We start from the raw sequence: 56,147 nt of genomic DNA, 5'->3' as shown, positions 1-56,147 counted from the left end.
CGCTCTTTCGATGCTTTCGAGGATGACGGCTGGCCTTGAATCTGTCGTTAAATGGCTTGCTTAATTTGAGGAAAACAAAGCTAAAACAAGAGGTAAACGCGGAAAACCGTTAAGCATGGGAATCCAGCGTTTCAGCCATTTTGCGCCAAATTCGATGAAAATTGCCGGCGGCGGAATCAAGACTTCGCTAACCACGGAAACCGAAGCGTTTTTCGATCGCGTTTATCTTCAGTCGGCCGCGTGGCGAAAATCCTTGCAACCTTCCGTCGCGGCACCGCTTTCGTTTTGGCGGCGGCTGGATTAGCTTTACCTTTGCGTAAGGGGCAGGAAGGCGGACTGGAGCCCGCCGCAACCCCATAGGGAGGTGGACACGATGTTTCGAAAGCTGACTCTGGCCCTGGCGGCCACCTTGATCATGGCGGGCGCCGCATGCGCTGACCCGATCGAAGGCAACTGGAAGACGCAGGCCGGCGACACCGCGGCGATCGGCGGGAGCGGTTCTTTCTCGATCACGCTCAAGACCGGCAAATACGCCGGCAAGACGATCGGCTCGCTGAAGGCGGCCGGCGACAACAAATATGCCGGCAGCATCACCGACCCGGCAAACGACAAGACCTATTCCGGCAAGGCGACGCTCTCGGGCACCGCGCTCAAGATGAGCGGCTGCGTGCTCGGCGGCCTGATCTGCAAGAGCCAGACCTGGCACAAGCTCTAAGCGCCAAACTCCAGACCATACGAGACGGCCAAGGGGCGTTTCACCGTTTTTGCGGAACGGTGAAACGCCCTATTTCCTTGTCTGACGCAATCCCGGACGGAAAACCGCTCACACCTTTCCTGGAATTGCGTCTTTGTTTGACGCAATCCCGAACGGAAAACCGCTCACAATTTTCCTGGAATTGCTCTACGCGGCCCCGTTTTCTATTGCAGCGACAGCGCTCCGCCGCGCTGTGGCACCGGCACCGTGCAAGACCCTCGTCAATCAATTTGAACCGCAGATGAATACCGGTCTCAGAACCGGTTCAGAGGCCGTCAGGCATTTTCTCCCGCATTGAAGGAGAGAGAAATGCTTGCCCGTCGCTTCACCATCGTTTGCCTGCTGATGAGCCTGTTCGGCATGCTCTTCGCCATCCTGGTGGCGGAGGCCGGTCATTCGGCCCGCCCTTGGGAACGGCCGGTGCCCGCATTGTCGGCCTCGTGAACCAAATCGAGCGCTGAAACGACAGAGCTTAAAATCGACCAAGCTGAAAACCGGGACACCACCGAAATGAACCGCATCGCCGACAATGCAACGAAGATCCTCCGGCTGCTGCCGCGGGCGATGCTTATCCTGATGCTGCTGGCAGCCCCGGTGCTGGCGGTGCCGATGATGCGGGCCGATACAAGCCATAGGATCGAGGCGCCGCCGCACAAGAACACCAGCGTAGGCTTCGTGCTGCTGATCAGCCTGCAGCGCGGGTAGATGTGACGATATTCAGGTGAGGCGTAGGCCGGTTCTCGGAATCCACCTTTCTCGACTCGGCCTGACCTGAATCAGGTCACACCTTGAATTGGAGCGATAACAAAAATCTCCAGCTGGGTTGCGGTTCCTGTCCGCTCACCCCTCCCAAGCGCTCTCCTGAGTCTCTATATTGAGCCATGGAAAAGCGAATCTACCCTCAAGCTATCGACTCGGTCGTCATGCCGGAGCCCTTCGGCAAGCAGGACTTCCACGACGCCAGAAAGGCCGTCGCGGCGCTGCAGGCGCTGTACGACCGCAACACCAAATTCCTGCGCGATTCTTTCTCGGCTCTTGCCGCGGGCGGAGATGAAAGCAAGCGTTACCGGGCCTTCTATCCGCAGATCGGCGTCACCACGACCTCGTTCAGCCAGGTCGACTCGCGCCAGGCCTATGGCCATATGCCGACGCCCGGCCATTTCGCCACCACGATCACGCAGCCGCAACTGTTCGAGAACTATCTCATCGAGCAGCTTCGGCTCATCATGCGCAATCACGGCGTGACGGTGACGGTCTCGGAATCGACGACACCCATCCCGCTGCATTTCGCCTTCCTGGAAGGCACCTATGTCGACGGCGCCGCCGCCGAGCGCATCAAGCGACCGATCCGCGACCTGTTCGACGTGCCCGATCTCGACGGCACCGACGACCAGATCGCCAACGGCACCTTCGAGGTGGCGTTCGGCGAGCCGCGGCCGCTGGCGCCTTTCACCGCGCAGCGCATCGATTATTCGCTGCACCGCATGACACATTACACGGCGACCAGCCCGCAGCACTTCCAGAACTTCGTGCTGTTCACCAATTACCAGTTCTACATCGACGAATTCGTGGCGCGCGCCCGCGAGTTGATGGCCAATGGCGACAGCGGCTATGTCGAGTTCGTCGAACCCGGCAATGTCGTGACCAGGAACGGGGAGACGGTCCCGGAAGGAACGCCGCCGCACCGCCTGCCGCAGATGCCGGCCTACCACCTGAAGAAGCCGGGCCATGGCGGCATCAGCATGGTCAATATCGGCGTCGGCCCGTCCAACGCCAAGACCATCACCGACCATATAGCGGTGCTGAGGCCGCATGCCTGGGTGATGCTTGGCCACTGCGCCGGGCTGCGCAACACGCAGGCGTTGGGCGACTATGTGCTGGCGCATGCCTATGTGCGCGAGGATCATGTGCTCGACGACGACCTGCCGGTCTGGGTGCCGATCCCACCGCTAGCCGAAATCCAGGTGGCGCTGCAAGAGGCGGTCGCCGAAGTGACCGGCCTGTCGGGCTACGACCTCAAGCGCATCATGCGCACCGGCACCGTCGCCACCATCGACAACCGCAACTGGGAGCTGCGCGACCAGCGCGGACCGGTGCAGCGCCTGTCGCAGTCCCGGGCCATCGCGCTCGACATGGAATCGGCCACCATCGCCGCCAACGGCTTCCGCTTCCGCGTGCCTTATGGGACGCTGCTGTGCGTTTCCGACAAGCCGCTGCATGGCGAGCTGAAGCTGCCCGGCATGGCGACCGAGTTCTACAAGCGACAGGTGGCGCAGCATCTGACCATCGGCATCAAGGCGATGGAGAAGCTGGCCGAAATGCCGATGGAGCGGCTGCATTCGCGCAAGCTCAGAAGCTTTTCCGAAACGGCATTCCAATAGCCGCACGCCTGCCAGCGACCGGCGAGGCAATCGGTCGTCTTGCTTGGGCCGCAATTTGGCCGATAACCGGTCCGAACGGAAGACTGGGGTTCGGAGAAAATGACAACGGGCGGTGCGCGCTTGAGCATGATGGCTCAGCTGATAGTCCTGGCGATGATGGCATGCTCGGCTGCGCTCTTGGCCGGGTTCTTCGGCGCGCTGCATCCGGCCTTCGATTCCTTCTCTCATTTCCGCATGCATCTGAGCCTGCTGACGGCCTTGCTCGCGCTGGCCCTGCTGGCCGGTCCCTACCGGCTGCAGGCCGTCGCCGTGCTGGTCTTCGCCATCGCCTGCTTCGTTACGACGACGGGCGCACTGCCCAGATTGTCGGCGCAGCAGGCGGTCGCAAAGCCGGCCGACCGCATCACCTACAGGCTGTTGCAGATGAACCTGCGCTTCAACAACCCGACGCCGAAGAAGGTGCTGTCGCTGATCGGCAGGACCAACCCGGACGTCATCACGCTCGACGAAGTGTCCGGCATGTGGGCGAAGGAGCTCAGCTATATCGCCGGCGCCTACCCCTATCGTATCCTGTGCGACTACCCCAACGGCATTTTCGGCGTCGCGCTGCTCTCGCGCCGTCCCTTCGCCGCCGGCACCGCGCCGCGTTGCGAGCCGCGCGGCGCGATGGCTACCGCCATGATCGATTTCGGCGGCATTCCGGTCAATGTCGCCGCGATCCATCTCAGCTGGCCGTGGCCGAAGGAGCAATCCTGGCAGATCGGCGAACTGGCGCAACCGCTGGCCGCGCTCGGCGAGACCGCCATCATGGCGGGCGACTGCAATGCCGTGCCGTGGAGCGCGGCGGTGCGGCGGGTGGCGCGAATGAGCGGTATGACGCTGATGCCTTCGGCCGGTCCGACCTGGATCCACCGCACGCTGCCTGACTTTCTGCGCCGCTATGCGGGCCTGCCGATCGACCAGGTGTTCAGCAAGGGCGGGGTGACGATCCTGTCATCGGCCCGGCTGGAGGACATCGGCTCCGACCATTTGCCGGTCCTGGTCGAATTCACGCTGCCGACCGACAGCAACGCGCCCGAGGACGAGCACAAATCGGCACTGGCGGCGAACGACGCGCCGGCCAAGCCGCGCAGCTGACGTCCGCTTGGTAGGCGAACGGCTGGAGTTTCAGTTCTTCCCCATCAATGCATTGACCAGTTTCTCGACATGGCCGCCGTCGCGGTGCTCGCGCGCGTCGAAGGCATTCTGCCTGGCCTCGTAGTCGGCATAGATCGTGTCGATGCGATGCCTGGCGTCCCAGCGAAGACCGGTGCAGAACCAGTTATCCGGCCGCTCGAGCCCGGCAAGCGCCGTCTCGGTTGCCCGCATCATCTGCTTGGCGATGCGGCCATGGGTATGCTCATGCTGGCGCACGCCGGCCATGAAACGGTCCCAGCGCTCGCGCAGGACCGGGCCGGATGGGGACGTGAGGCGCGGAAAGGTGTAGGTCAGGTCGATCATGCCGGTGGCCTGACGCAGCCGACAGATGCCGTTGTCCCGTTTCACGTCGAGGTTCCAATGCACGGTATAGCCGGTCTCGGCGATGGCGCGCGTGGCATGGCCGTGCCTCGGCCCGAGGCCATCCATCGCCTCGATCAGTTCAGCCCCGGTCCTGCCGGTGACGTCATAGCTGCGCACATGCACGGTCAGCTTGGTGCCGGCGGAGGCAGGCGCGCAAGAAAGCAGGCCGGCAGCAGCTAAAATCGCCAGGCTGATGCGCCGCATGTCCGCCTCCTCGTTTGAAGGCCAAGCAGACCATACTCGGCGCCCGGCTTCAACGGTCTCTGCCGATAAGGCGCGGCTACCCGACCTTCGCCGGGCCTGTTGGAGCGGCGGTCGAGACGGCCCGGTCGGAGCGGATCACATGCCCTGGTAAACCGGGCCTTCGCCGCCTTGTGGCGGCACCCAGTTGATGTTCCGGTTCGGATCCTTGATGTCGCAGGTCTTGCAGTGCACGCAGTTCTGCGCGTTGATGACGAAGCGCACATCCTTGGCCGACGGGTCAGCTGCGGCGTTGCCGTCCTTGTCCACCCACTCATAGACGCCGGCCGGGCAATAGCGGGTCGAGGGACCGGCAAAGACATCGTGCTCGGAACGCTGCTGCAGCGCCATGTCGCCGACGATCAGGTGCACCGGCTCGTTTTCCTCATGGTTGGTATTCGACAGGAACACCGAGGACAGCCGGTCGAAGGTCAGCACGCCATCCGGCTTCGGATAGGCGATCTTCTGATGCTGGGCGGCGGGTTCGAGCGTCGCATAGTCGGCCTTGCCATGCTTCAGCGTACCGAAAGGCGAGAAGCCGAACAGCGTGTTCAGCCACATGTCGAGACCGCCGATGCCGACGCCGACAATGGTGCCGAAGCGCGACCAGAGCGGCTTGACGTTGCGCACCTTCTTCAGGTCCTTGCCGATATCGGTGCCGCGCCAGGCTTCCTCGTAGGAAGCGAGCTCGTCATTGGCGCGGCCGCCGGCAATCGCCCCGGCCACATGCTCGGCCGCCAGCATGCCGGAGAGCACCGCATTGTGCGAGCCCTTGATGCGCGGCACGTTGACGAAGCCTGCCGCGCAACCCATCAGCACGCCGCCGGGGAAGGAAAGCTTCGGCACCGACTGCCAGCCGCCCTCGGTGATGGCGCGTGCGCCGTAGCCGATGCGCTTGGCCCCCTCGAAGGTGCCGGCGATTGCCGGATGGGTCTTGAACCGCTGGAATTCCTCGAAGGGCGACAGATACGGGTTCTTGTAGTTCAGGTGGACGACGAAGCCGACCGCCACCTGGTTGTCCTCGAGATGGTAGAGGAAGGAGCCGCCGCCGGTCTTCATGTCGAGCGGCCAGCCGAAGGAATGCTGTACGAGACCAGGCTTGTGGTTCTCGGGCTTGACCTGCCACAGCTCCTTGAGGCCGATGCCATATTTGCCGGGCTCGCGGCCTTCGGAAAGCTTGTATTTGGCGATGAGCTGCTTGGCCAAAGAGCCCCGCGCACCTTCGCCGATCAGCACATATTTGCCCATCAGCGCCATGCCGGGCGCGTAGGCCGGGCCATGCGTGCCGTCCTTCTCGACGCCCATGTCGCCGGTGATGACGCCAGTGACGGCGCCGGCCTCGTTGTAGACGAGGCTTGCCGCGGCAAAACCCGGATAGATCTCGACGCCCAGCGCCTCGGCCTTGGTCGCGAGCCAGCGGCAGACATTGCCCAGCGAGACGATGTAATTGCCGTGGTTGTTCATCAGCGGCGGCATCAGGAAGTTCGGCAGGCGGAAGGAACCGGCGGGCCCGAGCACCAGGAAATGGTCGTCCGTCACCGGTGTCTTGAACGGATGGCCCTCCTCTTCGCGCCAGCCGGGCAGCAGCCGGTCGATGCCGATCGGGTCGACGACGGCGCCGGAGAGGATATGGGCGCCAACCTCACCGCCCTTCTCCAGGACGACGACGGAAAGGTCCGGGTTGAGCTGCTTCAGACGGATCGCGGCGGCAAGGCCGGCGGGACCAGCGCCGACGATCACCACGTCGAATTCCATGCTTTCGCGTTCGATATCGCTCATCGACCCCTCTATAGCTTGCCGCATTCTCGCATTGTGCTGGCTCATGCGCTGCATAGCGCATCAATTCGCGACGCGAAACCGGCGCTGACGTGACAATGCCGATTTCGACAAAAAGTCGCGGTTTTCCCTACGAAACAGTCGCCGCGCAGGCCATGGCCAAGCATAGGCCAGCGCCAATTGGATGGAAGGCCAGGCCGCGTCCGCGTGTTTTTAATTGTTCGACGGCTTGGTTATCGGCAATACTTTGCATCATGCGCAGTCCAGAGCCAGCCGGCTTTCCATCGAAGCGCTTACTCTTCACGCCAGGCATGGCCTGGCGCGCGGTTCTTCCGCTCCTCTTTTTGACCCTTCCGGCGGAAGCCGATCCGGTGAAGGTCTGGGCGACCGGCGCTTATTCCTTCTCCGACGAGCTGGGTGGCTTCCGCATCACGGGGGCGTCTGGCATCGGCACCAAGGAAGACCCGTTGGTCATCAGGGAGGAATTGAACACGGCGACGCCGGTAACGCTGACGATCCGCGCGACCAAGCCGATCGAGCCCTTCGGCAAGGCCGGCGAGGTCGCCAACGGCGTGATGTACATGCGCATCGACGTGCTCAACAACAGCGCGCTGCCCTGGGTGGAATTCCAGTTCGAGCTGCAGGAAATCCTCGACCAGCCGAGCGTGTTCGGCGACGGCCTGTCCTTCGACCAGCGCAACAAGACGCCCGACAACATCTGGTCGAGCAATTTCGCCGATTTCGACCGCCGGTTCGAACCCTATGACCGGCTGCTGTTCCGCAACGGCAAGATCGACCCGCTGAAGACGGCGACCTTCGATTTTCTGGTCACCGATTATACGCCGCGCTGGACGTTTTACATCGTGCAGGATCCGCGCATACCCACTGGGTGAAAGCATATCGATATTCAGGTGAATGCCGGCCTGCAAATGGCGGTTTCCTGCGCTTCCGGTGCTCACGTACGAAAAGTACGCTCCGCTCCGGTTCTCGGAAACCACCATTTTCGACTCGGCCTGACCTGAATCTCGACATGCTCCAATACAGGCGAACGTGGCTTAACCTTGCAAATCGGCGCCGCGCGGACAATGGTGGCGCCATGACTGCCGCCTCCCCCAGCACACCTGCCGAGATCGCCGAACTGCTCGCCTTCTATGCCAGCGCCGGCGTCGACGACGCGCTGGAAGACGCGCCGATCAACCGATTTGCCGAAGCGGCGGCGAAGTCGGCCGAACGCAGGCCTGCGCCAGCCGCACCGCCTCGCGACGCAAGACCCGAGAGCCGCCCGGCATCCGGGCAGGTCCCGGAGCGGCCCCAGGCGTCCGTGCCGGCAACGCCATCATCCGGTCTCGACGCGCGCAATATTCCGGACGCTCCAGCGCGCATACCGGCCGCCACCGTCCCCGACGAGGCGCAGGCGCTGCTTGCCCGGCAACTGGCCGCAAGCGCCTCGACGCTCGAGGAACTGCGCCAGCACATGGCCGGCTTCGACGGCTGCAATCTCAAATTCACGGCCAAGAACCTGGTCTTCGCCGACGGCAATCCGAACGCCGACCTGATGCTGGTCGGCGAAGCGCCGGGCAGAGACGAGGATCTTGAAGGCCTGCCCTTTGTCGGCCGCTCCGGCCGGCTGCTCGACCGCATGCTGGCCGCGATCGGCCTCGACCGCAACTCGGCCTATATCGCCAACGTCATTCCGTGGCGGCCGCCGGGCAACCGCACGCCGACGCCGCACGAGACCGAGATCTGCCGGCCCTTCATCGAAAGGCAGATCGAACTGGTCAATCCCAAGGTGCTGATCAATCTCGGCGGCCCATCGGCCAAGACGCTGCTTAACACGACCGAGGGCATCCTGCGGCTGCGCGGCAACTGGCGGGTGCACACGACCGCATCGGGCATAGCCATTCCAGCGATGCCCACGCTGCACCCGGCCTATCTGCTCAGGACGCCGGCGCACAAGAAGCTGGCATGGCGGGATTTTCTCGAGGTCAAGGCGAAGTTGAAGGGGCTGGCGTGAGCACTTTTTCCTTCTCCCCTTGTGGGAGAAGGTGCCCGAAGGGCGGATGAGGGGTGCTCCAGGGAATGCCAGCGTCTCAGTCCGCTGGAACACCCCTCATCCGTCTCGGCGCTGCGCGCCGATCCACCTTCTCCCACAAGGGGAGAAGGTGGAGCTATGACCTCCCAGGTAATTGAACTGCCTCCCTCGCCGCCCTACTCCTCTCCCATGACCACATCCGAACCTTCCGCCGGCAGCCTGATCCGCGAATGGCGCACGCGGCGGCGCATGAGCCAACTCGACCTCGCCATGGAGGCCGATATCTCGCAGCGGCATCTCTCCTTCGTCGAAAGCGGCCGGGCCCAGCCGTCGCGCGACATGGTTCTGCATCTGGCCGAGCAGCTGTCGATTCCACTGCGCCAACGCAATCAACTGTTGCTTGCCGCCGGCTTCGCGCCGAGCTTCAGCGAAAAGCCGCTGACCGATGCGACGCTGGCGCCGGCGCTTGCCGCCGTCGAGACCGTGCTCAAGGGCCACGAGCCCTTTCGGGCACTGGCGGTGGACCGGCACTGGAACCTTATTTCCGCCAATGGCGCGATCGCCCCGTTCCTTGCCGATATTTCCGAGCCGTCCCTGCTTACGCCGCCGGTCAATGTGCTGAGGCTCAGCCTGCACCCGGACGGCGTGGCACCGCGCATCGTCAATCTGGCGGAGTGGCGCGCGCATCTGCTGGAGCGGCTCAAGCACCAGAACGACGCCACCGGCGACCCGGTGCTGATTGAGCTGGAGCGAGAGTTGCGCGCCTATCCGTCGGGCCTGAGAAGCAGCCGGCCCGCACCCGTCGAGCCGAGCGGCATCGTCCATCCGCTACGGCTCGCGCATGGCGATGCCGTGCTGTCCTTCATCAGCACGATCACCGTGTTCGGCACGCCGCTCGACGTCACACTGTCGGAGCTGGCGATCGAGTCCTTCTTCCCTGCGGATGAGCAGACCCGGGCGGTGCTGGTGCGGCTGGCGAAGGAGCGGGGTGCGGACTAAACCGGTAATGCTGACGGGACAGCACTCGCTTCTGTCCTGCCGGCAAGAGGGGGGTGTGAAGGAACTCGGCGCATGAGATTCACGCAACGGAACTACCCCTGCGGCGGCGCGGCCGTCCTGGTGCGCGTGCGCTCCAGGCCGAGCTGCCGCTCGCGCCAGATGATGAAAATGCCGGCGGCGACCACGATCACGCCGCCGATTAGCGTGTTGAGCGAGGTGACGTCGCCGAAGACGAAATAACCGACGACGACACCGAGGATCATCGAGGTGTATTCGAACGGCGCCACGACCGAGGCTTCGGCGTGGCGGTAGGCCGCCGTCATCAGGATCTGGCCGAGCCCGCCGCAGAAGCCCGCGAAGACGAGAAGCGCGGCCTGCATCGGCGTCAGGGCCTGCCAGCCGAAGGGCAGCGTCAAGAGCGACAACACCGAAGCCGTCGAGGAGAACCACAGCACAATGGTCGCCGTCTTCTCCGTCTGTACGAGATTGCGCACCAGAAGCATGGCGACCGCCGAAATCGCGGCGGCGATCAGCGCGGCCATGACGCCCAGCAGCTCCTGGTCGTCGAGGCTTTCACCGGAATTGAGCAGCGTCAGCTCGGGCCAGGAGATGATCAGCACGCCGGCAAGACCGACCGCAACCGCGCTCCAGCGGTAGACGCGGATCGTCTCGCCCAGGAAGACAGAGGAGAACACCACGACCAGCAGCGGCTGGGCGTAGTTTAGCGTGATGGCCTCCGGCAGCGGCAGCCTGGTCAGCGCGAAGAAGCCGAGCCCCATGGCACCGACGCCGACGACGCCACGCGCGATATGGTTGAACGGCCGCCTGGTCGTGAACGCGGTGGCGAGCTCACCCTTGAAGGCCAGGAAAGCGACGATCGGGAAGATGGCGAAGAAGGAGCGGAAGAAGACGATCTGTCCGGCGGGCACGTCGCCGGCCGCCTTGATGCAGGTCTGCATGCCAACGAAGACCGTCACCGAGACGATCTTCAGCGTAATGCCGCGCAGCGTGTTGTGGCCGACGGCATGATCGACGGTCATCTTGCCTCGTATTGATGGTCGGGAAACGAAGCCGCGAAATAGGCCAAGAGCAATTCCAGGAAAAGTGTGTAACGGTTTTCCGTCCGGAATTGCGAAACACAAGCTATGCCGCAGTTTTGTCGAGTGGCCGTTTCGTGTAAAGAGCGCGCACCCTCAAAATTCTTGGACCAGCCAGGCCGGCTGGCCGCCTCGACAGGAAAAGCTCAAGGAATGCGCACAGATACCGGCCATGTCTTCAAGCTCGAAGATTATCGCCCCTGCGACTATCTCATCCCGAGGACCAGCCTCGACTTTCGCCTGTCGCCGGACGCGACCCATGTGACCGCGCTGCTCACCATCGAGCGACGCGAGGGCGTCGCCGCCTCGGCGCCGCTGGTGCTCGACGGCGACGGGCTGACACTGCTCGGCGTCGCCATCGATGGGCACGCGCTCGCAGCCGGCGACTATGAGGCGACGCCGGACAGGCTGACGATTCTGAAGCCGTCGGCGGCTCAGCGTTTCGAGCTCCGCCTGGAGACGGAGATCGCGCCTTCGCGCAACGAGGCGCTTATGGGCTTGTACCGCTCCAGCAACGTCTATTGCACGCAATGCGAGGCCGAAGGCTTTCGCCGCATCACCTATTTTCTCGACCGTCCCGATATCCTGTCGGTCTACACTGTGCGCATCGAAGCGCCGCACAACGAGGCGCCGCTTTTGCTTTCAAACGGCAATCCCGTCGAACGCGGCGCGCTCGCCGACGGACGCCATTATGCGGTCTGGCACGACCCCTTCCCCAAACCCTCCTACCTTTTTGCACTGGTGGCGGGCGCGCTCGGCAAGGTGGCTGGCAGCTTCACCACCATGTCCGGCCGCGAGGTCGAGCTCGGCATCTATGTCGAGCCCGGCAAGGAACGGCTTGCCGGCTACGCGATGGACGCGCTGAAACGCTCGATGAAATGGGACGAGGAAGCCTTCGGCCGCGAATACGACCTCGACGTCTTCAACATCGTCGCCGTATCCGACTTCAACATGGGCGCCATGGAGAACAAGGGCCTCAACGTCTTCAACGACAAATATGTGCTGGCCGACGAGGAGACTGCGACTGATGCCGACTTCGCCAATATCGAGGCGATCATCGCGCATGAGTATTTCCACAATTGGACCGGCAACAGAATCACTTGCCGCGACTGGTTCCAGCTTTGCCTGAAGGAAGGGCTGACGGTTTACCGCGACCACGAGTTCTCCGCCGACCAGCGCTCGCGGGCGGTGAAGCGCATCGCCGAGGTGCGCACGCTGCGCGCGCACCAGTTCCCGGAAGACCAGGGGCCGCTCGCGCATCCGGTCAGGCCGCGCCGCTACCGCGAGATCAACAACTTCTACACGGCGACCGTCTACGAGAAGGGCTCGGAAGTGGTGCGCATGATCCGCACCATCCTCGGCGCGGAGACCTTCCGTGCCGGCATGGACCTCTATTTCGAGCGGCATGACGGCGAGGCGGCGACCATCGAAGATTTCCTCAAAGTGTTCGAGGACGTCTCCGGCAGAGACCTTGGGCAATTCGCGCTCTGGTACCACCAGGCCGGCACCCCGAACCTGACGGTGAGTTCCACGCACAATGCGGCGGCGAAGGAGTTCACCCTGGAGATCGAGCAGTCGGTGCCGCCGACGCCGTCGGAAAGCCGCAAGCGGCTGATGCATATCCCCTTGGCCTTCGGCCTGGTCGGCGCCAATGGCAAGCCCGTCACCTGGACGGCCGTCGAAGGCGCAACGGTGGATGACGGTGTCATCCATATCCGCAAGCGCCGGCACACGGTACGCTTCTCGGGTATTTCGCAACGGCCTTCGGTGTCGCTCAACCGCGGCTTCTCGGCGCCGATCACGCTTTCCGTGCAGCAGAAGGCCGACGACCAGTTCTTCCTCGCGGCGCATGACAGCGATGCCTTCGCGCGCTGGCAGGCGTTCAACACGCTGCTGACCGACGCGCTGATCGTCGCCTTCCGCCAGATCCTCGGCGGCAGGGAGCCGGCCTTCGCGGCACGGCTCGCCGAGCTTGCCGGCAGGATCGCCGGCGACGAGGCGCTGGAGCCGGCCTACCGGGCACTGGCGCTGTCGCTGCCCGGCGAAGCCGACATCGCCCGCGACATCGGCAAGGGCATCGATCCAGACGCCGTCTTCGCCGCGCGCGAGGCGCTGGCGCGGGCGATTGCCGAGGCAAACGGCGAGACCTTCGCGGCGCTCCATGACCGGCTTGCCGACAACGGGCCGTTCAGTCCGGACGCGGCGAGCGCCGGACGCCGGGCCCTGCGTAACACCCTGCTCGACTATCTTTCGCTGCTGCCGGCCGGCGCGGGCCTCGCCGCGCGGCACTTCACCGCCGCCACCAATATGACCGACCGCGCCGCGGCGCTCGCCGTGCTGGCTCATCGCCATTCAGGCACGGCCGAGGCCGAAGAAGCGCTGGCCGCTTTCGAGGTCCGCTATCGCGGCGACGCGCTGGTGCTCGACAAATGGTTCCAGATCCAGGCCGGCGTGCCCGGCGCGAAGACTGTCGAGAAGGTGCGCGAGCTGATGCGACATCCGGCTTTCTCGATCGCCAACCCGAACCGGGTGCGTTCTCTGATCGGCACCTTCTCCAGCGCCAACCAGACCGGCTTCCACCGCCCCGACGGCGAAGGTTACCGTTTCTTCGCCGAGACGGTGCTGGAAGTGGAGAAGCGCAACCCGCAAGTGGCGGCGCGACTGGCCACGGCGCTACGCTCCTGGCGCTCGCTGGAGCCTGGACGCCAGGCCAAGGCCAGACAAGCGCTGCTCGACATGGCGAAGGTTGAGAACCTGTCGGCGGATCTGCGCGATATCGTCGAGCGGACGCTGGCGTAGCGCCTTTTGCCTTCTCCCCTTATTGTGGGGGAAGGTGTCGCCGAACGCGACGGATGAGGGGGGCTCCAGGGAACACCTACGCCTCGCTCCGCTGGAATACCCCTCATCCGTCTCGGCGCTATCGCGCCGATCCACCTTCTCCCGCAGGGGGAGAAGGGAAAAGGACGAATTTCAATCAACTTTTAATCTTTTTCGCCCGCGCCTCTGGACAAGGCGAATCGGCTTTGATTCTTTAATGGCGATTCGGGGCGTGCGGCGTAGCCGGATCATCCAAGTATGCGGCAAATCGGGGAGTGCCATTTATGGCCAAGGCGGACGCGTGGGGCGCGCCCGGAGGGAAGGCTTTTGCGCGTCGCAAGGCAAGGAGCGACGGACTTGCCGGCAATGCGCGCCTGATCGCCGAACCCACCTATCAGCGGCTCCTGGCCGCCGAGCCGCTGCTGCGCCGGTCGATCCCGGCGCTGATCGTCGTTTTCCTCATCGTCATCGCGGCATTGCGCTTCCTGTCGCTGATGAACGAGCATGACGAGATCGAGCGCGACGCCAAGGCAGTGCTGGCGCTCGCCGCCGGCCAGATGGCGCAGGCGATCACCGCGGACCCCAGCGCGGCCGGCGTCAATGCCACAAGCCTCCTGGAGAACATCAGCCGCCAGGGCGCCATGAGCCGCGCCCATGTGCTCGCCGTCACCGACGCCAACTTCAAGGTCATCGCCGTTTCGCCGTTGTCGACGGGCTGGCAGGGCCGCACGCTCGACAGCCTCGTACTGGGCGGCCAGCCGCTGTTCATGTTCGGCGACCGCGCCGGCGTGATGGATGTCAGCACCGGCGGACAGGATTGGTTTGCCGCTGTCAGCCTCAGCGGCGACCGCAAACACGCGGCCGCAGTGCTGGTGCCGAAGGAAGCGGTGTTCGACAGCTGGCGCAAGTCTATGTCGCTCAACGTCACGCTGTTCGTGCTGACGGCGGGCGTGCTGATCGTCATCCTCTACGCCTATTTCGGCCAGGCGGCGCGCGCCCAGGCGGCGGACCGCATCTATCTCGAAGCGCATCAGCGCATCGACATGGCGCTGGTGCGCGGCCGCTGCGGGTTGTGGGACTGGGATATGGTGCGCGGCAAGATGTACTGGTCGCGCTCGATGTACGACATGCTGGGCTATGAGCCCTGCGACACGATGCTCTCCTTCGGCGAGGTCGACGAGATCGTCCACCCGGAAGACGGCGACCTGTTCGAGCTCGCCAACCGCATCATCGAACGCGAGATTGACCATATCGACCAGGTCTTTCGCATGCGCCACGCCGACGGACAATGGGTATGGATGCGAGCGCGCGCCCAGGTGATCGACCCGGAGGCGCCGGAGATCCAGCTGATCGGCATCGCCGTCGACGTCACCGAGCAGCGGCATCTGGCGCTGCGTTCGGAAGCGGCCGACATGCGGCTCAGGACAGCGATCGAGAACATCAACGAATCCTTCGTTCTGTGGGATGCCGCCGAACGGCTGATCATGTGCAATTCGAAGTTCCAGAAGGACAATGGGCTGTCGGATCGCGACGTGGTGCTGGGCGCGACGCGCGATATGCTGGAGCAGCGAATGCTGGCCTTCGCCTCGGAGCGCAGGTTGGCCAATGCCAACGGGCCGCATGGCGGCATCACACTCGAGCGCCAGCTCGCCGACGGCCGCTGGCTGCAGGTCAACGAGCTCAGGACCCGCGACGGCGGTGTGGTCTCGGTCGGCTCCGACATCACCCAGATAAAGCTGCATCAGGAAAAGCTGGTCGACAGCGAGCGCCGGCTGATGGCGACGATCCACGATCTCAGCCTCGCGCGGCGCGCCGAGGAGGAACGCGCCAGCGAACTGGTCGAGCTCAACCGCAAATACATGAAGGAAACCGAGCGCGCCGAGGCGGCCAATCGCGCCAAGTCGGAATTCCTCGCCAACATGTCGCATGAATTGCGCACGCCGCTCAACGCCATCATCGGCTTCTCCGAATTGATGCAGCAGGGCCTGTTCGGACCGCTCGGCTCGGAGCGCTATGAGGAATACGCGACCGACATCAACGGCAGCGGCAAATACCTGCTCGGCGTCATCAACGACATCCTCGATATGTCGAAGATCGAAGCGGGCCAGTTCTCGCTCGACCACGAGGAGATCGACCTCTGCCCGCTGATCAAGGAAACGGTGCGGGTGATCTCGCTGCAGGCAGCGGAGAAGTCGATCAATGTCGAGACGCGCATCGCCGATACGATGCGGCTCTATGCCGACCGCCGCGCGATCAAGCAGATCGCCATCAACCTGCTCTCCAACGCGGTGAAGTTCACCGGACAGGGCGGCAAGATCACGGTCAGGGCGCGCAACACGTCGGGCGCCCTGCTGCTCACCATCGAGGACAATGGCTGCGGCATTCCCAAGCAGGCGCTGAGCAAGCTCGGCCGGCCGTTCGAGCAGGTGCAGAACCAGTTTTCCAAGAACCACACCGGCTCAGGCCTCGGACTCGCCATCTCGCGCTCGCTGGCCGAATTGCAGGGTGGCGCGCTGAAGATCCGTTCGACCGAGGGTGTCGGCACTATCGTGTCGGTACGCATTCCGCTGAAGAAGGCGCCGTCCGCGGTGAAGGCGGCGGCTTAGAGCGTTTCACCGTTTCATGAAAACGGCGAACCGCTCTAGCTCTTTGTTTTTACGCAATTCCGAACGGAAAACCGCACACACTTTTCCTGGAATTGCTCTAGTTCAGAATGCGGAATTTCCAAAGGCTCCGGCGGACAGCGCCCCCTCCGTCCTGCTGGACATCTCACTTCCGGCTTGCCCCGGGCCGGTCAGGGCGGCAGTCAGTCAAACCCAACGGACTGTCGGGTCGCTAAACTGGACCGGTAAGGTTTAAATCATTTGCTGCTGTAGATGCCGGACTTGCATCGGCATCGGCGCCCTTCGATGCCCGTCTATAGATCAAGCTGATGACCAGACCGATATATCCGACCTGCAGAATGATCATGGCCAGGAGTGCCCATCCAAGCACCGCCCAGACAGAACCAGTTTCGTTGTAAGCCCAGATCGCCACGATGAATGACGTCGTGAACATGCCTACCAAAAATTTCGGAAGATCCATAATTGCCCAGCGCCCCAATGCATGGCGATTTAGGCGGCTTTCAAATCAGCCGTTAAGAACCCGCCGCTCCATTTGCGAAGCGGCGGGGCCCCCCATCGTCGGGGTGATGGTTGACCCCGGCATTGCTGACAGTGCAATTGCGGTGCCAGACCTATTGACCCATTACGGGACACCTCTGCCACTGGCGCAAGACCGGATCGCCGATTAATATTAACTGTGGCTAATGTGCCACCTGGGGAATCTCATGGCAACGATGCGGTTGATGGCGACGCTCCCGCACGAAGCAGACGGTCGAAATCTCTCCTGACCTTCCGCGACATCTCCTTGAGATGTGCTTCCAGCACAGCGAAATCCGGCAGGTCGGTGACCGCGAGCAGCAGATCCGAGAGTCCCGGCGGGACATCGTCGCGCTGGAACTCGCCGGTGAGGCAAAGCCTGATCATCTGGGTCAGCGCCAGATAGAGCCGATAGGCCTCGCCAAGCTCTTCACGCATATCGGCTGCGGCGAAGTCCGGAGAAAGCCGGGCCAGAATGTCGGCAGTCGCCGTGACCCGGCGGCCAGGTTCGATCGCGCCGGTAATGACCGCGACCTGCGCGATGAATTCCAGGTCGATGAGCCCGCCCGGGATCAGCTTGATGTCCCAGAGATCGCGCGGCGCCTTCTCCTTCTCGATCAGCGCACGCATGTCCGAGGCCTCGGCTTTGACCTTGGCCGCGTCGCGCGGCTGCGCCAGTACCGCCGCCACTTCCGTCTCGAGCTCGGCGCGGAGCTCGGCGTCGCCGCCGATGGCGCGGGCCCGTGCCAGCGCCAAGTGCTCCCAGGTCCACGCATCCTGGCGCTGATATTTCTTGAACGCGTCGATATGCGTGGCGACCGGCCCCTTGTTGCCTGATGGACGCAGGCGCAGATCCAGCTCGTAGAGCACACCTTCGGCCGTCGGCGCCGAGACGGCCGCGATCAGGCGCTGCGTCATGCGGGTATAGTAATGCGAAGGCGCCAGCGGCTTCTCGCCGTCGGAGTCCTCGGCGTCGGTGTCATGGTCATAGAGCAGGATGAGATCGACATCCGAACCCGCCGTAAGCTCGCGGCTGCCCAGCTTGCCCATGCCGAGCAGCGCCACCCTGCCGCCCGCGATGCTGCCGTGGCGCAGCGCGAATTCGGCGATCACGGCGTCGAGCGCCGCCTCGATGGTGAGATCGGCGAGATCCGAGAAGGCGCGCCCCGCCCGCGCCGGATCGATAGAGCCGGCAAGCAGGCGAACGCCGATCAGGAATTTCTGCTCGGAAGCGAAGATGCGCAGCCGGTCGAGCACATCCTCATAGGCGCGGTCGCCTTCGATAAAGGCGGCAAGCCGGGCCGAGAGATAGGCGCGATCCGGCAGTTCGGTGAGCAATGCCGGATCGAGCAGTCCGTCGAAGACATGCGGACGACGCGTGATGATCGCCGCCAGCCGAGGCGCGGCGCCCATGATGGTCGCCATCAGCTTGAGCAGCGCCGGGTTCGACTGCAGCAGCGAGAAAAGCTGGATACCGGCGGGCAGGCCGGCGAGGAACTCGTCGAAGCGCATCAGCGCCTCGTCGGCGCGCCGCGTCTGGCCGAAGGCTTTGAGCAGCGCCGGCGCCAATTCGGTCAGCCGCTCTCGCGCCTCGGCCGACTGGGTGACGCGGTAGCGGCCGAAATGCCAGCCGCGGATGACACGGCAGATGTCACTAGGCCGCTGGAAGCCCAGGCGATCGAGCGTCTGCAGCGTGTCGGGATCGTCGACATCGCCGGTGAAGACCAGATTGCCGACGCCGGCCGAAAGCTCGGGAGCAGTTTCGAACAGCGCCGCATAATGGCGCTCCACCTGCTGCAGCGAGGCGCGGAAGGCTTGGGTGAAATCCGCCTCGCCGGCAAAACCCAGCATCAGCGCGATGCGCTTCAGCTCCTCGTCTTCTTCCGGCAGGATATGCGTCTGCTCGTCCGCCACCATCTGGATGGCATGCTCGACGCGGCGCAGGAACCAGTATTGCCGCGTGAGCGCGTCGCGTGCGTCGGCGGTGATCCAGCCGCGCGCGGCGAGCGCTGCTAGCATCGGCACGGTCTCGCGGCCGCGCAGCTCCGGGAAGCGGCCGCCGGCGATGAGCTGCTGGGTCTGGACGAAGAACTCGATCTCGCGGATGCCGCCGCGGCCGAGCTTGACGTTGTGGCCCTTGACCGCGATCTCGCCATGGCCCTTGTGGGCATGGATCTGGCGCTTGATCGAATGGACGTCGGCAATCGCCGCATAGTCCATGTATTTGCGCCAGACATAGGGCTGCAATTCCTTGAGGAAGGCTGCGCCCGCGGCAAGGTCGCCGGCAACCGCCCGCGCCTTGATCATGGCCGCCCGCTCCCAGTTCTGGCCGCGCGCCTCGTAATAGCGAAGTGCGGCCTCGACGGGGATCGCCAGCGGCGTCGAGCCGGGATCAGGGCGGAGCCTCAGATCGGTGCGAAACACATAGCCGTGCTCGGTGCGATCCTGCAGGATGCGCACGAGCCGGCGGGTGAGGCGCGAGAACAGCTCGGTCGCGTCGAGCGGATCGATGACGGCCGGCGCTTCCGGATCGAAGAAGACGACGAGATCGATGTCGGAGGAAAAATTCAGCTCATGCGCGCCGAGCTTGCCCATGCCGAGCAGGATCCAGCCCGAACCCTTCGCCGGTTCCGCCCGATCCGGCAGCTTGAGCTTGCCTTGGCGGTGCGCGTCGAGCAGCAGGAAATCGACAGCGGCTTTTGTGCAGGCATCCGCGAGATCGCTGAGACGGCGCACCGTCACCGAGGTCTCCGCCTCGCCCGAAAGGTCGGCCAGCGCGATCAGGAAATGCGCTTCGGTCTTCCATTGTCGCAACGCCATCATCAGGCTCGATTCCGAGACGTCATCCACCTTGGCCGCGCCGCCTATCGCTTCGCCGACGGCGCCGAGCCGCGCTTCGATCGTCCGGTCGAACAGCGTGTCGAGAACGGATGGCCGCCGGCGCGCCACATCGCGCAGGAAGGGCGAGAGGTCGAAGACGGCCGCCAGCAGGTCCTGCAGTGGCCCCTCGCCCGCCAGGAATGCGGCGAGGCGCGAAAGCCCCTCTTCCTCGGCGGCATCGGCGATTTCCGACAATTTACGCCGGGCATGCTCCGCATCAAGGGGGCGGAGCGCCACTGTCGGGCTAAGCCGGAACTCGGATTCGATTTTCTTCTTCGCCATTTGTCCGCGCTGTCAATGCGTCTCCCGCAACGGGAAACTCATGACCACGGACAATCCGGGATTGGCGGGTAAAAGATCAAGCCTGCCGTTGTGGAAAGTCATGATTGCCTTGGCGAGGCTGAGGCCGAGACCCGAGCCCGGTTGCGAGCGGCTCTTTTCCAGGCGCACGAAGCGCTCGGTGGCGCGGGCGCGATCGGCGTCGTCTGGAATGCCGTGGCCATTGTCGGTGACGGCAAGCTTGATCTCGTTGCCGGCGCGCTCCAGCACCACCCGTACTTTCGGCGCCTCGGCAGCGTCGGTCGAGTATTTGATGGCGTTGTCGACGATGTTGGACAACGCCTGGCCGATTAGCTCGCGATTGCCGTTGATCGTGAAGGCCTCGGACACGGTCGTTTCCAGGGCAACCCCCGCCTCCTCCGCCACCGGCTCGTAAAGCTCGACGACATCGCTCACCGTGGCGGCGAGATCGACGGGACCGGTCTGTTCCGAGGAGTAGCCGGCCTCCAGGCGCGAGATCATCAGGATGGCGTTGAACGTCTTGATGAGCTGGTCGGACTCCGCGATCGTGCCTTCAAGCGCCTGGCGGTACTCCTCCGTCTTGTGCCTGCCGGCGAGCGTCGCCTCGGCGCGGTTGCGCAGCCTGGTCAGCGGCGTCTTCAGATCATGGGCGATGTTGTCGGAGACCTGCTTCAGCCCCTCGTTCAACATGGCGATCCTGGCCAGCATCGAATTGAGGTTTTCGGACAGGCGGTCGAATTCGTCGCCGGCGCCGGTGACCGGCAGCCGTCCGGACAAATCGCCGCCCATGATGCGGCGGCTGGCGTCCGAGACGCTGTCGATCCGCTTCAGCGCGGCGCGCCCGACGAAGAACCAGATCAGGATGCCGCCCAAACCCATCATGCCAAGCGCCAGGGTCAACGCGCGGCTGATGACGGCGCGGAAGCGCTCGGGCTCGCCGAGGTCGCGGCCGACCAGCATGATCATCTGGTTGGGCAGTCTCAGCACCAGCGCGATGGCGTTGTGCCCCTTCTCACCTGTCGATTGTGGAGTGTTGCCCTCGTTGGCCGGAGGCGTGGCCTGGTCCGAACCGCCGCTGCGCAGCCGATCGAGCTCGCCTTCGCCGAAGCGCTGGTAGGAAAACGGGTCCGTCGTCCAGCCCTCGGTCTCGATGACCCCGGGCTCCAGGCTCTGCACATTGCCGGTCAAGATCTGGCCGTTGGCGTCGGCGATCAGATAGAGATTGGCGCCGGGCTGGCGCGAGCGGGCCTCGACGACGCGCACCAGCACCGGCAGGCCGCCGCGCTGATAGGCGCGGGCCAGGCCCAGCACCTCGTCGTTGATGGTCTCCTGCGTCTGCGCGGTCAGCATGCGCGCCGACAGCGACGTCATGTAGAGGACGAGCAGCACCGCGCAGAGCGCGAAAAGCAGAAGATAAAGCGCCGAAAGCCGGGCCGCCGTCGTCTTCATGATGGCCGGCAGGGACAATGCCATAACGGGTTCTAGCCGCCTTTCAGCATGTAGCCGGCGCCGCGGATCGTGTGCAGGATCGGCTTGTCGAAGTCTTTTTCGATCTTGCCGCGTAGGCGCGAGACGTGGACATCGATGACGTTGGTCTGCGGATCGAAATGATAGTCCCAGACATTTTCCAGAAGCATGGTGCGCGTCACCACCTGGCCGGCATGGCGCATCAGATATTCGAGCAGGCGGAACTCGCGCGGCTGCAGCGTGATCTCGCGGCCGGCGCGCTTGACCGAATGCGACAGCCGGTCGAGCTCGAGATCGCCAACGCGATAGACCGTCTCGGACTCGCGCGCGCTGGCGCGGCGGTTCAGCACCTCGACGCGGGCGAGCAATTCGGAAAAGGCGTAGGGCTTGGTGAGGTAATCGTCGCCGCCGGCGCGCAATCCGGTGACCCGGTCGTCGACCTCGCCCAGCGCCGAAAGGATCAGCACCGGCGTGGTGTTGCCGCGCGAGCGAAGCGCGGCGATCACCGACAGGCCGTCACGGCGCGGCATCAGGCGGTCGACCACCATCACGTCATAGTCGCCGGCATCGGCGAGCGCGAAGCCGGTCTCGCCGTCGCCGGCGACATGGGCGGTGTGGCCCGCCTCGGCGAAGGCTTTCTGCAAGTAGTCCGCCGCCTCGCGATCGTCTTCCATGACGAGAATCTTCATGGAGCCGTTATACGCGATTTCATTGGAAGGTTGAGGGGCAGTCATATCGTCTTGCCTTCAAGTTAAAACGGCAGCGGGTGATGGGAAACCCGCTGCCGTCAGGAGCGAAACACGGTGACTGACTTACGTGCTCGGCCCCATGTTTCCCCACGGCGGCTCGGGGGTGTTGATACCGCCATGGGGAAGCTGAAAGTCGATGTCAGCCCTTGCCGACCGGCAGCGCCACGAAGCGATTCGAGTCGTCGCGGGTGATCTGCATCAGCACGGCCTTGCGGCCGGCCTTGGCGGCATCCGTCATCGCCTTGGACACGTCGTCGGTGGTGTTCACGTCGTTCGAATTGATCGAGGTGATGACGTCGCCGGGCTGGATGCCGCGGTCGGCCGCGTCGCTGTCGGGATCGACGTCGGTGACCACGAGGCCCTTGCCTTTTTCCGCCTTGGTGACGGTCAGGCCGAGATCGGCCAGCGTGTCGGCCTTGGCCGCCGGCGCCGACTGCTTGTTGCTGTCATCGTTCGAAGCCTGCTTGTCGCTTGCCGGCAGCGTGCCGAGATCGACCTTGACCGTCTCGTCCTTGCCGTTGCGCCAGACGGTGACGTCGACCGGTTTGCCCGGCGCGAATGCACCGATCATGCGGGCGAGCTCCTTCGGCGAGGCGACATCCTTGCCGTCGACCTTGGTGATCACGTCGCCCGCGACGATACCCGCCTTCTTGCCCGGCCCGCCATCCTGGGCGCTCGAGACCAGCGCGCCCTTGTCCGACTTCAGGCCGAGCGACTCGGCGATATCGGAGGTGACCGGCTGGATCTCGACGCCGAGCCAGCCGCGCTGGACCGAGCCGCTCTTCATCAGGTCCTGGACCACCTGCTTGGCGGTCGAGGCCGGGATATCGAAGGCAATGCCGACGCTGCCGCCCGACGGCGAGAAGATGGCGGTGTTGATGCCGATCACCTGGCCGTTGAGGTTGAAGGTCGGACCGCCCGAATTGCCGCGGTTGACCGAAGCGTCGATCTGGATGAAGTCGTCATAAGGGCCGGCGCCGATGTCGCGGCCGCGGGCCGAGACGATGCCCGCGGTGACAGTGCCGCCCAGGCCGAACGGATTGCCGACGGCGACCACCCAGTCGCCGATGCGGACCTTGGAATCGTCGGCGAAGTCGACATAGGTGAACTTGTTGCCGCCGCCATCGACCTTGAGCACGGCGAGATCGGTGCGCGGATCGGTGCCGATCAGCTTGGCGTCGAGCTCCTTGCCGTCATTGGTGACGACGCTGAAATCCGAGCCTTCCGAGACGACGTGGTTGTTGGTGACGAGATAGCCGTCCTCGGAGATGAAGAAGCCCGAGCCCTGAGCGATCGGACGCGGCTGGCCATTGCCATGGTCGCGGTGGTCGAAGCGGCGCATGCCGAACTGGCCACCCTGGTCACCGAAGCCACGGAATTCCTTGAAGAAGCGGCGCAGCTGCGGATTGTCCGGCAGGTTGTCGAAACCATCCTGATCGTCGGAACCATCGTCGGCCGTCGGCTGGATCTTGGCCTTGACCTTGACGCTGACGACCGCTGGCGAGACATGCTCAACGACATCGGCGAAGCTCGGCACCTGCGGGGCTTCGACGCGCACGGCATCGGCCAGCACGGGGGCGGTGCCGGTGGCAAGCGCGCCCGCGCCGACCGCACCGATAACGGCCAGGGACGCTGCAGCCGCCATCAGGCGCTTTCGGGTGGAGGCAAATGAATTGGGGGCATTATTCATGGGGTTTCCTATCCTCTGTCGACGTGGATGCGCTCAGGCGAAGCATCCTCGGGCAAGAGGATTAGAGAGCCGCACATTACGGCGCCATTTCCGGTACATGAAAGTTTTGTAATGTTGGGGGATTGGCGACGATGACCACAGGCATGCCGCGCTTGGAAGGCTTGCGGAAGCACCCGAGACTTCGTCATTCCAGGGCGAAGCAGGAGCGAAGCTCCGTCGCGGAGACCCTGGAATCCATGCCGTTACCTCGCGCGAGGGTTGCAGCAGAGCAGAAATTCTGTACGGCCGCGACGCTTCGAAGTCACGGAATGGATCCTCGGGTCTGCGCGCGTCGCTTCGCTCCTTGCTTCGCCCGTGGATGACGACGACACAGGGGTCTCGGCCAATCTCCGAGGTCCGCAATTCATGTTAGTCGCTTAGCATCTTATCCAGCGCCGCCTGTTCCTCGGCGCTCAGGGTGCTGTCCGGCACAGTTCGGCGCGAGCGGGCGCTGAGCACGATGAACAGTCCGCCGGCCAGAAGCAGAAACACCGGCGTGCCCCACAAAAGCGCGTTGCGCAGGCTGAAGCGCGGCTTCAAGAGCACGAACTCGCCATAGCGCGAGACGATATAGTCCATCACCTGCTGGTCGGTGTCGCCGGCGACGAGGCGCTGGCGCACAAGGATGCGCAGGTCGCGAGCAAGATCGGCGTCGGATTCGTCGATCGACTGGTTCTGGCAGACCATGCAGCGAAGGCCTTCCGAGAGCGCGCGCGCCCTCGCCTCCAGCGCCGGGTCCTGCAACACCTCGTCAGGCTTCACCGCCTGTGCGGCGCCGGTGAAAAACAGCGCCAGCAGCAGGGCCAGCGAGGCGAGTGAAAATCTTGCGCTCATGTCGGGCTCGCCAGGGCGGCGGCCGCCTTGCGCCGCTTTGCCGGCGCGCCGACGCGCAGGCGGCGGTCGAGCAGCGACATGGCCGCACCCGCCATCATCACCAGGCCGCCGCCCCAGATCAGCGTCACCAGCGGCTTCCACCACAGGCGCACGACGACGGAGCCGTCATTGTTCTCGTCGCCGAGCGACAGATAAAGCTGGCTCAAGCCCAGCGTCCTGATGCCGGACTCCGTCGTCACCGTCTGGCGCACCGGATAGAAGCGTTTTGCGGAGGTAATCATGCCATCGGCGTTGCCGTCGGCGCCCATCAGCAGGAAGCGGCCGCGATCCTCGGTGAAGTTCGGACCTTTCCGTGGGGAGAGCCCTTCGAAGCGCAGCGTATGGCCGGAGAGTTCCACCGTCTCGCCGGGATGCATGCTGAGGATTTTCTCCGTGCCGAAGCAGAGCGTGCCGACGATGCCGAGCAACGTCAGCCCGAGGCCGAGATGGGCCAATGCCGTGCCGAAGACGGAGCGCGGCAAGCCGGCGAAGCGGCGAAGCATGGCAGCCGGCGGCACGGCGCCGAAGCCGGATTTGACGGCAAGGTCGGTCAACGCGCCGACGACCAGCCAGACGGCAAGACCGACGCCAAGCGCTGCGAAGACCGAGGCGCCGTCGATGAACAGGCCGGTGACCAGCATCGCGGTGATCGCCAAAGCGAAGGCCGCCATCAGGCGCTGCGAGGCGGCAATGACGTCGCCGCGCTTCCAGGCGAGCAAGGGGCCGAACGGCACGATCGCCAATAGCGGCAGCATCAGCGGTCCGAAGGTCAGGTCGAAGAACGGTGCGCCGACCGAGATCTTGCCTCCGGTCAGCGCCTCCAGCGCCATTGGGTAAAGCGTGCCGACCAGCACCGTTGCCGTGGCCGTGGTGAGGAACAGGTTGTTCAAGACCAGCGCGCCCTCGCGCGAGATCGGATGGAACAGGCCGCCCGCCGTCAGCCGCGAGGCGCGCAGCGCAAACAGCGCCAGCGAACCGCCGATGAACAGCGTCAGGATGCACAGGATGAAGACGCCGCGCGCCGGATCGGTGGCGAAGGCGTGCACGGAGGTCAGCACGCCGGAACGCACCAGGAAAGTGCCGAGCAGCGACAGCGAGAAGGTCAGGATGGCCAAGAGCAGTGTCCAGATCTTCAGCGTCGAGCGCTTCTCCATGACAATCGCCGAATGAAGTAGCGCGGTGCCGGCAAGCCAGGGCATGAAGGAAGCGTTCTCGACCGGATCCCAGAACCAGAAGCCGCCCCAGCCGAGCTCGTAATAAGCCCAGTAGGAACCCATAGCGATGCCGCCGGTCAAAAACATCCAGGCGACCAGCGTCCAAGGCCTCACCCAGCGTGCCCAGGAGGCGTCGATGCGCCCCTCGATCAGCGCCGCGACCGAGAAAGAGAAGCAGATCGAGAAGCCGACATAGCCGAGGTAAAGCATCGGCGGGTGGATCGCGAGGCCAAGGTCCTGCAGGATCGGATTGAGGTCGCGGCCCTCGATCGGTGCCGGATTAAGGCGGATGAAGGGATTGGACGTCGCCAGGATGAACAGGAAGAACGCGGCGCCAATCATGCCCTGCACGGCCAGCACATTGGCCTTGAGCGTCGCCGGCAGATTGTTGCCGAAGACGGCGACCAGCGCGCCGAAGAAGGTCAGGATCAGCACCCAAAGCAGCATCGAGCCTTCGTGATTCCCCCAGGTGCCGGTGATCTTGTAGATCATCGGCTGCAGCGAATGGGAGTTCTCCCAAACGCTCGCCACCGAGAAGTCCGAGCCGGCATAGGCGCTTGCAAGGGCGGCGAAGGACAACGCGGTCAATGCGAAGCCGGTGACCGTGACCGGACCACCCACCGCCATCAGCCGCTGGTTGCCGGTGCGGGCGCCGACCAGCGGCACCAGCATCTGCACCAGCGACAGCGCGAAGGCGAGCACAAGCGCGAAATGTCCGGTCTCGACCATTGGTTACCTGTTCTCTCGCAGGTTCTGATCGCAAAACCGCATGGCACTTTTACGGAACCTGCTCATCAGTTCGTGCTTTCCTGCCAAACGCCCTTGGCCTTCAGGCCGTCGGCGACTTCCTTGGGCATGTAGCGCTCGTCGTGCTTGGCCAGCACGCTGTCGGCAACGAAGACGCCGTCCGGGCCGAAAGCGCCCTCGGTGATGACGCCCTGCTCCTCACGGAACAGATCGGGCAGGATGCCGGTATAGGTGACCTTGACCGATTTCTGCTTGTCGGTGACCGAGAAGGCGACGGTGGCGCCTTGCCCGCGCATGATGGTGCCCTTCTCGACGAGGCCGCCGAGCCGGATCCGCTGTCCGGGCGGCACGCTTGCCGTGGCGAGGTCGGCCGGCATGTAGAAATAGGAGGCCTTCTGTCCCAGCGCATAGAAGGTGAGGCCGGCAGCGGCGCCGAGGAAAGCCAGCCCCGCCAGGATCACCGACATCCGCTTCTGCCTGCGCGTCATTGCCTTACTCCGTCGCCGTCACGCCGAGCGAGGCGGCGAAGGCGGTGAATTTCTTGGCCTGTTCACTGTCGGCACCAAAGGCGGCGACAGCGCGGCCGAGCGCGTCGCGCGCCTTGTCGGCCTTGCCAAGCACGACATAGGAACGGATGAGCCGCATCCATCCTTCCTCGTCGCGGGGATTCTGCTTCAATTTGTCGTCGAGACCGGCGACCATAGTCTCGATCATCGCCTGCCGGTCCTGCGGCGACATCTGTTGCGCGGCTTCCACCTGCTGCGCGTCGGGGCCGTTGGCCGGCGCTGCATCGGGGACAGCCGGACCTCCCGCCTCGGCAAGCGCCTGCCGGACGGCGCTGCGCCAGGGCGAATCCGGCGCGAGCTGGCCGAGCATCTTTTGCCAGGCGGCAACGGCATCGGCCTTCTTGCCTTCCTGTGCCAGGCCCACCGCCAGGTAGAAATTCGCCTTGGCGTTGGCCGGATCGAGCTTCAGGGCCGCCTCGAAGGCTTTTTGGGCGTCTGCCGAAACAATGCCGCCGGCAGCGCTGGCGATCGCTTCGCCGAGACCCGACTGGCGCACGGCGCTGTCGCCGTCGAGGCGTATGGCGTTGCGATAGGCGGTCACGGCGTCGGGAAAGCGCTGCAGCCGAAGATAGATCGGCGCCAGCACGTCCCAGCCCTTGCCGTCCGACGGATTGGCGGCGAGATGGGCTTCGGCGCGGGCGACCAGTTCGTCGACCGAGGCATCGGCCGGGTTCTTGGCCAGACGTTCGGCCAGCGGCTGCGAAGGCAGATCGGGAGAGCCGAGCATTCCGTAGATCCCCCAGCTCAGCAGGGGAACCGCAAGCACGGCTATGCTGGCGACCCACTTGGCGCTGCGCGCAGGCTTGAGTATTGCCGCATCCGGCTGCGCGGTCGCGCCCAGACGCAGGATGCGGCGGCCGATCTCGGCACGCGCCTCGTCGGCCTCCCCGGGCTGGATCAGGCCGCGCGCCATGTCGCGGTCGAGCTCGGACAGCTGGTCGCGATAGACTTCGAGATCGTGATCGCCGGCCGACGACGCGACTTTCATGCCGCCGGTAAGCGGCAACAGCACGGCCAGGCTGGCGCCCAGCGTGAGGATTGCGGCTATGACCCAGAACAGCATGGCCCTTCCAATAAAGGCAGAGCCCTGCCCTGCCAACACGGACGTACTGCGACGCTTTGACGGCAGACGGGCCGTCCGACCTTGATCGAGGTCAATCCGACCGAATAACGGGGCCGGCCGGGTTTCTTTCTAGGTCAGCGGCGTCCAGCTGCCGTCGGCATTGCGGCAGGCGGTGCCGCGTGCGGTGACACCCGCGCCGCTCGTATAGATGGTGTGGGTGTACTGGCGGCAATCCTGCGAGCCGACCCTGTAAGGCTGGGCGGCGACGACCTCGCCATAATGCGAGGAGTTGTCGCTCTTCCACGTCACCTTCTGGCCGCTGGTGTTGTATTCCAGCGCCTTGTATTCCGCTTCCAGGCCCTTGCGCTTTTCGGCATCGCTGAGGCCCGAACCGATCGACCCGCCGATAAGCCCGCCATTCATGGCCGAAACGATGCCGGTCGACACCTTGCCGCCGGTCGGCGGCGTGGAAACAGGCGTGACGGGAGAGGTCGGACCACCCTTGCCCAGAGTCGTGCAGCCGGAAACGGCGAGCAGGGCGGAAACGAGCGCGACGCGGATCTTCATGCCGACAACCGGTTCTCTTCAGCGGGATGGAACTGGATGGACTGGGGGCGCGCCATCAGGACGTTTTCATCGCCATAGTGTTGATATTTGTCGGAAATTTGGCCGTCGGCCGCTGCTCGCAAATCGATAAAAAACATCATTGAAGGCTCCGCAATCCCACCACCGCCCTCAAGCCGCCCATGCCGGACCGTTCCAGCGCCAGCGAGCCTCCATACTCGTTGACGAGGTCGGCGACAATGGCCAGCCCGAGCCCTGTTCCCGGCTTCGTCTCGTCGAGTCTCTTGCCACGTTTCAAAACTTCCCGCGCGCTGTCCTCGGGAATGCCCGGGCCATCATCCTCTATAACGATTTCGAACAGGTTGCTCATTCCCGGTGCAAGCGCGACCGAAACGGCAACGGCGCTCTTTGCCCATTTCATCGCATTGTCGAGCAGGTTGCCGAGCAATTCCTCCAGATCCTCGCGCTCGCCGGCAAAGACGATCTCCGCCGGCGGCAGCGACAGCGTCAGCCTGGTTTGCGGATTGAGTTTCCGCAACACGCGCACCATGCGCTCGACCAGCGGCGAAACCGGCGTGCGGAAAACGACGCTGTCGCGTTGCGCGGCGACACGCGCGCGCTGCAGATAGTGGTCGACCTGTTTCTGCATGGAGGCGGCCTGCTCGGCGATCAACTGGCCCTTGGCGCCGCCGAGCGCGCGGCCCTCATTGATCAGCACGGCTAAAGGCGTCTTCAGCGAATGGGCAAGGTTGCCGACCTGGGTGCGCGAGCGCTCGACGATGCGCCTGTTGTTCTCGATCAGCGCATTGGTCTCGCTGGCCAGCGGCTCGATCTCGGCCGGGAAGCTGCCGTCGAGCCGCTGCGCGGTGCCCTCGCGCACCATGGCGAGCGCATTGCGGACCCGGCGCAAAGGCTGGAGACCCAGCAGGATGGCGATGGCATTGATGGCGATCATGCCGACGCCGAACAGCGAGAGATAGGTGAGCAGGCGACGCTGGAAGCTCGCAATCTCCTGCTCGAGCTCGCTGTGGTTGCCCATGACACGGAAACGCGCGGCGCGGTTCTTGGCGTCGAGCACGAACTCGCTCTCGAACACTTCGAGCCGCTCGCCCTTGATGCCCTCCATCGAGTAGCTGCGCTGGAAGTTCGCATTGAACGGGACCTCCGCGACGCTCGGCGACAGGAGCGAGGTCGTCATCGAGGAGGAATGGATTTCGCCATGCACGCCTTCGGAGGCAGGCTCCACCGACCAGTACCAGCCGGAATTCGGCTCGGAAAAGCGCAGGTCGCCGAGGTCAGGCGAGCCGGTCAGCGCGCCGTTGTCGGAAATGCCGACGGAGCCGATCAGGTTGAACAAATGCGCCGAAAGCAGGCTGTCGAAGCCGCGCTCGCTGGCCTGGCGGTAAAGCGTGGTGATGAGGGTGAAGATGACGACCAGAGTCAGGATCGCCCAGATGGTGGAAAAGGCGATGACGCGGAAGGTCAGCGAGCGCGGCCAGAGCCGCAGCTTCGAAAGCCGCGTTTCCATGGTTGGCTTCAGCGGTTCCGCGTCACGCCTCCGGCTCACGCATGCGATAGCCCATGCCCCGCACGGTTTCGATCATGTCGATGCCCATCTTCTTGCGAAGCCGGCCGACAAACACTTCTATCGTGTTGGAATCGCGATCGAAATCCTGATCGTAGAGATGCTCGACCAGCTCGGTGCGCGACACCACCTCACCCATATGGTGCATCAGATAGGCGAGCAGCCGGAACTCGTGCGAGGTGAGCTTGAGCGGCACGCCGTTGACGTCGGCCTTGGACGCCTTGGTGTCCAGGCGCAACGGCCCGCAGGTGAGTTCAGACGAGGCATGGCCGGCCGCGCGGCGGATCAGCGCCCGCACCCGCGCCAGCACCTCCTCGATGTGGAAGGGTTTGGTCACATAATCGTCGGCGCCGGCGTCGATGCCGGCCACCTTGTCGCTCCAGCGGTCGCGCGCGGTCAGGATCAGCACCGGCATCTTGCGGCCGCCGCGGCGCCAGCGCTCGACGACGCTGATGCCGTCCATCTGCGGCAGGCCAATATCGAGGACGACGGCATCGTAAGGCTCAGTGTCGCCGAGGAAGTGCCCCTCCTCGCCGTCATAAGCGCGGTCGACCACATAGCCGGCATCGACCAGCGCGTCGGCCAGTTGCCGGTTGAGATCCTTGTCATCCTCGACGACGAGCACGCGCATGGGATTGAAGCCTGTTGTTGGGTAGACCTATAGGCCGATTCCGCCAGCCTGGGAAACGACAGGGTCAGCCCATCGGAACGACGATTTCCGAGCGGCGCGGACGCTGGCCTTCCTTGCCGGGAACCAGAACGACAATCACGCAGACCTGCTGGCCGCCCCGCGTCGCCTGCGAGGCCTTGGCCAGCGTGCCGCCATTCTGCGCGGCGACCTGCTGGCCGATGGCGTAGCAATCGCTGGCGGCGAGCACCACCGGCCGATCGACCGACGGCTCGGTGACCGGCAGGGCAATCGCCTGCGACGCAAAGAGGCCGGCTGCGGCAAGCGCCAGCACTGCTTTGCGGAGATGAGGGCCAAACTTTTTCATGATCACGGTTCTAACGCATATGGGCTGAACGTGAAATGAACGGTGAACGATCGAAAATCCATGCCCGCCATGCCCCCTATGGACGCCAACGCTCCCTCAAGCCCGGGTGCAAATTCATAGCCGGAAAATAAGTCGGTCCGCTACGCTTTTCGGCCTGCCGATTCCGCGCCCCGCGCTACCTAGTGTAGAAACGCCGGACGGCCATGGGAGGATGCGATGACGCGTGCGGATATTGCCCATCTCTACCGGGGCTACATCGCCTGCCTTAACGAGCAGGACTGGGGCAATCTCGGCCGGTTCGTCGGCGAGGAGGTTCAGTATAATGGCGAGACGATCGGGCTGTCGGGGTATCGGCGCATGCTGGAAGACGATTTCGAGGCCATTCCCGACCTGCGCTTCAACATCGAGCTTCTTATCTCGGAGCCGCCGCGCGTGGCGGCGCGCCTGCATTTCGACTGCCATCCCAAAGGCGTGCTGTTCGGCCTGCCGGTCCACGGCAGGCGGGTTTCTTTCGCCGAGAACGTGTTCTACGAATTCCACGACAGCCGCATAAGGGAGGTCTGGTCGGTCATCGACGAGGCCGCGATCCAGGCGCAGCTTTAGGGTGTATCGATGTTCAGGTGAGGCTGGCCTGCAAATGCCGGCTTTCTGCGCTTCCGGTGCTCACGTATTTTAAGTACGTTCCGCACCGGTTCTCGGAAGCGATCATTTTCGACCCGGCCCTGACCTGAATCTCAACACACCCTATGCATTCTCCTGGGTCAGCGCGCGAAAGCGCAGCAATCCATGATAGACCGCAAGATCCTCGTCATAGCGCGCCTCGGCGAATTCCAGGGACAGGCGCGTCTGGCCGCGCGGGCCAATGGACAGCGCCGCGCCATCGAGGCTCGCCTTGATGCTGTCCATGATGAGGCGTGTCTCGGCTTCGCCCTGGGCTTTCGACCAGACGTGCAAGGTGACCAGCTGGTCATTGTCGTTGTCGACGCCGGTCTCGAGGTCGAAGGCGCTGGTGCGGCCGTATGTGACGTGCGGAAAGGCGGCCTTGTCGCTCGCCTGCTCGAGCAGGCCCGCGCCGCCAAGCAGCGCCGACAGCGACTCATCGGTCTTCAGCCTCAGGAACAAGGCCTGCATCAAATCGCCAGGCGCCGTCATCTACAGTCCATCGCCAACATGTCTCCGCGCCGCAGCCAATTCCGGCAGCGTAGCCGCGCTCGCGATCCGATGCCAGATCGCAAATCGATTTGAGTATAGCGTGAAAGGCGAAGGTCTAGAATTTATTATGTTTTAGTCAAATCATGAGACCGGAGCCGCGCCGCCTTCTTCGGTGCGCCTGGCAATGAACTCGTCGAGCACTCCCGCGGCGGCGGCAGCGGTGGCCGGCGGCTGGAAGTCGGCGACAATCCGCTTCCAGATGCCGGTCGCGCGCTCCGTGGCTGTCTTGCCGCCAGCTTGCGTCCAATTGCCGAAGTTCGACCAGTCGGCCACCAGCGGCTCGTAGAAGGCGCTGCGGTAGCGCGTCATGGTGTGGGCGGCCGAGAAGAAATGACCTCCGGGCTGCACTTCGGCAATCGCTTCGAAGCCAATTGCATCCTCGTCGCCCGGCGTCGTGGCGCAAAGCTCGGCGACCGTCTGCAGCGCCTCGACGTCGGTGATCAGCTTCTCCAGCGAGACGCTGAGACCGCCTTCCAGCCAGCCGGCGGCGTGGATGCAGACGGTGGCGCCGGCCAGCACCGAGCCCCACAGCGCGAACTGGGTCTCGTGCGCGGCCTGCGCATCGGAGACATTGGCGGCGCTGCCGCCGCCGGAGCGCCAGGGCAGGCCGATGTGGCGAGCTAGCTGCCCCGCCCCAAGCGTCGCCTTGACGTGCTCCGGCGTGCCGAAGGCCGGAGCGCCGGACTTCATGTCGACATTGGACGAGAAGGAGCCATAGACCACCGGCGCGCCAGGCCGCGCGATCTGGGCCAGCGTCAATCCGGCGAGCGCCTCGGCATGCTGCAAGGTCAGCGCGCCGGCGACCGTGATCGGCGCCATCGCGCCCGCCAGGCAGAAAGGCGTGATGACCAGGACCTGGCCGGCCTTGGCGAAGTCGATGATGCCTTGCGCCATCGGGATATCCAGCTGGCGCGGCGAGTTGGTGTTGATGACGGTGTAGCAATGGGCGCCGGCGCGGAACTCGTCCTGCGAGAGGCCGCGCGCCAGGCGGATCATCTCGAAGCCGTCCTCGACCTGCGGCGTGCCACGCGCGAAGACGAAGGGGAACTTGTCCGACAGCGTCAGCTGCGCCCGGTTGACGGCATAGTGGCGGAAGCGGTTGTCGAGTTCCTGCGGCTCGACGCAAGGCCCGAGCATATGCAGGACGTCGAAATGCTGGACCAGCTTGATGAATTCCTCGAAGGCGGTGAGCGTGCCCGGCCGGCGGCCGCGCTCGAGATCGGTGACATTGGGGGCTCCGGAGCCGGCCAGGAAGGTCATCGAGCCGAGCTCGAGCGTCAGGTCGCGGGAGTGGTCGCCGCCGAGTGCCGGAATCGTGCGCGGCGCCGAGGCGAGCGCGGCTTCGACCATGTCGCGACCGATCCTGACCATCTGGCTGTCTTCGTCGACCAATGCACCGGCCTTGCCGTAGATCGTCCGCGCCTCGGGCAGCAGCACCTTGATGCCTAGCTCCTCCAGCACGCGCAGCGCGGTAGCGTGGATGGCCGCGACCTGATCGTCGGAAAAGATCGGCTGCGGCAGGAACGGGTTCTTCAGCGACCAGTAATTCGGATGGCGGCTCGACTCGCTGCCGGCCTCCCCGGTGCGTCCCCGGCGGCGCTCGCGCCTGAGATCGCGTGCGGCTTCCTCAATCATGGCGGTTTCTCCTCATTGCCGCATCGCCTTGGCTTCGGCGTCGCAGGGCGAGGCCGCGATGACGCGCGCCCGCCGTTCGACCCCGACAATGTGTATGGAAAGCTCAGTCCCCTCCCCGGCGAAACCGTCATCGAGCAACGCCAAGGCGACGCTCTTAGCGAGCCTGTAGCAACGCACCCTGCCGGCGCGGAGGTTCCTATCTGTTCGTTCAAGCCGACGACCGTCGGACACCCACGTCTCGCGACCTTCCGAAGAATCGGATGCATTTTGGAACAATTAAAGATTGTTTCAGTTCAAGGTCCATCACAAAGCCGCGTCATTTCAAGGCAGCGAGTTGACGGCATCCAATGGCGACGGGCGAGGACAAAACCAGTGATAAAACCCTGCAATGCCTCACGACCGAACATTTCGTGTTGCAGACGGCGCGGTCGGCCACCATCCAGGAAGCCAATTCGCGGGCAGACCTTTTCCTGACCGCCGTTTCCAGCGCGACCGTCGCGCTGGCATTCGTCGCTCAAGTAACGCGCATGGGGCAGCCATTCGTTTTTTTCAGTCTGATCCTGCTTCCCTGCCTGTATTTCATCGGCATCGTCACCTTCGTTCGGGCGGTTCAAGTCGCAATCGAGGACATGGTCCTCGCACGTGGCATGGCTCGCATCCGGCACTATTTCGTGGAGACGGCTCCAGGCGTGGAGAAATACTTGATCCACTCCCGTCACGACGACGAGGCATTGCTCGTCAGCAAAGCCCTTCATTCCTCGCATTGGCAGTCATTCATGAGCACAGCGGGGATGGTGAGCGTCGTCGCGAGTGTCATCGCAGGTGTCTTCGCCGGCGTGCTGGCGAAAGCCGTCGCAGTCCTGGGTATCATTCCGGCAACCGGAATTGGCATGTTGGTATTCGCCGTCAGCGTCTTCGCCCTTCGTCGATACCAAGAGGCTAGATGGAATGCTGTCGAACATATGCTGGACGTGCGGTTCCCAAGCACCACAGCTGCCTCCCGTGGCGCCGGCCGTTCAGATGAACGGGTCGAGAGCACCCCGGAGCATAATCGTGCGAGTCTATGAATTTGCGCGGTAAGAATGGGCCAACCTCGCGTGACAGACGCCTCGATGCGGCAAGGCGCGCGTCAGCCATCTCGCCGCCTATCTGCGCTCCTTCATCGGCCAGGAACCGACCGAGGCGGATGCAGTGCATCGTATGCGATTCATCGCAGCGCGGTGATTTCGATCGGCCGTTGACGGCCAGCACACCTCCGATCAACAAAGCTGGTGCTGTGGCTTCGCTGCCCTTGTGAGCGGTGATAAAATGGTCAAATAGTTTGACAGGGTGCCACCCTGAAACTGCCCGCATGCTGTTTTCGGGCGAAAGCGCGTTGGGGCGGAAGTCGGAATGGCAAGTCCTTCGAAACCACGCAAGAAGAGAAGAGGCCGCATCGCTTCGGCGCTGCTCGGCGTCGACGCTTGGTTCGATAGCTCGCTCTACGAGATCGGCTTCAAGGCCCGCGAATTCTGGGAAGCGGCGACCATTTTTTCCCGCCGTTTCCGGGTGCATGGCTGGCGCCGCACGGTCATCGAGGTGCTGAGCGAAGGGTTCACCATGGGCGCCGGCGGCTTCGTGGTCCTGCTCGCGCTCGCCATGCCCGCCTTCGACATCACCACCGGCGACTGGCGCAGCCAGGGCGATTTCGCCGTGACCTTCCTGGATCGCTACGGCAACGAGATCGGCCAGCGCGGCATCATCCAGCGCGATTCAGTGCCGGTCGACGAGATGCCCGACATCGTCATCAAGGCGGTGCTGGCGACCGAGGACCGCCGCTTCTTCGACCATTACGGCATCGATGTCCTCGGCCTGTCGCGTGCGATCTTCGAGAATGTGCGCGCCAACTCCGTGGTCCAGGGCGGCTCCAGCATCACGCAGCAGCTCGCCAAGAACCTGTTTCTCTCCAACGAGCGCACATTGGAGCGCAAGATCAAGGAAGCCTTCCTGTCGCTATGGCTGGAAGCGAACCTGTCCAAGAAAGAGATTCTGCAGCTCTATCTCGACCGCGCCTATATGGGCGGCGGCACGTTCGGCATCGAGGCGGCGGCGGATTTCTATTTCGGCAAGAGCGTGAAGGATTTGAGCCTCGCCGAAGCGGCGATGCTGGCCGGCCTGTTCAAGGCGCCGACCAAATACGCCCCGCACATCAACCTGCCGGCGGCCCGTGCCCGCGCCAATGTGGTGCTGTCAAACCTGGTCGATGCGGGTTTCATGACCGAGGGCCAGGTGCTGCAGGCGCGCTTGCATCCGGCCGACGTCGTCGATCGCGGCGAGCAGAAGAGCCCGGATTATTTCCTCGACTGGGCCTTCGACGAGGTCAAGAAGATCGCCAAGCCCGGCCAGCACTCGCTGGTCGCCCACACCACTTTCGACGCCAACATCCAGAAGGCGGCCGAGGAGTCGGTCGAGTTCCATCTTCGCCAGTTCGGCAAGGAATACAATGTCACCGAAGGCGCGGTGGTGGTGATCGAGACCAACGGCGCGGTGCGCGCCATCGTCGGCGGCCGGGATTATGGCACCAGCCAGTTCAACCGCGCCACCAAGGCTCTGCGCCAGACGGGTTCTTCCTTCAAACCGTATGTCTACGCCACGGCGATGGAGCACGGGTTCACGCCGGACTCGGTGGTTTCCGGCGGCGCGATCAGCTGGGGCAGCTGGTCGCCGCACAATTACAGCGGCGGATCGGCCGGCAACGTGACGCTGCTCACGGCGATCGCCAAGTCGATCAACACGGTGCCGGTGCGGCTCGCCAAGGATTACCTCGGCATCGGCCCGATCAAGGCGATGGCCGAATCGATGGGCGTGGAATCGCCACTGGAAGCGCACAAGACCATGGTGCTCGGCACATCCGGCATGACGGTGATGGACCAGGCGACGGGCTACAGCGTCTTTGCGCAGAACGGTTTCGTCGGCTCGCGCCACGGCATCACCCAGCTCGTCACCCGCACCGGCGACGTGGTCTATGACTGGGCCAAGGACGCGCCGCCACCGCACCGCGTGCTGTCGGAAAAGGCGCTGAAATACATGAACACCATGCTGGCGGCGGTGCCGGTTATCGGCACCGCGAGACGCGCCCAGCTTCCGAACATCGTCGTTGCCGGCAAAACCGGGACGACGCAATCCTACCGCGACGCCTGGTTCGTCGGCTTCACCGGCAATTACACAGCCGCCGTCTGGCTCGGCAACGACGACTTCACGGCGACCAACAAGATGACAGGCGGCTCGCTGCCGGCGATGGTCTGGCAGCGGCTGATGGTCTATGCGCATCAGAACATCGATCTGAAGCCGATCCCCGGTCTCGACAATCCTTGGGTCGATCCGGAGGTCGCGGCCAAGGCCGAGGAAGCGGCCACGAAGGAAGCCGACGCAGCGGCGGCGCAAGCCGAGGCCGAGCGCCCGCCGGTGCTTTCCAGCCGCACAAGCCAAACGTTACGGGACATGACCAAGGCGTTCCAGGCCGCGCCGGCGCTCGTTGCGCCCACCATGCCGGAGACGCTTTCGGCGCTTTAGGGCGGCCGTCGCGTGAAGCCGGCTTGCCACGGCACCCCGCGCCGCGATATCCCGGGCAACCTCCTCTGTTTGCGGCTCTCATGCTCAAGAACGCCATCCTGACGCTGCTTTCGCTTGCCATAGCCATCGGGCTTGGCGGCTACAGCGTCTGGTATGCGCTCAACGCGCAGGACGGCGTGGGCGCGATCCGCATCGGCCAATGGACCGCTTTCCCGGAAGTCGGGACACTGGCCGCCGACCCCTATTCCAAGGCGCGCGTGGCACGCGAGGGCGTGCTGGCGCTCGGCCAGGCCGAGGGACTTGCCTTCGTAGCCGAGCGCGACGACGCCGGCGAGCCGCTGAAACGCGAATGCACCTATACGATCGAAGGCGGTTACCCGACCGGCCGCTTCTGGACGCTCTATGCCGCCGACCAGTCGCTTGGCGTGATCGACACAGGCAAGCCGAGGCAGTCGGCGCTGCAATCCTACGAAGTGCTGCGCCAGCCCGACAATTCCGTCGTCATCTCCGTCGGCAGCCGCCCGGCGCCCGGAAACTGGCTGCTGACCAGCGGCTCCGGCAAGATGTATTTCGTGCTGACCTTCTACGACACGCCGATCGCCTCGAGCACCGGCCTCTCGGACGTGACACTGCCGCGCATCCTGAAGGCGGGCTGCAATGCGTAGACTGCTGCATGCCCTGATCCTCGGCCTGCTCGGCGCCGGCATCGTGCACATCGTTGTGCTGTTCCTGGTGCCGGAATTTTCCGAACGCGATGCCTGGTCGCGCCTGGCGATGGCATCCGACTTCTACAAGATGACGCGGCTAGACGCTGAGGCCGGCGGCGCGCCGGTGGTGAAGTCGGTGGATCCATTGTTTTATGCGGCCGCCTGCCGTTTCAACCTTGCCGACGGGCTGGTCAGGATCAGGGCGCCGGGCGACGTGCCGTTCTGGTCGGCCTCGGTCTACGACCGCAACGGCCACAACATCTATTCCTTCAACGACCACAACGCCAATGGCGAGAAGCTCGACGCGGTGGTGTTGACGCCGGCGCAGATGATCGACGTGCGGCGCGACCTTCCGGAGGATCTGCAGGGCGCGATCTTCGTCGAGGCGCCGATCGAGGAAGGCATTTTCGTCGTCCGCGCCTTCGTGCCGGACGGGAGCTGGAAGCCGATTGTGTCACGCTTCCTCGAGCAGGGCGCCTGCGAATTGCAGGACTACTGAGAAAGGCGCCCAATCAGTGATGCGGCTTGGCAGGAGGCGGAGAGCCCGGCCTATCGGAGCTGCTGTCGCCGGGCCGTGCCTCACCGGCCTGCGGATGCAACTCGTAACGGACGCCGGGGAAAATGATGACCGCCGCCGCCGTCGTGGTGTCGTGACTTGCTCGATTTACTGGTGCCGCTCGCGGCACAAAAGACAGGACCATGCCCATGGTTCGCGCATTCCTCTCGGTTTGACCGGAGCACAACGCAACGCCTCCAAAGTTGATTAAGGGGCGTAGAGGGTTAACGGAGCGCTAACGGATCGCGGCTAATTTGACGTTTGTTTTCCTGAAGGTGCGAAACCGGCCCGGCCGGATAGCGCGGTTCGGGATTGTGTCGAGTATCGGGCGTATCCTCCGTGTCATCTTCCGATTTCAGGCAAATCGCTATCCGGACCGAAGCGGGAAAGGCCGAAAGGCTGTTCCGCGCCGCCGTGTCGGCCTTCTGCTCGCTGACGCGTCCCTCGCGCCGAGAGATCGCCCAGCTCGAAGACCTGACGCTGCCGCTGTTCGACGAAGTCTCGGTCGAGTCGCGCCGCTACGTCGCTGCCGCCCTTTCCGAATGCGACTACGCGCCGACCGCGCTGGTCAGGCGGCTGGCTGAAGAGCCGGTCGAGATCGCAGCCCCCCTGCTCACCCGCTCCAACGCGCTGAGCGATATCGACCTCATCGCGCTGATCGGCCGGCACGGCCTACCGCATGCGCGCGCCATTGCGCGCCGCAAGGAGCTCAACCCGACGATCGCCGACCTGATCCGCGTGCTGGAAAGGCCGACGCTGGTCAAGGCACGGCCGCCCGAGACGGTCACCAGGCTTGCGCCGAAACTCGAGCCGGCGGCCAAGGCGGATACCGACCGTCCCGCGCCAGGCGAAGCCGCGGAGCACGCGCGGCGCCGCCTGCGGGCGATGATGCGCCCGACCGGCGACGCTGCGGACGTCAACACCTTCCTTGGCCAGCCGGCCTATGTGAAATTGCGCGAGACGGCGCTGACGGGGAACCTGGCATTCTTCCAGACCGCGCTGGCCGATGTGCTGGAGATCGACTTCGCGACGGCCCGCTCGGTGACCGGGCAATCGGGCTATGTCGCGCTGCTTGCGGCGCTGCGTGCCCTCGACCTCAGCGAAGACAGGGCCTTCCTGATCGCCGTCGCGGTCTATCCCGGCGAGTTCCCGCATCCGCAGGCGATCCGCCTGTTCCTCGACAGCTATCGGCTGCTGCACCGCGAGACGGCGCTGGACAAGGTACGTGCCTGGAAGGCCGAGACGCTTTCGCGGGCGATCCGCGGCAGTGCTTCCGATGCGGTTGACATCGAGAGCCGCGCAGCCTCGAACAGCGACGCGGCGAGTGCCAGCGTCAAGGCATCCTGATCGGTTTAAAGCGCCTCGCGCTGAAGGAACCCGGTGGCGACGCGCTTTAAGCGTTTGTTTTTTATCTTAAAATCAACGAGCCGATGTTCGTCGCGAGGCCGGGCATTTCCGCGACACGACAAAGTAACAACGCCTCTTGACTTAGAGTGCGCTCTAACTCGTAGCTTTCTGGGCGTCGTGACGAAAGAATGGCATTGATGAAGATTGGCGAGCTGGCGAAGCGTTCGGGACTGTCTGCCTACACAATCCGTTACTATGAGCGGATCGGGCTGCTTCCCCATGCCGACAGGGACCAATCGGGCCAACGTGACTACGACGCATCAATCCTGACCTGGATAGAATTTCTCGACCGGCTCAAAACGACCGGGATGCCTATTCGGGAAATGCTGCGTTACGCGGCCTTGCGGGAGCGCGGCGCCGACACGGAAGCGGAGCGCGGCGCGCTGCTCAAGCAGCACCGTGAGCGTGTCCGTGCGCATGTGGCCAAACTGCAAGCCTGCCTTCTCGTCCTCGACACCAAGATCGCCGGATATGCCGGCGTGAAACAGAGGATGAAGGACTATGACGCATCAATCCCCGAACATCGGCGAAAGCCGGCTGGAACGCGGCAAGCGGGCGCTCGCTGAAATCGACGGCGAAGCCGGCCACAAAGTCATTGCCGCTCTTGCTGACATTGCCCCCGACTTCGCGAACTACGTGTTCGAGTTCTCGTTTGGCGACATCTACAGCCGCCCCGGTCTCGATCTGCGCGCCCGTGAGATCGCGACCATCGCGGCGCTGACAGCGATGGGAACCGCGACCCCGCAACTGAAAGTCCATATCGAGGCGGGGCTCAATGTCGGGCTGACCAAGGACGAAATCGTCGAAACCATCATCCAGATGACGGTTTATGCCGGCTTTCCCGCGGCGCTCAACGGGTTGTTTGCGGCCAAAGAAGTCTTCGCCGCACGCTTTCCCGAAGCGGCGTGATGAGCCTTCTGCCTTCCTTGGCCCGCGGCCGGCGATCTTGCTGTCATGGTGATTCCCGTAGACGGTAAAACGCCCTAGCCGGCCTTCACCGAAAGAAGCTCTTCGACGGGAACGGTCCCGCCCTCGATCTCGACCACCCAGATGTCGGGATCGAATTTTTTCTCCCGCTCCAGCCGCCCATCGAAGGCCGAGCTGTCGTCGCTCGTGCCGAGCACGGCGAAAAAGCGCTCATCGGGCTTGGCCGAATCGTAGCTGGTCTGCGGCGCAGGCCCGTAGAAGGTCACCTCCCCCAGACGCCCGCGCGACAACACGAAGACGGCGCCAGCCTCGGTCGCGCCGCGCTTGACGACAGCGGCGAAGCCGCCGGCGCCGAACACGCGGCGCACAAGGGCAGAGACCCAGAGATCGGTGGTCAGGCGCATGGGAAGGTCCTCGATGACATTCAAGTGGTTTAGCGAGATTCACCCAAGCCTGCGAGTGCTTGGATGTCGGAGCCTTACCTAACAAATCTTGTTAGGCTTTGTGAGGCGCGCTATAAAGGAGCAATGAAAAGTCAAGCAATGCGCACCCTCACCATATCGCTCACGCCGAAGCAGGCCGCCCGTCTGCGGGACGCGGTCGAGAGCGGCGACTACGCCTCGAACAGCGAAATCGTCAGGGAGGCCCTCAGGTTGTGGGAGCGCCGCGAGGAGCTTCGCGTGCTCGAACTCGCTCAGCTCAAGCAGGCTTATGACGAAGGGATGGCTAGCGGCGAAGGCAAGGACATCGATCGCAGCGCCTTTCTTCGCGCCCTGAAGGCCGAGCGCTCGGAACGTGGCTAGCTATCGACTTACACCTCGCGCAGAACAAGACCTGAAGAATATCTGGCGCCATATTGCGACTGACAACGAACAGGCAGCGGACAGACTTCTAGGACGCATCTTCGATAAGCTGGAGCTCGCCTGCAATCATCCCAATATGGGGGTCGCCCGGCCAGAGTTGAGCACCACCGCGCGTATCCTCGTAGAGGGCCGATATGTCGTTATCTACGAGCCCATGGACTACGGCATCCTGGCAGTAGCTGTTGTTCACGGGATGCGGGACCCCGAGCATTGGCTCGAATAACAATTTTGCGATGCTGCCGCTCAGTTCGTCAGGCCGATCTCGCGCATTTTGACATAGACGGCCTCGTCCGGCTCGCCGGTCTCGGGCAGTCCGAACAAGGCCTGGAATTCCTTGATCGCGGCCTTTGTGCGGGCGCCGACCTTGCCGTCGAGCTGCATGTCGCCATTGCCGAACGCCTTGAGGCCGGCCTGGATCTTGACGATGCGGGCGTCGGGCGGCTGCGTGGCCCCATCGGCCGGAGCGGAGACCTGGATCACCTGCGGTTTGGCAGACGCGGCGACTGCGCCATCGGCCGGCCGCGGCATCGGGTGGGGAATGGCCGCCGTCGTCTGGCGGGCGCCAAGCTGATCCAGCAGCGCCGTGTCGATCTCGCCCGACCCCGGCAGCCCGACTTTCAGCTGATAGGTCTGGATGGCCTTGCGCGTGGCCGGTCCGGTGAGGCCGTCGACCGTGCCGTCGTAGAAGTTGAGGTCCTTCAGAATGCCCTGCACCTGCTGGACGACCGGATCCGGCTTGGCCGCGGGCTGCGCCGGCGCCTGGCGCACGATGTTGATGGTGGTCTCCGGCTCGTCGGAGACCGTATGCGGGAAGTTCTCGATGCTTCGGGTGGCGAAGAACGCGCCGGTATGCGGAAAGGGCTGATACCAGAGCGCGTTGGCCGAGACGTAGAACAGCGTCACCAGGAAAGCGGTCGAGCCGCCGACCAGAACCGGATTGCTGGCGATCAGTTGACCGACGGCAACCGCGCCCTCGGCAAGAACGCCGCGCTCGGGTTCGACCACCTTAGGCCGTTTTGCGGAGCGAGCCATTCCTCTCCCCATTTGCGTCCCCCTTCGGCTTGGCCGCCGGCATGGCCAGCACGCCGGATGGCGCACCGGATCGCCGCTTCGGCCCGTTCACCGGCAGGCCGATCGTCACCGTGGTGCCCTCACCCGGCGCGCTCTCGATCGACATCGTACCCTCGTGCAGCGCCACCAGGCCCTTGACCAGCGACAGGCCGAGTCCGGTTCCCTCGAAACGACGCGTGTAGTCGTTCTGGATCTGCATGAAGGGCTTGCCGAGATTGGCCATGTCTTCCTCGGCGATGCCGATACCGGTATCGCTCACCCAGAAATGCAGGTGCGAGCCGACACGCTTGGCGCCGATCACCACGCTGCCGCCATCGGGCGTGAACTTCACCGCGTTCGAGGCGAGATTAATCAGAATCTGCTGGACCGCCCGGCGGTCGGCATTGATCTCGCCCGCATCCGGGGCAATCTGCGTGGCAAGAACTATGCTCTTGGCGTCGGCCAGCGGTCGCATCATCGAGCGGCACATGTCGACGGCCTCGACAAAGCGGAACGGCTCCAGCTCGGTCGCATAGGCGCCCGCCTCGATGCGCGAAACATCGAGGATCGAGGTGACGACGGACAGGAGATGCTGGCCGGACTCCCTGACCAGGCCGACATATTCCTTCTGACGCGGATCCTTGAAGGGCCCGAACATCTCATGCAGGAGCATGTCGGAAAAGCCGAGGATGGCATTGAGCGGCGTGCGCAGCTCGTGGCTGACCACGGCCAGGAAGCGGCCCTTGGCCACTTCGGCAGCCGCGGCGGCTTCCCTCGCCTGCGCAAGCTCCTCGCGAAGTGCTGCGATATCGTCATTTTCGCGCAGAACCAGGGTGAAGACGTCGCGGTCGACTGCGCCGCGCAGCAGCTCGAGGCTGAACGGGCGGAAATTGTCGACCGCGCCAGAACCCTCGCGCGGCAAGCGGATGCGCAGATCAAGCTGGCGCTTCGGCGCGCCCTCGCGCATGTCGGCCAGAGCGGTGAGATAAGCGACGCGGTCGGAAAGATGGATGCGGTCGAACAGGCCGGTGCCGAGCAGAAGCTCGGGCGCCAATTTCAGGATCGAACGCGTCTTGGCGGACGCGTCGACCACTTCGCCCTGGCGACCGAGGCGCAGCACGACGGCGTCGATGACGTCCTCGAGACGATCGCCGGCAGGCTCCGCCGACCGCAAGCCGGCCGGGCTGACGAAGGCGGCGGCCCGCGGCAACAGCGTCAGCGCCCAGGCGAGCGGCAGCAGCCAATGCCAGGCGGCGGTCTCGCCGAGCGGCAGCAACTGCCCGGCAAAGGGCTGCAGCACGATAGCGGCAAGCGCCGCCAGCGCGCCCGTCAGCGCGGCGCGCCGCGATCCTGAGACCCACCAGCTTTCAACCGGCAATGCGACAGCAAGGAGTGCCGCCGGCGAGGCCAATCCGCCCGCCGCAGCGATAGCGCCGGCTAGGGCAAGCCCACCCAACACGACCGCCATGCGGCCGGCAAGCGCCATATGGCCGGTGGCCGCCACCAGAAGCGCCGCGAACCAGCACAGGCCGAAAGCGGCAAAGATCGCGGCTATCGTGACGGCAGCGCCGAGACTTGAAGTGACCAGCGTGACCGCGGCGCCCGCGGCAAGGAAAGGCGCGGCGAGCATGACGCCGATGAAGCGGCGCTGGCGCAGGCGTTCCGCCTCACCCGTCACGGTCGGGTGAACCATGCGTTCGCAGCCGGCGGAAACCGCGCCAGGCAATTGAACGTATCTGGCTGAAATAGAACTCAACGCACGCGTACCCGGTCGTGAAAAACGCCTGCCTGGCAGGTGACTCATCAATTGGCTTGAAACTCGCATCCAGCGTTTAAGGAATGGATAAGGCTGGCGAAGCCGGCGACCGCGCCAAGGCAAATATTGTGATGCCAGCCCGGCAAAGCATGCCGAGTTGGCGCCATGGTAAACGGCGGGTTAGCCGCAAGGCCTGTGCCAAAACGGGCCGGAACTTGAACCGGCTAAGTTTCGCCTGGAATAAAGTCGTTTGATAACAACGCGATATATGGTTATCATAAAGTTAACGGTATCGATGAGATTCGACACAAGCCCATGTCAAAACCGATCCTTTCGAATTTGCCTAAAATTTGAGGAAAATTCGCGGCTTCGATGCAAGCCGTCCTTTGCGTGACCGTGCCACTATCGTGCCCATAAAAGAGGTCATGCCGATGGATGCGTGATCCGTCACGGATGGATGCATCATTCCATCCCCGATGAGAGGCAAGTAAGATGGGCTTTCTGATCAGGATGGCTTTCTGGTTTTCGCTGGTGCTGCTGGCGCTGCCGCTCGGCGTCGGCCCGGGCGAGAACGGCCAGCAGAGCGTCGGACCGATCCAGGCGCTGTTTGCGGCGCGCGAGGCGGTCGGCGACATTGCAGGGCTCTGCGAGCGCAAGCCCGATGTCTGCGAGACCGGCAAATCGGCCATGTACACCATCACCGTTCGCGCCAAGGAAACGGCCAAGATCGCCGCGGCCATGATCGACGACAAGCAGTCCGGGCAGTCCGGGCAGGCAGGCACGCCCGAAACGAAGGTCGCGGATGGCTCCGTCACGACCACCGGCAGCGTCGCCGAGGACATCGTGTTGCCGACCAAGGTCAACATTCCGGTGATGTTGACGGCCAAGAACTGAGTTCTTTCCGGCCGTTCGCTCGGCACTTTAATTTTAGCGCAATTCCTGGCGCAAAACCGCCTACGCACGTTCCCCAGAATTGCTCTAACGCCGCGGGCCCCGTCCGACCTCTCGACGCCCGCGGCGTCTTTCTTTTTCCGTGACGCGGCCGTGTCGGGCCACTATATGCGGGCAATGGCCACCTCGATTCAGACCATCCGCGACGACTTTTCCCTGCTCGACGAGTGGGAGGACCGTTATCGCTATGTGATCGAGCTCGGCGAGAGCCTGCCGCCTTTCCCTGAGGAGGAGCGCACGGCTGCGAACAAGGTGCCTGGCTGTGTGAGCCAGGTGTGGCTCACCACCAAGCAGGGAGCGGGCGCCGATCCGGTGATCGGCTTCCAGGGCGATTCGGACGCCCATATCGTGCGCGGCCTCGTCGCCATCATGCTGGCGCTGTTTTCTGGCCGGCGGGCAAGCGAAATCCAGAACACGGACGCCGAAGCGACCCTGAAGGAGCTCGGCCTTGACGAGCATCTGTCGCCGCAGCGCGCCAACGGCCTGCGTTCGATGGTCAAGCGCATCAAGCGCGATGCGGAAGCGGCGCTGAAGCAGACGGCCTGATCCGGCCGATATCGCTCCCGTCAGGAAAGCAAAACGGCGCCGTAAGGGCGCCGTCGAACTGCTTGACGAGCTGGGACCTATCAACGGCCCTTGCGCTTGCGGCCCAGACCCATCTTCTTGGCGAGCTGCGAGCGGGCGGCAGCGTAATTGGGGGCGACCATCGGATAGTTGGCGTCCAGGCCCCACTTCTCACGATACTCTTCCGGCGTGAGATTGTAGTGGGTCATCAGATGCCGCTTCAGCGACTTGAACTTCTTGCCGTCCTCGAGACAGACGATGTAGTCGTCATGGACCGAGCGCTTCGGATTGACGGCCGGCTTCTGCTTCTCAGCCGACGGCTGCTCCGACGAGCCCCCGACGCGGCCCAACGCGGCATGGACGTCGGCGATAAGATTCGGCAGTTCCCCAACCGGCACCGGATTGTTGCTGACATAGGCGGCGACGACATCGGCGGTCAGCTCGATCAGCGCGTCACCGTTTTTCGAAGGTGTTTCGACGATTTCCATAGTGCTAAGGCCCCAACGAGAGTTGTTTCTAAAACTGCGCCCTTTTTTGTGGATCGGGCATCGCGCGGATTTCGTTCAGGAAAGGCTCTGAGATTCGCGTCGGTTATCTTAATGACGCCGCATTGAAAGTAAGTCAATTCGCATATTGACTTATATTGGTCGATATTCATCAACTATTGCGGATTCAGCTTCAAAAATTCGTGCGCCGTGTAACTTCGCGAGATTTTTCTGGTCAGACCAGCATGGCATGACGTTGCGTCATCCGTATGTTAGACATCCGATCGCCACTCGACACCACGTTCAATGCTTGGCTAATGCTTGGGTGCCCTTTCGCCTGCACAACGAATCCTGCGGCACAGCGAAGCGCAAGGATACCGCCTTGGCGGCTGGACCGACAAGGCGACGCGACAGATCCATCAGTAAGGCGCGATATGTTTCCCGTAGACCCAGCCGGTGACGAAATGACCATTCTGCGCCGGATCGTGCCAGATCTCGCACCAGCGATAGCGGATCGCCTGGCGCTGCTTCCATTGCGGCTGCCGGCCAATATCGAGCAGGTTTACACCTCCGGTGCAGCGGCCGGTCATCTGCAGCACGGTGCCGTTCGGATAGGCGGCCTGTTTCTGCGATGTATTGGACGGATATTTTCGAGCATTGAGCGTATCACCGAACGGCACGCCCGCCACTTGCCAGGCGGCAAAGACGGTTGCATGAGACTGGCTGGAAAAAGCCAGACCTGCCGCTACGACGGCAACTGACATTGCGGTAGAAACACAGGATTTCATCTTTCCCCCTTCGACTTAGCTTCTGTACCACCTTGAACCGCGCCCGTTGAACCGCCGCAGAGCGGCGTGTTCATTCGTCATTCAAGCAAATTCCGCAGCGAGACGTAATGACCAGAGCTTCCGCCTTGACTTCCGCCTTCCCGGCCGCCAGCCCGCCGACCCCTGAGAAACATCCGGTTTCTGACGCGCATCACGGAATCACCCGCAGCGACGACTATGCCTGGATGCGGGCCGACAACTGGCAGGCCGTGTTCCGCGACCCTTCCCTGCTCGACGGCCGCATCCGCGCCCATCTCAATGCCGAGAACGCCTATCAGGCCGCGCTCATGGCCGGCACCGCGGACCTGCGCGCCAGGCTGTTTGCCGAGATGAAGGGGCGCATCAAGGAGGATGACTCGACGGTGCCCATGAAGGACGGCCGCTATGCCTACGGATCGTCGTTCCGGCAGGGCGGCGAGCAGCCGCGCTATTTCCGCACGCCGCGCGACGGCGGCACTGAGGAGATCCTGCTCGACGGCGACGCGGAAGCCGAGGGCAAGCCCTATTTCCGGCTTGGCGGCGTCGACCATTCGGCCGACCACGGGAAGCTGCTGTGGGCCTTCGACGACAAGGGTTCGGAGTTCTTCACGCTGCGCGTGCGCGATCTTGCGAGCGGCAAAGAACTTGCCGACCAGATCCCGGATACGGGCGGTGGCGGGGTCTGGGACGCCAGCGACGGCGGCTTCTTCTATACCCGTCTCGACGACAACCATCGTCCGTCGAAAGTGTTCTTCCACGCGCTGGGCGACAGGTCTGAAAACGACCGGTTGATCTATGAGGAGACCGATCCGGGCTTCTTCATGGATGTCGGCGGCACGCGCGCCAACGACTGGATCATGATCGGCATCAACGATCATGAAACGTCGGAATACCGCCTGCTGCCCGCCAATGATCCAACCGCAGAGCCGAAGCTTGTGGCGGTGCGCGAGACCGGCCTGCAATACGATCTGGAAGAAGGCGGCGACGTCTTCTTCGTCCTCACCAATGCCGACGGCGCCAAGGACTTCAAGATCATGACCGCGCCGGTCGACAATCCCGGGCGCGCCAACTGGCAGGAACTGGTGCCGCACGAGCCCGGCCGGCTGATCCTGTCGGTGCTCGGCTTCAAGCATCACATGGTCCGGCTCGAGCGCAAGGAAGGCCTGCCGCGCATCGTCGTGCGCGAGCGCGCCAGCGGCGAGGAGCATTTCATCTCTTTCGACGAGGAAGCTTTTTCGCTCGGTCTCTCCGGCTCCTACGAATACGACACCGAAGTGATGCGCTTCACCTATTCGTCGATGACGACGCCGGCGCAGGTGTTCGACTACAACATGCGCAGCCGCGAACGCGTGCTTTTGAAGACGCAGGAAGTGCCCTCCGGCCACGATCCTGCGCACTATGTCACGCGCCGGCTGATGGCGCCGGCAGACGACGGCGAGTTGGTGCCGATCTCGCTGCTATATCATCGCGACACGCCCCTCGACGGTTCGGCGCCCTGCCTACTTTACGGCTACGGCTCCTATGGCATCACCGTTCCTTCCGCCTTCAATACCAATTGCCTGTCGCTGGTCGACCGCGGCTTTGTCTATGCCATCGCGCATGTGCGCGGCGGCAAGGACAAGGGCTACGGTTGGTACGAGGACGGCAAGCGGACAAGGAAGATGAACACCTTCACCGATTTCATCGCCTGCGCCCGCCATCTCGTTGCCGAGCGCTACACACAGCACGACCGCATCGTGGCGCAGGGAGGCTCCGCCGGCGGCATGCTGATGGGGGCGATCGCCAACTTGGCCCCGGAAAGCTTCGGCGGCATCGTCGCCGAGGTGCCGTTCGTCGATGTGCTGACCACCATGCTCGACGCCAGCCTGCCGCTGACGCCGCCGGAATGGCCGGAATGGGGCAATCCGATCGCGTCCGCCGCCGACTACCAGACGATCGCGGCCTATTCGCCCTATGACAATGTGGCGGCGCTCGACTATCCGCCGATCCTGGCGCTGGCGGGCCTGACCGATCCGCGCGTCACCTATTGGGAGCCGGCGAAATGGGTGGCGCGGCTGCGCGAACGCAAGGCAGGCGGCAACCCGGTCCTGTTCAAGATCAACATGGAGTCCGGCCATGCCGGCGCCTCGGGTCGCTTCTCGCGGCTGGAGGAGATCGCCTATATTTACGCCTTTGCCTTGAAAGTGACAGGCAAGGCCTGATTTTCTACTCGCAATCGCACGGCTCGCGCGCTAGGCAATGCGCCGTCGTTTTCGGTTGTGGCCATTTCGGGGCCGCGTCCAGATACATTCGCAAGGTTCGCTATGCTGCTCGTCGACGTCTATCTCGACAAATCGCCCATCCAGGGCATCGGCGTTTTCGCCAAACACCGCATTGCGCGGGGCACATTGATCTGGAAGCTCGATCCAAGGTTCGATCGACGCATTCCCGTAGAGACCTATGAGGGCGAATCCGGCCCGGTGAAATCCTATCTCGACCGCTATTCCTATCCGGACCGGCGCGATCCCAACTTCATCGTCTTCGAGGCGGACGATGCCCGCTATATGAACCACGCAGACGACCCGAACTGCGACATTTCCTCTCCGGAAGAGGCCTATGCGTTGCGCGACATCGCTCCCGGCGAGGAACTGACCTGCGACTACAACCACTTTTTCGAGAACGGCTTCGACTTCCTGGGCGACCGTCATCCGTAGAGCATGATGCCGAAAAGTGTGGGGCGGTTTTCGGACGACGTCATGCTCTATCACTTTGATTTAGAGCGGCACGAGCGTGGATCAGGCGGAGAGCAATTCCGGCTGGCGTCCCAGGGCCAATCTGCCACGCAGGTTTCGGATGCCTGCCAAGGCCTTGCCGGAAACAATGCCTAAGGCAATGCCACCGGCGATCGCGAGCAGCTGGAAGATCGGAACCGGCAGCTTGCCCGCGGCGGGCGCCATCAATATTTCCGGGACGAAACGGTGGAAAAGGTAGATCGGAAACGCCGCGACGGCGACCTGGGCAACCAGCCGCCCTATCCCGGCCGGCAGGCGAACGCGCGGCAGGTAAAGAAGGACCAAAAGCGCCGCGAAGATCATCAGATATTTGACCGTCGTCCCGAACCAGACCGACTCCCAGAAGGCCAAATAACCCAGCACAGCGGCGGCAAGCGCGGTCAGAGTCAGCTTTCTCGCCGGAGTGTCGGCGAAACAGGCACACCAACCGAATACGGCCAAATGGAAAACCCAATAGATCGTGAATATCTGGCGGTTGCCTAGGTCGACGAGCGATGGGGACGAAAAGCGCGCGACAGCGGCAACCCCCAAAAGGCCGAGCGAGAAAATGAAGGGGTGAGCCCGGGCAAGCTTGCGGACTGCAGGAATGGCAAAGATTAGAGCGAAGAGCAGGAGCGTCTGCGAATAGGCCTCGATGAACCAGTAAAGGTACGGAATCATCTCGTGACGCTCCGGTTCGGCATAGCCGAAATTCCCAGTAAGCGTCATCGAAGCCCAGGGGATCGTCCGCCAGGCTGCAGCGTAAGCGGCGACAATGAGAAAATACGGGATCAGGACGCCGATCGCTGGTTTGAGCGCGTGCCCAATTCGACCGGCAAGGAAATGGGCCGACTGGAAACGAGCAAGGCTGTAGCCGGCCAGCAGCATCATGACGCCGGAGCCGCCGGGGATGGGCCACAGCGTTTCGTGATGCACGACCACCAGCAGGATCCCGATAACCCTCAGCACTAAATCGGTCGGCATCTCGCTTGCGTGCCGGTGTTCGGGAAGTCCCGCCGCCTGGCGGTTTGCCAGCTCGGCAATGCTCAAGCGTTCCCATCCGTCCGGCAGGTTCATGCCGAGACGCTCGAGTTCCAGAGCCAATTGCAGGAATCGAAGGGAGTCACCGCCAAGAGAGACAAAGCTGTCATTGCGGCCGACGGCCACGGGATAGAATACGCGGGCGTAGGCACCGAGCAGACCGCCCCGCTCACAGCGGATTTCCGTTCGCCCTTCCAACATCTCCTGCTGGAGGCAGGCATAGTCGATCTTGCCAGAGGCAAGTCTGGGAAAGTCCTCGCGCGTCGCAACCCAAACCAGATTGGCTGGCAGGTGGCTGATCTCGGCAAGAATGCGCCGTGCTCTCCCGGTCTGGTCGGCGCCTATCACGTAGGCCTGCAATCCCCGATCGTCGCCAACCACCGCGGCGGCAATGCCGGCGCGCTCCAGCGCCTGTTCCATCGTATCGAAGCCGATCCTGAGGCCTGCGATCTTGGCGAAGCGGCTTCTGCGCCCGACGATGCGGAAGAAACCATGTTGGTCCCGTACGGCAATGTCGCCAGTGTTCAGGGTCTCGAGCTCTGCGCCGCACGCGAGGTCGAGGCGCCGCGTGCCGTAACCCATCATTACGTTCGGACCGCGATAGACGAGCTCTCCGGGAATGCCTGGTTGGCTGATCGGCTCGCCTGCAGCGTCGACGATACCGAGGCTGCCGCCCGGAATCGCCACGCCGATCCGATCCTCCTTGTCGGAAAGGCTCTCCGGCGGCACGAAAGCCATGCGTGCCGTCGCCTCGGTCTGGCCATACATGACGAAGAAGCGGCCGCCCCTGGCGACCATGTGGTTCCGATAAAGGCGGATGAGGTCCGGGCCAAGCGCTCCGCCCGCCACCGTCATCATGCGCAACGCCCTGAGCTCAGCGTCGCGGAAACGCACCCGTTCCAGAAGCTCGTAAGAATACGGGACACCAGACAGATTCGTGCAGCCGCCGTGGTCTATCGTGCTGACGAAGTCGCTGTCCATGACCGACATGCCGGTGAAGAGGACGCTAGCGCCCGCAATCAGATGCGAATTGAGGACCGACAGCCCATAGGAATAGTGGAGAGGCAGCACGAGAGCGGCACGGTCGAAGGAAGAGAGCTCGAGATAGGCCGCGATCGAGCGTGCATTGGATTCGAGATTGCCGTAGGAAAGCCTGACCGCCTTGGCGGCGCCCGAGCTGCCGGACGTCATCAGCAGCAGCGCGAGATCGGGATGCAGCGGCTCCGCATCTCCAGCGGATCGAGCTTCCTCAACGAGACGCCAGCGGCCGTCAATTGGCCTGTAGGTGAAATCCGGCTGGAAGGCTGCCTGGAAATCGTCCCAAAGCCTATTGTCGCACGGCGGCAGCATGGCCGCTGCGTGCCCAGCCTGCAGGGCTCCGATATAGGCGGCGACTGCGTGCTCGGAAGCTTCCGCCGCAATCGCCACGAGCCGCTTTTGTCTTCGTCCCAACTGTGACGCGAAGTCTAGCGCAAGACCGCCGAGTTCCCTGTAGGACAGTATGCGTCCGCCGGCGAGGACAAGCGCCACGCGCTGCTCGTCATGGGTGAATCCGGACGCAAGGTCGATGGAGGGCGTGGGCAAGCTTCGGTCCTCGGGGAATTGGCCCGAAGCGCCTATAATACATGAGTATTCAAGTCAACTAATTCGCCACCGATTGGGCATGCCAAACCGCTTTACGCCATCATGTATGGTCGCGGGTTTGACGCCGCGTGCGCAGGTTAACTCGCCGGCTTGCGCGCCGGATAGCCGTTGGGGTGTGGCGGGACGGCCTTGAGGTAGGCGGCAATCGCCGCGCGGTCGTCGGCGGTCAGTTGCGCGATGTTGCGCTGCACGTCGACCATGGAGCCGCCGACCGAATCGAAATCGGGTGTGAAGCCGGTTTCGAGGTAATTGGCGATGTCGGCCTCCGACCAGTCCTTGGTGCCGCCCTGCGGGGTGATATTGGGCACAACGCCCGAGCCTTCGGCGGCCACGGCGCCCGCCAGCCACTCGCCTTTCCTGACGCCGCCAGCGAAATCGCGCGGCGTGTGGCATTCGCCGCAATGGCCCGGACCCTCGACCAGGTAGCGGCCGGCGAGAACCTTGTCCGGCGCGCCCTCCGGCAGCGCGATCACCGGTTCGGGGCTGAGATAGACAAGCTTCCAGAGGCCAATGCCGCGACGGATGGTGAAGGGGAAGGAAAGCCTGTGATCCGGCGCCTTGCCGGCAATCGCCGGCAGCGTCTTCATGAAGGCGTAGAGATCGGCGATGTCGGCCGGCTTCATGCGCGCGTAGGAGGCATAGGGAAAGGCCGGATAGAAATGCTCGCCGGAAGGAGAGACGCCTTTCAGCATGGCATTGGCGAAGTCCGCCTCGCTCCAGGCGCCGATGCCGTCCTTCCGGTCCTGCGAGATGTTGGGGGGGACGAAGGTGCCGAACGGCGTCTTGAGTTCCAGACCGCCGACGAGCTCGAGGCGGGCGTCGCCCTGGGCGCCAGGTCTGGCGTGGCAGGAGGTGCAGCCCCCGGCGTAGAAGATCCGCTTTCCCCTGGCGGCGTGGCCAGGGGAAAGGTCAGCGACGGTGCCGGCGTCCAGCCTGACCGGCGCCGACAGAACCCAGCTGGCGCCGGCCGCGGCGGCGCCAAGCACGATGACGGCGCCGACTAGCTTCTTCAGCCAGGCCATCGTCAAGCGATCAGCTCTTCTTGATCCGGTAGGTCTGATGGCAGGTGCCGCAATCGCCGCCCAGCGTGTTGAGCTGCGCCTTCAGCGCGTCGACATCGGCCGGCGGGGAAGCGACCGCGGCCTTGGTATCGGCCAGGAACTTGTCCTCGGCCGCCTTGAAGCCCGCCATGTCTTCCCAGATCTTCGGCGCGGCCGTGGTGTCGCCCCTGTCGGAGCCGGCAGGGAACAGCGTGTCGACATCGAACTTCTCGGCATTGGCTTGCAGTGCCTTCAGCGCGTCCAGCACGGCGGCGGCATCGAAAGGCGTCTCGCCCTTGACCACCTTCGAGATCTGCCCGGCGAGCTTGCCGCGTTCCTTCATCAGGGCCTGGCGACCCTGGATCGGGTCGGCATACGCCGAGCCGGCAAAGGCAAGCATAGAGATGGCGATGACAAGCTTTCTCATTCAATTGGCTCCGTGGATGAAGAGGGTTCGCTGGCGCAATTCCGGACGGAAAACCGTTCAACACGTTTCCTGGAACTGCTCTGGACGTTAACGAGCGTGATGGTGGGGTTATTCCCCGGCGCCGTGACGATTTTGCCGGGTTTCTCCTGAAAAAGAAAAGCCCCGGCGAACCGGGGCTTCTCATCAAAATCACTCAGGCTTTGGCCTTCTCGTAAAGCTCCAGGACGTAGTCCCAGTTGATCAGGCTGTCGACAAAGGCTTCGAGGTATTTCGGCCGGGCGTTGCGATAGTCGATGTAATAGGAGTGCTCCCAGACGTCGACGCCGAGGATCGGCGAGCCCCCATGGACCAGCGGGTTCTCGCCGTTCGGGGTCTTGGAGATTTCCAGCTTGCCGTTCTTGACCGAGACCCAGGCCCAGCCGGAGCCGAACTGGGTGGTGCCGGCGGCGATGAAATCCGCCTTGAACTTATCGTAGCCGCCGAGGTCGCTGTCGAAGGCCTTCTGCAGCGCGCCCGGCAGCTTGTTGCCGCCGCCACCCTTCTTCATCCATTTCCAGAAATGGATGTGGTTGTAGTGCTGGGCGGCGTTGTTGAAGAGCCCGGCATTCTTGCCGAAGGACTGCTTCACGGCCTCTTCGACCGACAGGTCGCCCATTCCGGCCTCGGCCGCCAGCTTGTTGCCGTTGTCGACATAGGCCTTGTGGTGCTTGTCGTGGTGATACTCCAGCGTCTCCTTCGACATGTAAGGCTGCAAGGCCTCGTAGTCATAGGGCAAGGCGGGCAACTCAAAAGCCATGGATGGTACTCCCTCGAGGAAAAAAGTCCGGTGATACTACCGGGCTAAGATAGGTCTGGAATGGATCGGGGCAACTCCGGAATGGAGCGCCGAGCGACTTTTTAGAGCAATTCCAGGAAAAGTGCGAAACGGTTTTCCGTGCGGAATTGCGCAAAACAGGAAGATGGAGCGTGTCGCCGTTTCCCTGAAACGGTGAAACGCTCCAGCGGGTCAGGCGGCGGACGTCGAATGCGCCCATTCCCAATAGAGCTCGCGCGCCTTCTTGGCCACCGGACCGGGCTGCAGATCGCGGTTTTCGATGCGCGTGACGGGCACCACTTTCGAGTGGTTGCCGGTCGAGAATATCTCGTCGGCTTCGAGGAAATCGCGGACCGACAGCGTTTTCTCGGTGGTCCTGAAACCGTAGTCGCCGAGCAGGCTGATGGTGCGCGAGCGGGTGATGCCCGACAG

Annotated in this window: 55 protein-coding genes (1 of these 55 only partly in view); 25 read left to right on the top strand and 30 right to left on the bottom strand. The window is 63.8% G+C overall.

The window, feature by feature from the left end:
• The first annotated feature begins 115 nt into the window (after positions 1–115).
• The 6 genes from CK219_RS31130 (at position 116) to CK219_RS11620 (ending at position 4,272) form a co-directional block, all read left to right on the top strand.
• The gene (locus CK219_RS31130; protein ID WP_141245326.1) at positions 116–304 is read left to right on the top strand and encodes a hypothetical protein; all 189 of its coding nucleotides are present in this window, start codon (positions 116–118) and stop codon (positions 302–304) included.
• A gap of 69 nt (positions 305–373) precedes the next feature.
• The gene (locus CK219_RS11635; RefSeq protein ID WP_095766909.1) at positions 374–715 is read left to right on the top strand and encodes a DUF2147 domain-containing protein; all 342 of its coding nucleotides are present in this window, start codon (positions 374–376) and stop codon (positions 713–715) included.
• A 348-nt stretch (positions 716–1,063) separates the two neighbouring features.
• The gene (locus CK219_RS32575; protein ID WP_263481629.1) at positions 1,064–1,198 is read left to right on the top strand and encodes a hypothetical protein; all 135 of its coding nucleotides are present in this window, start codon (positions 1,064–1,066) and stop codon (positions 1,196–1,198) included.
• A gap of 66 nt (positions 1,199–1,264) precedes the next feature.
• Positions 1,265–1,459 (top strand): hypothetical protein, encoded by a 195-nt coding sequence (locus CK219_RS11630; RefSeq protein WP_095766908.1) that lies wholly within the window; start codon positions 1,265–1,267, stop codon positions 1,457–1,459.
• 218 nt (positions 1,460–1,677) lie between these two features.
• Positions 1,678–3,135, top strand: a complete 1,458-nt coding sequence (locus tag CK219_RS11625; protein WP_224606368.1) for an AMP nucleosidase — start codon at positions 1,678–1,680, stop codon at positions 3,133–3,135.
• 126 nt (positions 3,136–3,261) lie between these two features.
• A complete protein-coding gene (locus tag CK219_RS11620; protein ID WP_095766906.1) occupies positions 3,262–4,272 on the top strand; it encodes an endonuclease/exonuclease/phosphatase family protein in 1,011 nt (336 codons plus the stop codon).
• 30 nt (positions 4,273–4,302) lie between these two features.
• Here the strand turns inward: CK219_RS11620 and CK219_RS11615 are convergent, their stop codons facing one another.
• Together CK219_RS11615 and CK219_RS11610 are read right to left on the bottom strand one after the other, a co-directional pair.
• Positions 4,303–4,899: a DUF922 domain-containing protein gene (locus tag CK219_RS11615; RefSeq protein ID WP_095766905.1), complete on the bottom strand. Its 597-nt coding sequence runs from the start codon at positions 4,897–4,899 to the stop codon at positions 4,303–4,305.
• A 135-nt stretch (positions 4,900–5,034) separates the two neighbouring features.
• Positions 5,035–6,738 carry an electron transfer flavoprotein-ubiquinone oxidoreductase gene (locus CK219_RS11610; RefSeq protein ID WP_280950887.1) on the bottom strand — a complete coding sequence of 568 codons (1,704 nt, stop codon included), beginning with the start codon at positions 6,736–6,738 and terminating at the stop codon, positions 5,035–5,037.
• 227 nt (positions 6,739–6,965) lie between these two features.
• Here CK219_RS11610 and CK219_RS11605 point away from each other — a divergent pair, with 227 nt between their 5' ends.
• The 3 genes from CK219_RS11605 to CK219_RS11595 all read left to right on the top strand — a co-directional run bounded on the left by CK219_RS11605 (position 6,966) and on the right by CK219_RS11595 (position 9,742).
• A complete protein-coding gene (locus tag CK219_RS11605; protein ID WP_095766903.1) occupies positions 6,966–7,604 on the top strand; it encodes a hypothetical protein in 639 nt (212 codons plus the stop codon).
• A 203-nt stretch (positions 7,605–7,807) separates the two neighbouring features.
• On the top strand, positions 7,808–8,725 hold the full coding sequence (locus CK219_RS11600) for a uracil-DNA glycosylase (RefSeq protein WP_095766902.1): 918 nt from the start codon (positions 7,808–7,810) through the stop codon (positions 8,723–8,725).
• Between the two features lie 207 nt (positions 8,726–8,932).
• Entirely contained in the window at positions 8,933–9,742 is an 810-nt protein-coding gene (locus tag CK219_RS11595; protein ID WP_095766901.1) for a helix-turn-helix transcriptional regulator, read from the top strand.
• A gap of 92 nt (positions 9,743–9,834) precedes the next feature.
• On the opposite strand, the gene CK219_RS11590 is transcribed toward CK219_RS11595, so the two are convergent.
• Positions 9,835–10,782: a DMT family transporter gene (locus tag CK219_RS11590; RefSeq protein WP_095766900.1), complete on the bottom strand. Its 948-nt coding sequence runs from the start codon at positions 10,780–10,782 to the stop codon at positions 9,835–9,837.
• Positions 10,783–10,992: 210 nt separating this feature from the next.
• Between CK219_RS11590 and pepN the strand changes: the two genes are divergently transcribed.
• Both pepN and CK219_RS11580 read left to right on the top strand, forming a co-directional pair.
• A complete protein-coding gene (pepN, locus tag CK219_RS11585) occupies positions 10,993–13,638 on the top strand; it encodes an aminopeptidase N (protein WP_095766899.1) in 2,646 nt (881 codons plus the stop codon).
• Between the two features lie 302 nt (positions 13,639–13,940).
• A complete protein-coding gene (locus CK219_RS11580; protein ID WP_095766898.1) occupies positions 13,941–16,262 on the top strand; it encodes an ATP-binding protein in 2,322 nt (773 codons plus the stop codon).
• Positions 16,263–16,491: 229 nt separating this feature from the next.
• Here the strand turns inward: CK219_RS11580 and CK219_RS11575 are convergent, their stop codons facing one another.
• From CK219_RS11575 to CK219_RS11515, 14 genes are all read right to left on the bottom strand, one after another.
• Positions 16,492–16,740: a hypothetical protein gene (locus tag CK219_RS11575; RefSeq protein ID WP_095766897.1), complete on the bottom strand. Its 249-nt coding sequence runs from the start codon at positions 16,738–16,740 to the stop codon at positions 16,492–16,494.
• 242 nt (positions 16,741–16,982) lie between these two features.
• Positions 16,983–19,958, bottom strand: coding sequence for a bifunctional [glutamine synthetase] adenylyltransferase/[glutamine synthetase]-adenylyl-L-tyrosine phosphorylase (locus tag CK219_RS11570; protein WP_095766896.1), 2,976 nt, complete (start codon positions 19,956–19,958; stop codon positions 16,983–16,985).
• A gap of 12 nt (positions 19,959–19,970) precedes the next feature.
• Entirely contained in the window at positions 19,971–21,449 is a 1,479-nt protein-coding gene (locus CK219_RS11565) for a HAMP domain-containing sensor histidine kinase (protein ID WP_095766895.1), read from the bottom strand.
• Between the two features lie 8 nt (positions 21,450–21,457).
• A complete protein-coding gene (locus CK219_RS11560; protein WP_095766894.1) occupies positions 21,458–22,132 on the bottom strand; it encodes a response regulator transcription factor in 675 nt (224 codons plus the stop codon).
• A 199-nt stretch (positions 22,133–22,331) separates the two neighbouring features.
• Positions 22,332–23,882 carry a Do family serine endopeptidase gene (locus CK219_RS11555; protein ID WP_095766893.1) on the bottom strand — a complete coding sequence of 517 codons (1,551 nt, stop codon included), beginning with the start codon at positions 23,880–23,882 and terminating at the stop codon, positions 22,332–22,334.
• Between the two features lie 408 nt (positions 23,883–24,290).
• Positions 24,291–24,755, bottom strand: coding sequence for a cytochrome c-type biogenesis protein (locus CK219_RS11550; RefSeq protein WP_095766892.1), 465 nt, complete (start codon positions 24,753–24,755; stop codon positions 24,291–24,293).
• A complete protein-coding gene (locus CK219_RS11545; RefSeq protein ID WP_095766891.1) occupies positions 24,752–26,737 on the bottom strand; it encodes a heme lyase CcmF/NrfE family subunit in 1,986 nt (661 codons plus the stop codon). Before CK219_RS11545 ends, CK219_RS11550 begins: the two co-directional genes overlap by 4 nt.
• A gap of 65 nt (positions 26,738–26,802) precedes the next feature.
• Positions 26,803–27,243, bottom strand: coding sequence for a cytochrome c maturation protein CcmE (gene ccmE, locus CK219_RS11540; protein ID WP_095766890.1), 441 nt, complete (start codon positions 27,241–27,243; stop codon positions 26,803–26,805).
• A 4-nt stretch (positions 27,244–27,247) separates the two neighbouring features.
• The gene (ccmI, locus tag CK219_RS11535) at positions 27,248–28,384 is read right to left on the bottom strand and encodes a c-type cytochrome biogenesis protein CcmI (RefSeq protein ID WP_095766889.1); all 1,137 of its coding nucleotides are present in this window, start codon (positions 28,382–28,384) and stop codon (positions 27,248–27,250) included.
• Between the two features lie 129 nt (positions 28,385–28,513).
• On the bottom strand, positions 28,514–28,951 hold the full coding sequence (locus tag CK219_RS11530) for a hypothetical protein (RefSeq protein WP_095766888.1): 438 nt from the start codon (positions 28,949–28,951) through the stop codon (positions 28,514–28,516).
• Positions 28,948–29,091 (bottom strand): hypothetical protein, encoded by a 144-nt coding sequence (locus CK219_RS31635; protein ID WP_176476990.1) that lies wholly within the window; start codon positions 29,089–29,091, stop codon positions 28,948–28,950. The genes CK219_RS11530 and CK219_RS31635 overlap by 4 nt, the downstream gene beginning before the upstream one ends.
• A complete protein-coding gene (locus CK219_RS11525) occupies positions 29,088–30,476 on the bottom strand; it encodes an ATP-binding protein (protein ID WP_176476989.1) in 1,389 nt (462 codons plus the stop codon). The genes CK219_RS31635 and CK219_RS11525 overlap by 4 nt, the downstream gene beginning before the upstream one ends.
• A gap of 22 nt (positions 30,477–30,498) precedes the next feature.
• A complete protein-coding gene (locus CK219_RS11520; RefSeq protein ID WP_041002188.1) occupies positions 30,499–31,164 on the bottom strand; it encodes a response regulator transcription factor in 666 nt (221 codons plus the stop codon).
• A 64-nt stretch (positions 31,165–31,228) separates the two neighbouring features.
• The gene (locus CK219_RS11515) at positions 31,229–31,528 is read right to left on the bottom strand and encodes a hypothetical protein (protein WP_095766886.1); all 300 of its coding nucleotides are present in this window, start codon (positions 31,526–31,528) and stop codon (positions 31,229–31,231) included.
• Between the two features lie 216 nt (positions 31,529–31,744).
• Here CK219_RS11515 and CK219_RS11510 point away from each other — a divergent pair, with 216 nt between their 5' ends.
• The gene (locus tag CK219_RS11510; RefSeq protein ID WP_095766885.1) at positions 31,745–32,131 is read left to right on the top strand and encodes an ester cyclase; all 387 of its coding nucleotides are present in this window, start codon (positions 31,745–31,747) and stop codon (positions 32,129–32,131) included.
• A gap of 141 nt (positions 32,132–32,272) precedes the next feature.
• On the opposite strand, the gene CK219_RS11505 is transcribed toward CK219_RS11510, so the two are convergent.
• From CK219_RS11505 to CK219_RS32570, 3 genes are all read right to left on the bottom strand, one after another.
• Positions 32,273–32,680 (bottom strand): DUF3168 domain-containing protein, encoded by a 408-nt coding sequence (locus tag CK219_RS11505; RefSeq protein ID WP_095766884.1) that lies wholly within the window; start codon positions 32,678–32,680, stop codon positions 32,273–32,275.
• A 141-nt stretch (positions 32,681–32,821) separates the two neighbouring features.
• A complete protein-coding gene (locus tag CK219_RS11500; RefSeq protein WP_095766883.1) occupies positions 32,822–34,375 on the bottom strand; it encodes a trimethylamine methyltransferase family protein in 1,554 nt (517 codons plus the stop codon).
• 12 nt (positions 34,376–34,387) lie between these two features.
• Positions 34,388–34,519: a hypothetical protein gene (locus CK219_RS32570; RefSeq protein WP_280950886.1), complete on the bottom strand. Its 132-nt coding sequence runs from the start codon at positions 34,517–34,519 to the stop codon at positions 34,388–34,390.
• 203 nt (positions 34,520–34,722) lie between these two features.
• Here CK219_RS32570 and CK219_RS11495 point away from each other — a divergent pair, with 203 nt between their 5' ends.
• The 7 genes from CK219_RS11495 (at position 34,723) to CK219_RS11455 (ending at position 41,506) form a co-directional block, all read left to right on the top strand.
• Positions 34,723–35,442: a hypothetical protein gene (locus CK219_RS11495; RefSeq protein ID WP_176476988.1), complete on the top strand. Its 720-nt coding sequence runs from the start codon at positions 34,723–34,725 to the stop codon at positions 35,440–35,442.
• 325 nt (positions 35,443–35,767) lie between these two features.
• Positions 35,768–37,927 (top strand): penicillin-binding protein 1A, encoded by a 2,160-nt coding sequence (locus tag CK219_RS11485; protein WP_095766882.1) that lies wholly within the window; start codon positions 35,768–35,770, stop codon positions 37,925–37,927.
• 80 nt (positions 37,928–38,007) lie between these two features.
• A complete protein-coding gene (locus CK219_RS11480; protein ID WP_095766881.1) occupies positions 38,008–38,592 on the top strand; it encodes a DUF1214 domain-containing protein in 585 nt (194 codons plus the stop codon).
• Complete coding sequence (locus CK219_RS11475) at positions 38,585–39,133, top strand: DUF1254 domain-containing protein (RefSeq protein WP_095766880.1); 549 nt, start codon at positions 38,585–38,587, stop codon at positions 39,131–39,133. Before CK219_RS11480 ends, CK219_RS11475 begins: the two co-directional genes overlap by 8 nt.
• A gap of 396 nt (positions 39,134–39,529) precedes the next feature.
• Positions 39,530–40,537, top strand: coding sequence for a DUF2336 domain-containing protein (locus CK219_RS11465; RefSeq protein ID WP_095766878.1), 1,008 nt, complete (start codon positions 39,530–39,532; stop codon positions 40,535–40,537).
• 197 nt (positions 40,538–40,734) lie between these two features.
• Positions 40,735–41,163, top strand: a complete 429-nt coding sequence (locus CK219_RS11460) for a MerR family transcriptional regulator (RefSeq protein ID WP_095767174.1) — start codon at positions 40,735–40,737, stop codon at positions 41,161–41,163.
• Complete coding sequence (locus tag CK219_RS11455) at positions 41,099–41,506, top strand: carboxymuconolactone decarboxylase family protein (RefSeq protein WP_095766877.1); 408 nt, start codon at positions 41,099–41,101, stop codon at positions 41,504–41,506. Before CK219_RS11460 ends, CK219_RS11455 begins: the two co-directional genes overlap by 65 nt.
• A 74-nt stretch (positions 41,507–41,580) precedes the next feature.
• On the opposite strand, the gene CK219_RS11450 is transcribed toward CK219_RS11455, so the two are convergent.
• The gene (locus tag CK219_RS11450; protein ID WP_095767173.1) at positions 41,581–41,928 is read right to left on the bottom strand and encodes a DUF1491 family protein; all 348 of its coding nucleotides are present in this window, start codon (positions 41,926–41,928) and stop codon (positions 41,581–41,583) included.
• Positions 41,929–42,066: 138 nt separating this feature from the next.
• On the opposite strand from CK219_RS11450, the gene CK219_RS11445 reads away from it, so the two are divergent.
• Both CK219_RS11445 and CK219_RS11440 read left to right on the top strand, forming a co-directional pair.
• Complete coding sequence (locus CK219_RS11445; protein WP_176476987.1) at positions 42,067–42,327, top strand: type II toxin-antitoxin system ParD family antitoxin; 261 nt, start codon at positions 42,067–42,069, stop codon at positions 42,325–42,327.
• A complete protein-coding gene (locus CK219_RS11440; protein WP_095766875.1) occupies positions 42,320–42,610 on the top strand; it encodes a type II toxin-antitoxin system RelE/ParE family toxin in 291 nt (96 codons plus the stop codon). The genes CK219_RS11445 and CK219_RS11440 overlap by 8 nt, the downstream gene beginning before the upstream one ends.
• A gap of 20 nt (positions 42,611–42,630) precedes the next feature.
• Here CK219_RS11440 and CK219_RS11435 read toward each other — a convergent pair whose 3' ends face one another.
• Positions 42,631–43,419 carry a peptidoglycan-binding protein gene (locus tag CK219_RS11435; RefSeq protein WP_095766874.1) on the bottom strand — a complete coding sequence of 263 codons (789 nt, stop codon included), beginning with the start codon at positions 43,417–43,419 and terminating at the stop codon, positions 42,631–42,633.
• Positions 43,394–45,130: a HAMP domain-containing sensor histidine kinase gene (locus CK219_RS11430; RefSeq protein ID WP_095766873.1), complete on the bottom strand. Its 1,737-nt coding sequence runs from the start codon at positions 45,128–45,130 to the stop codon at positions 43,394–43,396. The genes CK219_RS11435 and CK219_RS11430 overlap by 26 nt, the downstream gene beginning before the upstream one ends.
• A gap of 555 nt (positions 45,131–45,685) precedes the next feature.
• Between CK219_RS11430 and CK219_RS11425 the strand changes: the two genes are divergently transcribed.
• Positions 45,686–46,087 (top strand): DUF5330 domain-containing protein, encoded by a 402-nt coding sequence (locus CK219_RS11425; RefSeq protein WP_095766872.1) that lies wholly within the window; start codon positions 45,686–45,688, stop codon positions 46,085–46,087.
• 174 nt (positions 46,088–46,261) lie between these two features.
• The gene (locus CK219_RS11420; protein WP_095767172.1) at positions 46,262–46,690 is read left to right on the top strand and encodes a SufE family protein; all 429 of its coding nucleotides are present in this window, start codon (positions 46,262–46,264) and stop codon (positions 46,688–46,690) included.
• A gap of 80 nt (positions 46,691–46,770) precedes the next feature.
• Here CK219_RS11420 and CK219_RS11415 read toward each other — a convergent pair whose 3' ends face one another.
• Together CK219_RS11415 and CK219_RS11410 are read right to left on the bottom strand one after the other, a co-directional pair.
• Positions 46,771–47,196, bottom strand: a complete 426-nt coding sequence (locus CK219_RS11415) for a MucR family transcriptional regulator (protein ID WP_040991330.1) — start codon at positions 47,194–47,196, stop codon at positions 46,771–46,773.
• Positions 47,197–47,612: 416 nt separating this feature from the next.
• Positions 47,613–47,957 (bottom strand): SH3 domain-containing protein, encoded by a 345-nt coding sequence (locus CK219_RS11410; protein WP_245340455.1) that lies wholly within the window; start codon positions 47,955–47,957, stop codon positions 47,613–47,615.
• A 131-nt stretch (positions 47,958–48,088) separates the two neighbouring features.
• On the opposite strand from CK219_RS11410, the gene CK219_RS11405 reads away from it, so the two are divergent.
• Both CK219_RS11405 and CK219_RS11400 read left to right on the top strand, forming a co-directional pair.
• Positions 48,089–50,200 carry a S9 family peptidase gene (locus CK219_RS11405; protein WP_095766870.1) on the top strand — a complete coding sequence of 704 codons (2,112 nt, stop codon included), beginning with the start codon at positions 48,089–48,091 and terminating at the stop codon, positions 50,198–50,200.
• Between the two features lie 102 nt (positions 50,201–50,302).
• Positions 50,303–50,692 carry an SET domain-containing protein-lysine N-methyltransferase gene (locus CK219_RS11400; protein ID WP_095766869.1) on the top strand — a complete coding sequence of 130 codons (390 nt, stop codon included), beginning with the start codon at positions 50,303–50,305 and terminating at the stop codon, positions 50,690–50,692.
• Between the two features lie 81 nt (positions 50,693–50,773).
• On the opposite strand, the gene CK219_RS11395 is transcribed toward CK219_RS11400, so the two are convergent.
• The 5 genes from CK219_RS11395 to CK219_RS11375 all read right to left on the bottom strand — a co-directional run.
• Entirely contained in the window at positions 50,774–53,320 is a 2,547-nt protein-coding gene (locus CK219_RS11395; RefSeq protein WP_245340454.1) for an AMP-binding protein, read from the bottom strand.
• Positions 53,321–53,511: 191 nt separating this feature from the next.
• Positions 53,512–54,456, bottom strand: a complete 945-nt coding sequence (locus CK219_RS11390; RefSeq protein ID WP_095766868.1) for a cytochrome c — start codon at positions 54,454–54,456, stop codon at positions 53,512–53,514.
• 10 nt (positions 54,457–54,466) lie between these two features.
• Complete coding sequence (locus tag CK219_RS11385) at positions 54,467–54,901, bottom strand: cytochrome c (RefSeq protein WP_095766867.1); 435 nt, start codon at positions 54,899–54,901, stop codon at positions 54,467–54,469.
• A gap of 193 nt (positions 54,902–55,094) precedes the next feature.
• A complete protein-coding gene (locus CK219_RS11380) occupies positions 55,095–55,697 on the bottom strand; it encodes a superoxide dismutase (protein ID WP_095766866.1) in 603 nt (200 codons plus the stop codon).
• 210 nt (positions 55,698–55,907) lie between these two features.
• Positions 55,908–56,147, bottom strand: partial view of a branched-chain amino acid aminotransferase gene (locus CK219_RS11375; RefSeq protein WP_095767170.1) — the 3' portion only. 639 nt of this gene lie beyond the right edge of the window; the window shows 240 of its 879 coding nt (coding positions 640–879); its start codon lies beyond the right edge, outside the window; its stop codon occupies positions 55,908–55,910.

This window comes from Mesorhizobium sp. WSM4313, from assembly GCF_002294725.1.
Classification (GTDB): domain Bacteria; phylum Pseudomonadota; class Alphaproteobacteria; order Rhizobiales; family Rhizobiaceae; genus Mesorhizobium.
Note: the sequence above shows the minus strand (reverse complement) of the source record. Positions and strands in the feature narration are given on the sequence as shown.

Coding starts and splice junctions, on each gene's coding strand:
- CK219_RS31130 (WP_141245326.1), top strand. CDS start 116: ATGGGAATCCAGCGTTTCAGCCATTTTGCGCCAAATTCGATGAAAATT.
- CK219_RS11580 (WP_095766898.1), top strand. CDS start 13,941: ATGGCCAAGGCGGACGCGTGGGGCGCGCCCGGAGGGAAGGCTTTTGCG.
- CK219_RS11510 (WP_095766885.1), top strand. CDS start 31,745: ATGACGCGTGCGGATATTGCCCATCTCTACCGGGGCTACATCGCCTGC.
- CK219_RS31635 (WP_176476990.1), bottom strand. CDS start 29,091: ATGATGTTTTTTATCGATTTGCGAGCAGCGGCCGACGGCCAAATTTCC.
- CK219_RS11625 (WP_224606368.1), top strand. CDS start 1,678: ATGCCGGAGCCCTTCGGCAAGCAGGACTTCCACGACGCCAGAAAGGCC.
- CK219_RS11425 (WP_095766872.1), top strand. CDS start 45,686: ATGGGCTTTCTGATCAGGATGGCTTTCTGGTTTTCGCTGGTGCTGCTG.
- pepN (WP_095766899.1), top strand. CDS start 10,993: ATGCGCACAGATACCGGCCATGTCTTCAAGCTCGAAGATTATCGCCCC.
- CK219_RS11530 (WP_095766888.1), bottom strand. CDS start 28,951: ATGAAGATCCGCGTCGCGCTCGTTTCCGCCCTGCTCGCCGTTTCCGGC.
- CK219_RS11515 (WP_095766886.1), bottom strand. CDS start 31,528: ATGAAAAAGTTTGGCCCTCATCTCCGCAAAGCAGTGCTGGCGCTTGCC.
- CK219_RS11570 (WP_095766896.1), bottom strand. CDS start 19,958: ATGGCGAAGAAGAAAATCGAATCCGAGTTCCGGCTTAGCCCGACAGTG.
- CK219_RS11380 (WP_095766866.1), bottom strand. CDS start 55,697: ATGGCTTTTGAGTTGCCCGCCTTGCCCTATGACTACGAGGCCTTGCAG.
- CK219_RS11500 (WP_095766883.1), bottom strand. CDS start 34,375: ATGATTGAGGAAGCCGCACGCGATCTCAGGCGCGAGCGCCGCCGGGGA.
- CK219_RS11460 (WP_095767174.1), top strand. CDS start 40,735: ATGAAGATTGGCGAGCTGGCGAAGCGTTCGGGACTGTCTGCCTACACA.
- CK219_RS11545 (WP_095766891.1), bottom strand. CDS start 26,737: ATGGTCGAGACCGGACATTTCGCGCTTGTGCTCGCCTTCGCGCTGTCG.
- CK219_RS11430 (WP_095766873.1), bottom strand. CDS start 45,130: ATGGTTCACCCGACCGTGACGGGTGAGGCGGAACGCCTGCGCCAGCGC.
- CK219_RS11590 (WP_095766900.1), bottom strand. CDS start 10,782: ATGACCGTCGATCATGCCGTCGGCCACAACACGCTGCGCGGCATTACG.
- CK219_RS11595 (WP_095766901.1), top strand. CDS start 8,933: ATGACCACATCCGAACCTTCCGCCGGCAGCCTGATCCGCGAATGGCGC.
- CK219_RS11550 (WP_095766892.1), bottom strand. CDS start 24,755: ATGAGCGCAAGATTTTCACTCGCCTCGCTGGCCCTGCTGCTGGCGCTG.
- CK219_RS11520 (WP_041002188.1), bottom strand. CDS start 31,164: ATGCGCGTGCTCGTCGTCGAGGATGACAAGGATCTCAACCGGCAACTG.
- CK219_RS11405 (WP_095766870.1), top strand. CDS start 48,089: ATGACCAGAGCTTCCGCCTTGACTTCCGCCTTCCCGGCCGCCAGCCCG.
- CK219_RS11445 (WP_176476987.1), top strand. CDS start 42,067: ATGCGCACCCTCACCATATCGCTCACGCCGAAGCAGGCCGCCCGTCTG.
- CK219_RS11415 (WP_040991330.1), bottom strand. CDS start 47,196: ATGGAAATCGTCGAAACACCTTCGAAAAACGGTGACGCGCTGATCGAG.
- CK219_RS11610 (WP_280950887.1), bottom strand. CDS start 6,738: ATGCGGCAAGCTATAGAGGGGTCGATGAGCGATATCGAACGCGAAAGC.
- CK219_RS11630 (WP_095766908.1), top strand. CDS start 1,265: ATGAACCGCATCGCCGACAATGCAACGAAGATCCTCCGGCTGCTGCCG.
- CK219_RS11450 (WP_095767173.1), bottom strand. CDS start 41,928: ATGCGCCTGACCACCGATCTCTGGGTCTCTGCCCTTGTGCGCCGCGTG.
- ccmE (WP_095766890.1), bottom strand. CDS start 27,243: ATGACGCGCAGGCAGAAGCGGATGTCGGTGATCCTGGCGGGGCTGGCT.
- ccmI (WP_095766889.1), bottom strand. CDS start 28,384: ATGCTGTTCTGGGTCATAGCCGCAATCCTCACGCTGGGCGCCAGCCTG.
- CK219_RS11385 (WP_095766867.1), bottom strand. CDS start 54,901: ATGAGAAAGCTTGTCATCGCCATCTCTATGCTTGCCTTTGCCGGCTCG.
- CK219_RS11620 (WP_095766906.1), top strand. CDS start 3,262: ATGATGGCTCAGCTGATAGTCCTGGCGATGATGGCATGCTCGGCTGCG.
- CK219_RS11435 (WP_095766874.1), bottom strand. CDS start 43,419: ATGGCTCGCTCCGCAAAACGGCCTAAGGTGGTCGAACCCGAGCGCGGC.
- CK219_RS11420 (WP_095767172.1), top strand. CDS start 46,262: ATGGCCACCTCGATTCAGACCATCCGCGACGACTTTTCCCTGCTCGAC.
- CK219_RS11390 (WP_095766868.1), bottom strand. CDS start 54,456: ATGGCCTGGCTGAAGAAGCTAGTCGGCGCCGTCATCGTGCTTGGCGCC.
- CK219_RS11505 (WP_095766884.1), bottom strand. CDS start 32,680: ATGACGGCGCCTGGCGATTTGATGCAGGCCTTGTTCCTGAGGCTGAAG.
- CK219_RS11455 (WP_095766877.1), top strand. CDS start 41,099: ATGACGCATCAATCCCCGAACATCGGCGAAAGCCGGCTGGAACGCGGC.
- CK219_RS11485 (WP_095766882.1), top strand. CDS start 35,768: ATGGCAAGTCCTTCGAAACCACGCAAGAAGAGAAGAGGCCGCATCGCT.
- CK219_RS11605 (WP_095766903.1), top strand. CDS start 6,966: ATGCGCAGTCCAGAGCCAGCCGGCTTTCCATCGAAGCGCTTACTCTTC.
- CK219_RS11400 (WP_095766869.1), top strand. CDS start 50,303: ATGCTGCTCGTCGACGTCTATCTCGACAAATCGCCCATCCAGGGCATC.
- CK219_RS11560 (WP_095766894.1), bottom strand. CDS start 22,132: ATGAAGATTCTCGTCATGGAAGACGATCGCGAGGCGGCGGACTACTTG.
- CK219_RS11575 (WP_095766897.1), bottom strand. CDS start 16,740: ATGGATCTTCCGAAATTTTTGGTAGGCATGTTCACGACGTCATTCATC.
- CK219_RS11475 (WP_095766880.1), top strand. CDS start 38,585: ATGCGTAGACTGCTGCATGCCCTGATCCTCGGCCTGCTCGGCGCCGGC.
- CK219_RS11635 (WP_095766909.1), top strand. CDS start 374: ATGTTTCGAAAGCTGACTCTGGCCCTGGCGGCCACCTTGATCATGGCG.
- CK219_RS11480 (WP_095766881.1), top strand. CDS start 38,008: ATGCTCAAGAACGCCATCCTGACGCTGCTTTCGCTTGCCATAGCCATC.
- CK219_RS32575 (WP_263481629.1), top strand. CDS start 1,064: ATGCTTGCCCGTCGCTTCACCATCGTTTGCCTGCTGATGAGCCTGTTC.
- CK219_RS11600 (WP_095766902.1), top strand. CDS start 7,808: ATGACTGCCGCCTCCCCCAGCACACCTGCCGAGATCGCCGAACTGCTC.
- CK219_RS11495 (WP_176476988.1), top strand. CDS start 34,723: ATGGCGACGGGCGAGGACAAAACCAGTGATAAAACCCTGCAATGCCTC.
- CK219_RS11525 (WP_176476989.1), bottom strand. CDS start 30,476: ATGGAAACGCGGCTTTCGAAGCTGCGGCTCTGGCCGCGCTCGCTGACC.
- CK219_RS11410 (WP_245340455.1), bottom strand. CDS start 47,957: ATGTCAGTTGCCGTCGTAGCGGCAGGTCTGGCTTTTTCCAGCCAGTCT.
- CK219_RS11565 (WP_095766895.1), bottom strand. CDS start 21,449: ATGGCATTGTCCCTGCCGGCCATCATGAAGACGACGGCGGCCCGGCTT.
- CK219_RS11615 (WP_095766905.1), bottom strand. CDS start 4,899: ATGCGGCGCATCAGCCTGGCGATTTTAGCTGCTGCCGGCCTGCTTTCT.
- CK219_RS11555 (WP_095766893.1), bottom strand. CDS start 23,882: ATGAATAATGCCCCCAATTCATTTGCCTCCACCCGAAAGCGCCTGATG.